This is a genomic window from Kitasatospora sp. MAP5-34, assembly GCF_029894335.1.
Classification (GTDB): Bacteria; Actinomycetota; Actinomycetes; order Streptomycetales; family Streptomycetaceae; genus Kitasatospora.
Window position 1 is genome coordinate 57,672 of the sequence record NZ_JARXZC010000028.1, and the last position, 43,737, is coordinate 101,408.

At 73.1% G+C, this 43,737-nt stretch carries 37 protein-coding genes, 2 tRNA genes, 2 pseudogenes and 1 riboswitch (1 of these 42 cut by a window edge); of the genes and pseudogenes, 17 read left to right on the forward strand and 24 right to left on the reverse strand.

All coding sequences use genetic code 11. The features are described 5' to 3' along the window. Positions 1-448, forward strand: partial view of an alpha/beta fold hydrolase gene (locus tag P3T29_RS21985; RefSeq protein WP_280718281.1) — the 3' portion only. It extends 254 nt beyond the left edge of the window; the window shows 448 of its 702 coding nt (coding positions 255-702); the start codon falls outside the window, past its left edge; it ends in the stop codon at positions 446-448. A gap of 74 nt (positions 449-522) precedes the next feature. Here P3T29_RS21985 and P3T29_RS32730 read toward each other — a convergent pair whose 3' ends face one another. Further along, positions 523-810, reverse strand: coding sequence for a Fic family protein (locus P3T29_RS32730; protein ID WP_348532852.1), 288 nt, complete (start codon positions 808-810; stop codon positions 523-525). Positions 811-967: 157 nt separating this feature from the next. On the opposite strand from P3T29_RS32730, the gene P3T29_RS21995 reads away from it, so the two are divergent. From P3T29_RS21995 to P3T29_RS22005, 3 genes are all read left to right on the forward strand, one after another. Continuing rightward, positions 968-1,567, forward strand: coding sequence for an XRE family transcriptional regulator (locus tag P3T29_RS21995; protein WP_280718283.1), 600 nt, complete (start codon positions 968-970; stop codon positions 1,565-1,567). Positions 1,568-1,572: 5 nt separating this feature from the next. Next, on the forward strand, positions 1,573-1,731 hold the full coding sequence (locus tag P3T29_RS22000) for a DUF6126 family protein (protein WP_348532853.1): 159 nt from the start codon (positions 1,573-1,575) through the stop codon (positions 1,729-1,731). Positions 1,732-1,792: 61 nt separating this feature from the next. Next, positions 1,793-2,215, forward strand: coding sequence for a DUF2690 domain-containing protein (locus tag P3T29_RS22005; RefSeq protein ID WP_280718284.1), 423 nt, complete (start codon positions 1,793-1,795; stop codon positions 2,213-2,215). 18 nt (positions 2,216-2,233) lie between these two features. Here the strand turns inward: P3T29_RS22005 and P3T29_RS22010 are convergent, their stop codons facing one another. Continuing rightward, positions 2,234-3,658 (reverse strand): PLP-dependent aminotransferase family protein, encoded by a 1,425-nt coding sequence (locus P3T29_RS22010; protein WP_280718315.1) that lies wholly within the window; start codon positions 3,656-3,658, stop codon positions 2,234-2,236. Positions 3,659-3,705: 47 nt separating this feature from the next. Between P3T29_RS22010 and P3T29_RS22015 the strand changes: the two genes are divergently transcribed. Further along, positions 3,706-4,194: a carboxymuconolactone decarboxylase family protein gene (locus P3T29_RS22015; RefSeq protein WP_280718285.1), complete on the forward strand. Its 489-nt coding sequence runs from the start codon at positions 3,706-3,708 to the stop codon at positions 4,192-4,194. 139 nt (positions 4,195-4,333) lie between these two features. Further along, the gene (locus P3T29_RS22020; protein WP_280718286.1) at positions 4,334-5,140 is read left to right on the forward strand and encodes an isocitrate lyase/phosphoenolpyruvate mutase family protein; all 807 of its coding nucleotides are present in this window, start codon (positions 4,334-4,336) and stop codon (positions 5,138-5,140) included. A 52-nt stretch (positions 5,141-5,192) separates the two neighbouring features. Here P3T29_RS22020 and P3T29_RS22025 read toward each other — a convergent pair whose 3' ends face one another. The 3 genes from P3T29_RS22025 to P3T29_RS22035 form a co-directional block, all read right to left on the reverse strand. Next, positions 5,193-7,454, reverse strand: coding sequence for a tetratricopeptide repeat protein (locus tag P3T29_RS22025; RefSeq protein WP_280718287.1), 2,262 nt, complete (start codon positions 7,452-7,454; stop codon positions 5,193-5,195). A 283-nt stretch (positions 7,455-7,737) separates the two neighbouring features. Then, positions 7,738-7,950: a hypothetical protein gene (locus P3T29_RS22030; protein WP_280718288.1), complete on the reverse strand. Its 213-nt coding sequence runs from the start codon at positions 7,948-7,950 to the stop codon at positions 7,738-7,740. Positions 7,951-8,010: 60 nt separating this feature from the next. Then, positions 8,011-8,196, reverse strand: coding sequence for a hypothetical protein (locus P3T29_RS22035; RefSeq protein WP_280718318.1), 186 nt, complete (start codon positions 8,194-8,196; stop codon positions 8,011-8,013). On the opposite strand from P3T29_RS22035, the gene P3T29_RS22040 reads away from it, so the two are divergent. Next, positions 8,150-10,801: a glycosyl hydrolase gene (locus P3T29_RS22040; protein ID WP_280718289.1), complete on the forward strand. Its 2,652-nt coding sequence runs from the start codon at positions 8,150-8,152 to the stop codon at positions 10,799-10,801. The genes P3T29_RS22035 and P3T29_RS22040 overlap by 47 nt on opposite strands. Positions 10,802-10,879: 78 nt before the next feature. Here the strand turns inward: P3T29_RS22040 and P3T29_RS22045 are convergent, their stop codons facing one another. The 8 genes from P3T29_RS22045 to P3T29_RS22080 all read right to left on the reverse strand — a co-directional run bounded on the left by P3T29_RS22045 (position 10,880) and on the right by P3T29_RS22080 (position 18,411). Further along, positions 10,880-12,106 (reverse strand): cytochrome P450, encoded by a 1,227-nt coding sequence (locus tag P3T29_RS22045; RefSeq protein WP_280718290.1) that lies wholly within the window; start codon positions 12,104-12,106, stop codon positions 10,880-10,882. 1,297 nt (positions 12,107-13,403) lie between these two features. After that, complete coding sequence (locus tag P3T29_RS22050) at positions 13,404-13,973, reverse strand: ATP/GTP-binding protein (protein ID WP_280718316.1); 570 nt, start codon at positions 13,971-13,973, stop codon at positions 13,404-13,406. Between the two features lie 88 nt (positions 13,974-14,061). Further along, entirely contained in the window at positions 14,062-14,427 is a 366-nt protein-coding gene (locus P3T29_RS22055) for a DUF742 domain-containing protein (protein WP_280718291.1), read from the reverse strand. Then, positions 14,424-14,837: a roadblock/LC7 domain-containing protein gene (locus tag P3T29_RS22060; RefSeq protein WP_280718292.1), complete on the reverse strand. Its 414-nt coding sequence runs from the start codon at positions 14,835-14,837 to the stop codon at positions 14,424-14,426. The genes P3T29_RS22055 and P3T29_RS22060 overlap by 4 nt, the downstream gene beginning before the upstream one ends. 77 nt (positions 14,838-14,914) lie before the next feature. Next, positions 14,915-16,189, reverse strand: coding sequence for an ATP-binding protein (locus P3T29_RS22065; RefSeq protein ID WP_280718317.1), 1,275 nt, complete (start codon positions 16,187-16,189; stop codon positions 14,915-14,917). A gap of 207 nt (positions 16,190-16,396) precedes the next feature. Then, the gene (locus tag P3T29_RS22070; RefSeq protein ID WP_280718293.1) at positions 16,397-16,612 is read right to left on the reverse strand and encodes a hypothetical protein; all 216 of its coding nucleotides are present in this window, start codon (positions 16,610-16,612) and stop codon (positions 16,397-16,399) included. 270 nt (positions 16,613-16,882) lie between these two features. Then, entirely contained in the window at positions 16,883-17,452 is a 570-nt protein-coding gene (locus tag P3T29_RS22075) for a TetR-like C-terminal domain-containing protein (protein ID WP_280718294.1), read from the reverse strand. Further along, positions 17,452-18,411, reverse strand: a complete 960-nt coding sequence (locus tag P3T29_RS22080; RefSeq protein WP_280718295.1) for an alpha/beta hydrolase — start codon at positions 18,409-18,411, stop codon at positions 17,452-17,454. The genes P3T29_RS22075 and P3T29_RS22080 overlap by 1 nt, the downstream gene beginning before the upstream one ends. Before the next feature lie 133 nt (positions 18,412-18,544). On the opposite strand from P3T29_RS22080, the gene P3T29_RS22085 reads away from it, so the two are divergent. Both P3T29_RS22085 and P3T29_RS22090 read left to right on the forward strand, forming a co-directional pair. Beyond that, positions 18,545-18,763 carry a 4-oxalocrotonate tautomerase family protein gene (locus P3T29_RS22085; RefSeq protein ID WP_280718296.1) on the forward strand — a complete coding sequence of 73 codons (219 nt, stop codon included), beginning with the start codon at positions 18,545-18,547 and terminating at the stop codon, positions 18,761-18,763. A gap of 157 nt (positions 18,764-18,920) precedes the next feature. Next, positions 18,921-19,082: riboswitch (cyclic di-AMP (ydaO/yuaA leader) on the forward strand. Between the two features lie 13 nt (positions 19,083-19,095). Continuing rightward, positions 19,096-19,974: a M23 family metallopeptidase gene (locus tag P3T29_RS22090; RefSeq protein WP_280718297.1), complete on the forward strand. Its 879-nt coding sequence runs from the start codon at positions 19,096-19,098 to the stop codon at positions 19,972-19,974. A 177-nt stretch (positions 19,975-20,151) separates the two neighbouring features. Here the strand turns inward: P3T29_RS22090 and P3T29_RS22095 are convergent, their stop codons facing one another. Then, positions 20,152-21,030 carry a hypothetical protein gene (locus P3T29_RS22095; RefSeq protein WP_280718298.1) on the reverse strand — a complete coding sequence of 293 codons (879 nt, stop codon included), beginning with the start codon at positions 21,028-21,030 and terminating at the stop codon, positions 20,152-20,154. A gap of 50 nt (positions 21,031-21,080) precedes the next feature. Here P3T29_RS22095 and P3T29_RS22100 point away from each other — a divergent pair, with 50 nt between their 5' ends. Both P3T29_RS22100 and P3T29_RS22105 read left to right on the forward strand, forming a co-directional pair. Beyond that, positions 21,081-21,665, forward strand: a complete 585-nt coding sequence (locus tag P3T29_RS22100) for a GNAT family protein (protein ID WP_280718299.1) — start codon at positions 21,081-21,083, stop codon at positions 21,663-21,665. Positions 21,666-21,745: 80 nt separating this feature from the next. Continuing rightward, positions 21,746-22,501, forward strand: coding sequence for a sensor domain-containing protein (locus tag P3T29_RS22105; RefSeq protein WP_280718300.1), 756 nt, complete (start codon positions 21,746-21,748; stop codon positions 22,499-22,501). An 86-nt stretch (positions 22,502-22,587) separates the two neighbouring features. On the opposite strand, the gene P3T29_RS22110 is transcribed toward P3T29_RS22105, so the two are convergent. Next, a tRNA-Met gene (locus P3T29_RS22110) sits at positions 22,588-22,661 on the reverse strand. A 165-nt stretch (positions 22,662-22,826) separates the two neighbouring features. Here P3T29_RS22110 and P3T29_RS22115 point away from each other — a divergent pair. After that, a complete protein-coding gene (locus tag P3T29_RS22115) occupies positions 22,827-23,663 on the forward strand; it encodes a class I SAM-dependent methyltransferase (RefSeq protein WP_280718301.1) in 837 nt (278 codons plus the stop codon). Here P3T29_RS22115 and P3T29_RS22120 read toward each other — a convergent pair. The 7 genes from P3T29_RS22120 to P3T29_RS22150 form a co-directional block, all read right to left on the reverse strand. Further along, the gene (locus P3T29_RS22120; RefSeq protein WP_280718302.1) at positions 23,641-24,636 is read right to left on the reverse strand and encodes a hypothetical protein; all 996 of its coding nucleotides are present in this window, start codon (positions 24,634-24,636) and stop codon (positions 23,641-23,643) included. The two genes, P3T29_RS22115 and P3T29_RS22120, sit on opposite strands and share 23 nt — an antisense overlap. A 609-nt stretch (positions 24,637-25,245) precedes the next feature. Further along, positions 25,246-25,319: transfer RNA gene (locus tag P3T29_RS22125), tRNA-Met, on the reverse strand. 42 nt (positions 25,320-25,361) lie between these two features. Then, positions 25,362-26,579 (reverse strand): PrsW family intramembrane metalloprotease, encoded by a 1,218-nt coding sequence (locus tag P3T29_RS22130; protein ID WP_280718303.1) that lies wholly within the window; start codon positions 26,577-26,579, stop codon positions 25,362-25,364. A 217-nt stretch (positions 26,580-26,796) separates the two neighbouring features. Beyond that, on the reverse strand, positions 26,797-27,627 hold the full coding sequence (gene trmB / locus P3T29_RS22135) for a tRNA (guanosine(46)-N7)-methyltransferase TrmB (protein WP_280718304.1): 831 nt from the start codon (positions 27,625-27,627) through the stop codon (positions 26,797-26,799). An 80-nt stretch (positions 27,628-27,707) separates the two neighbouring features. Next, positions 27,708-28,943: an L-2-hydroxyglutarate oxidase gene (lhgO, locus tag P3T29_RS22140; protein WP_280718305.1), complete on the reverse strand. Its 1,236-nt coding sequence runs from the start codon at positions 28,941-28,943 to the stop codon at positions 27,708-27,710. 85 nt (positions 28,944-29,028) lie between these two features. Continuing rightward, positions 29,029-30,600: a TROVE domain-containing protein gene (locus P3T29_RS22145; protein ID WP_280718306.1), complete on the reverse strand. Its 1,572-nt coding sequence runs from the start codon at positions 30,598-30,600 to the stop codon at positions 29,029-29,031. A 501-nt stretch (positions 30,601-31,101) separates the two neighbouring features. Beyond that, positions 31,102-32,523 carry an MFS transporter gene (locus P3T29_RS22150; protein ID WP_280718307.1) on the reverse strand — a complete coding sequence of 474 codons (1,422 nt, stop codon included), beginning with the start codon at positions 32,521-32,523 and terminating at the stop codon, positions 31,102-31,104. A gap of 749 nt (positions 32,524-33,272) precedes the next feature. On the opposite strand from P3T29_RS22150, the gene P3T29_RS22155 reads away from it, so the two are divergent. The 3 genes and pseudogenes from P3T29_RS22155 to P3T29_RS22165 form a co-directional block, all read left to right on the forward strand. After that, complete coding sequence (locus P3T29_RS22155) at positions 33,273-35,597, forward strand: asparagine synthase-related protein (protein ID WP_280718308.1); 2,325 nt, start codon at positions 33,273-33,275, stop codon at positions 35,595-35,597. Positions 35,598-35,732: 135 nt separating this feature from the next. Further along, positions 35,733-36,233 (forward strand): universal stress protein, encoded by a 501-nt coding sequence (locus tag P3T29_RS22160; RefSeq protein WP_280718309.1) that lies wholly within the window; start codon positions 35,733-35,735, stop codon positions 36,231-36,233. Positions 36,234-36,368: 135 nt separating this feature from the next. Further along, a pseudogene (locus tag P3T29_RS22165) lies at positions 36,369-37,070 on the forward strand (DsbA family oxidoreductase); the annotation flags it as partial. A 74-nt stretch (positions 37,071-37,144) separates the two neighbouring features. Here P3T29_RS22165 and P3T29_RS22170 read toward each other — a convergent pair. After that, entirely contained in the window at positions 37,145-39,286 is a 2,142-nt protein-coding gene (locus P3T29_RS22170; protein WP_280718310.1) for a sigma-70 family RNA polymerase sigma factor, read from the reverse strand. 231 nt (positions 39,287-39,517) lie between these two features. Next, the gene (locus P3T29_RS22175) at positions 39,518-40,474 is read right to left on the reverse strand and encodes a helix-turn-helix domain-containing protein (RefSeq protein WP_280718311.1); all 957 of its coding nucleotides are present in this window, start codon (positions 40,472-40,474) and stop codon (positions 39,518-39,520) included. 325 nt (positions 40,475-40,799) lie between these two features. Between P3T29_RS22175 and P3T29_RS22180 the strand changes: the two genes are divergently transcribed. Together P3T29_RS22180 and P3T29_RS22185 are read left to right on the forward strand one after the other, a co-directional pair. Beyond that, complete coding sequence (locus P3T29_RS22180) at positions 40,800-42,176, forward strand: FAD-dependent oxidoreductase (protein ID WP_280718312.1); 1,377 nt, start codon at positions 40,800-40,802, stop codon at positions 42,174-42,176. A gap of 180 nt (positions 42,177-42,356) precedes the next feature. After that, a pseudogene (locus P3T29_RS22185) lies at positions 42,357-43,628 on the forward strand (SpoIIE family protein phosphatase); the annotation flags it as partial. Positions 43,629-43,737: the final 109 nt, after the last annotated feature.

Here is a 43,737-nt window from a genome sequence, read left to right on the forward strand (position 1 = left end):
AGCCCGTTCCGTCGCAACCGAGTTCGCCCCGGACGCCCCGCTGATCCTGGTCGGCTTCAGCATGAGCGGCCAGACCGTCGCAGACCTGGTCGGGGAGTTGGGCGAGCGAGTCAGTACGATCGTGCTCGGCGCGCCCGCCGCGTACGCGCCCGAGGCGTGGAAGCTCCCGTTCGGGGCGGCCGGGTTCACCGAGATCCTGCGCACCCCGGGCAGCTGGGAGACCAGCCCCGCGTTCGACGCCTACCGGGGTTTCACCGGCCGGGCGGTCCTGATCGTCCCCGACCACGACGCCGTGATCCCACCCGAGGTGACCTCCCGGATCGACGCCGCGCTGCGCGAGCACTCGCGGCTCGCCCGGATCACCTTCCCCGGCTCGGAGCACATGATCGGGCACTGGCTGTCAGAGCACCCGGCAGACCGGCGGCGGGTCGTCGGCCTCTGCCTCTGACGGCGCGGCCGTCTGTGAGTGCGGAAAGCCCCCTACGGGACGCGGCGGATTCCAGGGGGCACCGTTCCCTTTGCTCAGGCGGGGCGTACCAGGCCGTTGAGCATTTTCTCCAGCAAGTCGTTGTTCGCATTGAAGCTGGCCACTGACGCGGCGATGTTCTCCTCTTGGTCCATGTCCTGCCAGGAGACGGTGTATCCGGCTTCTCGGGCGAGTTGGGCGAGGAAGGCGCGCTGGGTGCGGCCGTTACCTTCCCGGAAGGGGTGGATGGCGTTCACGTCGCCGTACAGGTCGGCGAGGGCTCGGATGAACTCTGGGCGGTCCAAGCCTTGCAGATGGTCGTTGTTGGCGAGCTTGCGGAACACGTCCTCCGCGAAGGCTAGATGGTCGCGGTGTACAGGTGGGTTGTGCGGCCGAGCTTGCCGCGCCCACCTGGTCCAGGCGCAGGAAGTCCTGCCCCGCCGGGTTTGCCTCTGAGGCAAATTTGTTGCCCCCGGGGCAGGCCGGGTGTGCACTGGAGGCATGAGTGACGACCAGGAAGTCGAAGGTCTCGGCGCCCGCCTGCGCGAACACCGGCTGAGCAGCCGGTACACGCTCGAGACGGCGTCGGCCCGGGTCGGCCTCTCCCCAGCGTACTTGTCGCGGCTGGAGACCGGGCAGCGCCAGCCGTCACTGCCGGTGCTGCTCGGGCTGGCCCGCGCGTACGGGACGAGTGTCTCCGGGCTGCTCGGCGAGGTGCCGGGCGAGCCGGACCCGGTCGTCCGGGGCGGCGCGATCGAGCCCGGCCGGGCGGGCGGCTGGGGTTACCGGCGGGCCGGCGCGCCGGGGCGGGCGATGCAGGCGCTGCACGTCCAGGTGCCGCCGGACCTGCAGGACGCGGTGGTCCGCGTCCACCCGGGCGAGGAGTGGCTGTACGTCACCCGGGGACGGCTCCGGCTCACCCTCGGCGAGCAGACCCACCTGCTGGACGAGGGCGACTCGGCCCACTTCGACTCGCTCACCCCGCACTGCATCGCGGCCGAGTCCCCGACCGGGGTCGAGCTGCTCTTCCTGCACACCCTGCTGCAGAGCCCCGGCGGAGAACTCTGCCTGGGCGGTCGGCACCGAGAGCCATGGATGTGAACCTGATGCACGCCATCGATATGCACGTTACAGACGCGCACACCACCGACGCCGGGCGGCGTACCGAGCGACGGGTCTGGATCCGCGCGGTGATCTACATCGCGGCCACCCACGCGTTCGCCGGATTCGTGATCCTGCTCTTCGAACTCGGTTCGCGGAAGTAGCACGGCTGCCCCAATCTGAAGGAGCGTCAGCAATCGACACGCCTACCGCTCCGGAGGATTCATGCGAACCGTCAGGACTGCCGCGACTCTCGGCGCCGCCCTGCTGCTGGCCGCCGCAGGCGTGGCCGCAGGGCCTGGCCTGGCCGCGGCCGTGAGCCGCTGCACGGGAGCGGGCTGCACCGGCAAGGACGCCGCAGCGGCCGGCTGCGCGAGCGGCGCGGTCACCAAGGCGTCCTTCTCGGGCGCGTCCGTCCGGGTGGAGCTGCGCTACAGCCCGTCCTGCCACGCCGCCTGGGCCAAGGCGACGGCGGCCCCGGCCGGGCAGACCCTGATGGTGGAGAACGGCCACGGCGTCCGGAGCCGGGTGACGATCGGCCGGGGCCGGGCCACCGCCTGGACCCCGATGGTCGACGGCACCACCAAGGTTCGCGCCTGCCTCGGAGAGGCCGACAGCGATGTCCTGACCTGCACCAACTGGTTCTGACGCGTTGTGCAGTGGCGCCTACAGCCGGACCAGCGTGCAGAGCGCGTCCAGCGCCCCGGCGAAGTCCCGCTCCGGCGGCGTCCCGTACCCGATGACCAGCGCGGGCGGCGCGTCCGGCAGCGGTGGGGCCGAGTCCGCCCGGCAGAAGGACATGGTGTGCAGGGCCAACCCCAGCCAGTCCGCCTGCCGCAGCAGCTCGTCCTCGCCGAGGGAGCCGGGCGGCAGCCGCAGGACGGCGTGCAGGCCCGCCGCCAGACCGGCCACCTCGACCTGCGGGGCGCGCTCGGCGAGCGCGGCCACCAGCCGGTCGCGGCGGCGGCGGTAGTGCGACCGGCAGCGCCGGACGTGCCGGTCCAGTCCGCCCGAGGTGATCAGTTCGGCCAGTGTGAGCTGTTCCAGTACGCCCGACTGGCCGTCGGCCAGCTCCTTCTGGCGTACCGCCGGCTCGACCAGCGCGGCGGGCAGCACCAGCCAACCCAGCCGCAGGCCGGGCGCCAGGCTCTTGCTGGTGGTGCCCGCGTACACCACCCGCTCCGGGTCCAGCGCCTGCATGGCGCCGACCGGCTGGCGGTCGTAACGGAACTCGCCGTCGTAGTCGTCCTCGATGATCAGGCCGCCGGTCTCCCGGGCCCAGGCCACGGCCGCCGACCGGCGGGCGGCCCGTAGCGCCACGCCGGTCGGGAACTGGTGTGCCGAGGTCAGCACCACCGCGCCCGCGCCCGTGCCCGCCAGCAGATCGGTGCGCGCGCCGTCGCCGTCCAGTGGCAGCGCGACGGTCGAGAGCCCGGCGGCGGCGATCACCCGCTGCTGCGGCGGCAGCCCGTACTCCTCCACCGCCACCGAGCGGACGCCCTGCGCGCCGAGGGCGCCGCAGACCAGCCGCAGGCCCTGGGTGTACCCCGCGCAGATCAGGATCCGTTCGGGGTCGGTCCGCACGCCGCGCACCCGGGCCAGATACTCGGCCAGCGCGCGGCGCAGCTCGATCCGCCCGCGCGGGTCCGAGTAGCTGAGCGCCTCGTGCGGGGCGACGGTCAGCGCCCGGCGGGCGGCGGCGAGCCAGGCGGAGCGCGGGAAGAGCGAGACGTCGGGCCGGCCCGAGGTCAGGTCGTACCGGGCCACCGGTCTGCTCGGGTACGCGAGCGGCGCGGTGACGGCGGCCGGGGTGCCGCGTTCGGCGACCACCGTCCCGGAGCCCTGCCGGGCCGTCAGCCAGCCCTCCGCCGCCAGCTGCGCGTACGCCTCGGCGACGGTGTTCCGGGCGAGCCCGAGATCGCCGGAGAGCGCCCGGGAGGACGGCAGCCGGGTGCCCGGGGCGAACCGGCCGTCGCGGGCCGCCGTGCGCAGCGCGTCCTCCAGTGCGGCCCGCAGGCCCAGGCCCCGGGCCCGTCCGGCGGAGAGGTCGAGGTGTAGATCGCCACCGGAAGTGGCCCAGGATTCCATCAGCCAAATGAACCATATGACCGGGCCACCCGGCACCTAAAGTTGATCACATGACGACCGACCGGAACACCGCAGACGCCTACGTCCCCGCCCCCGAGCAGCGCATCTCCATGCCCGAGCAGGCCGCCGCCTGGTACCGCGCCATGATCGACCTGGACCGGGCCTCCCGGCCCAGCGTGGACCCTGCCCTCGCCGAACTGGTCCGCACGCACGCCTCCAACCTCAACGGCTGCGCCTTCTGCCTGGACATGCACACCACCGACGCCCGCAAGAACGGCGAGCAGGAGCACCGCCTGTACGCCCTCCCGGCCTGGCGCGAGACGCCGTACTACACCGCCCGCGAGCGGGCCGCCCTCGCGCTGACCGAGGCGATCACGCTGATCACCCGGGGGCACGTGCCGGACGAGGTCTACGACGAGGCGGCCGAGCACTTCGACCAGCAGGAACTGGCCCAACTGATCGCGGTGATCATCTCGATCAACTCCTGGAACCGGATCGCCATCACCACCCGGATGAGCCCGGCGCCCAAGCAGAGCTGACGACAGGGCAGCGCCGGCGACAGAGCAGAGCTGACGACAGAGCAGAGCTGGCGACAGGGCAGAGCCGACGACCCGACATAGTGCGTCCGTGTCCGGAAACCGCCGGACCGGACCCGCCTCCGACTGACAGGCTGTCGCCATGACCACACAGCACGAAAAGGCCCGCCTCCTCCACCAACTGCACCGCGCCGGCACCCCGCTGGTGCTCGCCAACGTCTGGGACGCCGCGAGCGCCCGGCTGGTGGCGGAGGCCGGAGCCCCGGCGATCGCCACCGCCAGCGCGAGCGTCAGCTGGACGCTCGGCGTGCCGGACGGCGACCGGCTGGACCGGGCGCGGGCCCTCGCCCAGACCGCCCTGATCGCGGGCGCGGTGGACCTCCCGGTCACGGCGGACCTGGAGAGCGGCTTCGCCGAGACGGCGGCGGGGGTGGGCGAGACGGTCACCGCACTGCTGGCCACCGGCGCGGTCGGGATCAACCTGGAGGACGGGCTGCGCCCGCCGGCCGAAGCGGCGGAGCGGGTCGCCGCAGCCCGGGCGGCGGCCGATGCGGTGGGGCTGCCGCTCTTCCTCAACGCCCGCACCGACCTCTTCCTGCGCGCCCTCGGCGACCCTGCTGGCCGGCTCGACGAGGCGGTGTCCCGGGCCCGCGCGTTCATCGCTGCGGGCGCGGACGGCATCTTCGTCCCCGGCGTCGAGGACGCCGACACCATCGCCGCCCTGGTGGCGGCGATCCCCGCCCCGCTGAACGTCATGGCCGGCCCCGGCGCCCCGACCGTCGCCGAACTGGCCAAGCTCGGGGTGGCCCGGATCAGCCTCGGCCCCGGCCTGGCCAAGGTGGCGTACGCGGCGGTCGAGCGCGCCGCCCAGGAGGTCTACGCGACCGGTACGTACGACGCCCTGGCGGACGGCCTGGACTACGGCCGGCTGAACGGCCTGTTCGAGTAGCGGCCCGTTCCGGTGGCCGTCTGTCCACTGCGGGCAGCCCGTACCGATCCGCCTAACCAGGTGTGCCGAGGCGGGCGCCGACCTCGGCTGCCCGGGGGCTGCCGAGGTCGGTGAGGATGGCGTGCGCGTGGCGCCAGTTCTGTTCGGCGAGTGAGCGTCGTCCGTCGGCGGCGTGTACCTGGCCGAGGATGTTCAGTGCGATGGCCTCGTCGAGGCGGTTGCCTGAGTCCCGGTTGGCGGCGTGGGCCAGGGTCGCCTGCTCGGCCGCCTCGTCGAGTCGGCCGAGCCGGCAGAGGATTTCGGCGAGATTGGCCCGTTCCCTGCCGATCCGGAACTGGTCGGACACCTCCAGGTGGATCGTGAGCGCTTCCCGGTGGTGGTCGAGAGCGGTGGCGAGGTTTCCCAGGCGCATGTGCGCCTCGCCGAGATTGGTGTGCGCGGCCGCCTCGCCGCTGCGCCTCCCGGTGTCGCGGAAGATTCCGAGCGCCCGTTCCAGCATGCCGACCGCCTCTGCGGCCCGGCCCAGCTCGATGTGGACGTAGCCGAGGTTGATCAGGCAGGACGCCTGTCCGTGGACGTCCCCGAGCCGGCTCCGGATCTCCAGTGCCTGCAGCAGGCAGTCCGCCGCCTCAGCCTGCCGGTCGGCCGCCTGGTACGCGCCGGAGAGGATGTTGAGCACCCAGGCCGTCGCCTCGAGGTCTCCCAGCGCCCGGGCACTGACCAGCGCACTCTCGTTGCAGTCGACCCGGCCCTCGAACTGGCTGCGGGAGTGGAACAGGTCCCACATCGTGATCGGCAGCTTCCAGCCGATCTCGTGCCGACCGGTGCGGGTGGCCTGCGCCGCCGCTGCCAGCAGATTCGTTCCCTCGGTCTCCAGCCAGGCGAGCGCGTCGTCGTAGCCGGGGAAGTCCAACACGCGCCAGGCCTGCTCGGACGAGTCGAGGCAGACGTGGCGGCGGGAGGGGTTGAGTACCCGGGACGCTGCCGCGCTGGTGTGCAGGTACCAGGTGAGCAGCCGGTCCGAGGCGGCCTCGCGGTCGGCCTCCGTGACGTCCTCGGCGAGCCGCTCCACGGCGAACTGCCTGATCAGGTCGTGGAAGGTGAAGCGGCCGGGGAGGTGCTCGGTGAGCAGGTGATGGTCGTGCAGCTCGTCGAGGAGATCCTCGGCGTCGGCCGGCGGGAGGTCGGTGAGGGCGGCGAAGGCGTCGACGGTGAAGGCGTCCCCCGGATGCAGGGCCGCCAGGGCGAACAGGCGCCGCTGCTCGGGGGCGAGGGCGTGGTACGACATGGCGAAGGCCGCGTCGACACTCTGGTCCTGGACGGACAGCTCGGTCAGCGGGCGGTGCTGCCGGCGGAGCCTGGCCAGCAGATGGACCGGGGTCCAGGCCGGCCGGTGGGCCAGGCGGGCCGCCGCTATCCGGATGGCCAGCGGCAGCAGTCCGCAGGCCGTGACGATCTCGGCCAGTTCCTGCGGATGACCGGCCACCCGCTCCGGACCGACGATCCGGGTGAACAGCTCCACCGCCTCGTCCTGACCCAGGACCGCCAACGACAGCGCGGTGGCCCCCGCCAGGGCCGGCATTCGCCGCCGGGACGTGACCAGCACCAGGCTGCCCCGGCCGGCCGGGATCAACGGGCGGACCTGGGCGGCGTCGACGGCGTTGTCCAGGACCAACAGCACCCGGCGGTACGCCAGTTCGCTGCGCCACGACTGCGCCCGCTCCTCGACGGTGCTCGGGATGCGGTCGTCGCCGACCCCGACCGCCCGCAGCAGAACGGCCAGCGCGGCCGAGGGGTCGAGCGGGGTCTTGCCGGGGGTGAATCCGTGCAGGTCCACGAAGAGCTGCCCGTCCGGGAACCGCTCCGCCAGGGCATGGCACACCTGTACGGCCAGGGTCGTCTTTCCGACCCCGGCCATGCCGTCGATCGCCGAGATCACCACGGTGCCGCCGGGTAGGCCGTCCTGGTCGGCGGCGAGCGCGACCAGGTGGTCGACCTCGCCGCTCCGGCCGGTGAAGTCCGGGGCGGCGAACGGAAGCATCCGTGGTACGACCGCAGCGACGGGGAGAGCCTCTTCCCCGTCCACCCGCACCGCCGGGTCGCTGCTCCGGCCGACTCCCCGGCGGGCCGCCGCGATCAGCTGCTCGCGCTGCGCCGGATCCAGCTCGAAGGCTGTGGCCAGCCGGGTCACCGACGACGGGCGCGGTTGCCGCTTGCCGGACTCCAACGTGCTGATCGCGTGCGTCGACACCCCCGCGCGCTCGGCCAGCCCCTCCTGCGTCAGCCCGGCCCGAAGCCGATGCTCGCGCAGCAAGTCCCCGAAGCCCCCGGCCACTTGTACCCCCGGACCTCTCTGTCGTACCGAAGACCGTCGCAGCCCGCCGCCGCTCCGGCCGCTCCGGCCGCTCCCGCCGCCTTCGTGCACGAGCACGAGCGTAGGGTGCGCCGCCTTCGTGCGCCATGGGAACGCCAAGTCAACGCCATGGAGCGGTCGGCCCGGGTCGTTGAAGATGGTCATCACCGGGTACCCCGTCGGGGGCCCTCCCGCCGGGGAGGGCCCCGAGGTACCTCCTTGCTGTACCTCCTTGCGCCGAGGCTCAGGAGCTCTCTGCGGTGCGGGCCTCCGTCTGCTGCATGTTGTCCCGCAGGTCGGCGGCGTAGGGGGCCAGGAAGGGGAGGCCGGAGAGTTGCTGGAGCACCGCTTCGGTCTCTGCGATCTTCGGGTTCGGGGTGCTTTCGGCGTGCGCGGGGGTGGCGCCGAGGGCGAGACCGGCCATGGTGAGTGCGGCGAGAGCCGTGATCTTCTTCATGGCCGGTCCAACGAGGTGACGGGGGTGGCGGTCACCGGCCGGGGGTGACCCACCGGTCCATCAGGTCGGCGACAGGATTCGGCCAAATTTTTGCCCGAGCGTATCGGCGGGCCGTGATCTGTGGTCGAGTCTCCCCGGCCCGCTGCCAACCGTCTTCGGCAGCAGGGCCTTTGTGGTCGGACCTGACTGGGGAGAACCGTTGTCGACACCCACCCGTACCGGGCGATGGCTCACGATCTGCGCCATCGCGGCAACCATGGGGCTGATCGGCGTACCCGCCGGTGCCGCCGCCGGTGGACAAGCACCTTTTGGTGCAAGGGAGATGGCCGCCAAGGCCAAGCAGCACCTGCAGCAGACCGATGCAGCCGGGAAGGCCCGGTCGGCCGCCGCGGCAGCCGAAGGCGACGGCGGGAGTGAGTCCGACGCGGTCCAGGAGGGCGCGGACCAGCGCGCGGAGGCCCGTACCTCGCCGGGTGTGGTCGCACCGGGGGCCTTTGCGGCGGCCTGGGCGCAGCTGAAGGCACTGCCGCAGGCGGGCGGCGACTGGAACCACGTCACCGGCCTGCCGTACAACTCGGACGACCCCCGCTACCGTGACGTCTCCTCGAACTCCAGTGCCGGGATGGGGAAGGTGACCGGCCGCACGGCGGCGGTCGCGGCCGACGACCAGGGCCATGTGTACGCGGGTACGGCCGGCGGCGGCGTCTGGCGCTCGTCGACCGGCGGCGGCCGCTGGGAGCCGATCAGCGACAAACTGCCGACCCAGGCCACCGGCGCGCTCGCGCTCGACTCGCGCGGCCGCCTCTGGCTGGGTACCGGCGAGGCGAACACCAACTCCGACGGGTACCTGGGCGCGGGCGTCTTCGTCCTGGCGCACCCCGAGGACGGCGAGTTCAGCGCGCGCAGCCGGGTCGGCGGCGCGGAGCTGGACAGCACCACCATCCACGCGATCCGCTTCGGCGGCGACCGGGCCTGGGCGGCCACCAGCAAGGGGGTCTGGAGCCACTCGCTCAGCGACCTCTCCGGCCCCTGGACGCTGGAGTTCGCGCCCAACCCCGACTATCTGCCCGGCGGTTCGCTGGCGGCGGACCCGAACGCGCCGTACAAGAACCTCAGCTCCGACATCGCGATCGACCCGCGCGACCCGTCCAAGGTCGTCCTCGCGGTCGGCTGGCGCGGCGGGGACACCTACAACGGCTTCTACACCAAGCAGAACGGCAGTTGGCAGCGGATAGCCGCCCTCGGCGACCTGCCCGCCGACGCCGCCGACGTCGGCAGCGTGACCTTCGCGCGTTCGGCGGACGGCTCGCGCTACTACGCGATCGACCAGTCGCCGCAGCAGCAGACCAGCGACCCGAACAGCGGGCTGGCCGGCATCTTCGAGTCCAAGTCCGGTTCTCCGCTGGGGCCCTGGACGAAGATCGCCGACTACCACCAGCTCGCCGCCTCCGGCTCCGGCCTCCAGGCGCAGGGCGACCTGCCGGGCTCGCAGTCCTGGTACGACCAGTCGCTCCAGGTCGACCCGAACAACCCCGACCACGTCTACGCCGGCCTGGAGGAGATCTTCGAGACCTCCGACGCCGGTACGACCTGGAAGGCTGTCGGCCCGTACTGGAACTTCAACTTCAGCTGCTGGAGCATCGATCCGACCAAGCAGACCGGCAGCTGCTCGCCGACCACCCACCCGGACCAGCACGGGCTCGCGGTCGGCAGCTACCACGGCTCCAGCTACCTGGTGGCCGGCAACGACGGCGGCGTCTACCGCCGCCCGCTGGTCGGGCAGACCGACGCGAGCGGGCACGCCACCGACTGGACGTCCCTCAACGACGGCACCATCGACGCCCTGCAGTACTACTCGGTGGGCATCGGCAAGGACCCGTCCGGCCACGGCGTCGCCGTCAACGGCGGTCTGCAGGACAACGGCCAGTCCATGCTGCGCCCGCACGACAAGGTGATGGGCTCCAACTTCGGCGGTGACGGCGGAGACACCCTCACCGACCCGGCCAACGGCTGCAACATCGCCCAGGAGTACGTCTACCTGGCCATCAACGTCACCCAGAACTGTGGTGTCAACGACGGCAGTTGGACGACCGATCCGAGCAAGGCCACCTCGTTCTCGGTGGCTCCGCCGGACAACGCGCTCGGCGGCGCGGGCGCCCGCTTCATCGCCCCGCTCGGTACGGACCTCAAGAACGGCAACGTCTGGATCGCCGGCGGCCGGAACATCTGGGTGCAGTCCCAGGGTTACGCCATCCGCAGCACCAGCGCCTGGACCAGCGCCTACGACCTCGGCGCCGGCCACGTCGCGACCGCCGTCGCGGCCTCCGGCGGCAAGGTGTACGCGGCCTGGTGCGGGCCCTGCAACAACCAGGGCTTCACCCGGGGCATCGCGGTCGGCAACGCCGACGGCACCGGCTGGCAGCAGCTCACCCTGCCTGCGGACGGCACCGACGGCACCGTGCCCAACCGCTACCTCCAGGGCCTGACCATCGACCCGGCGGACTCCACGCACGTCTACCTCGCGGTCAACGGCTTCTCCCGGCACTGGACGGAGGGCCCGGGCTCGGGCCTCGGCCACGTCTTCGAGTCCCACGACTCGGGCGCCCACTGGACGGACATCTCCACCAACCTCCCCGACGTCCCGGCCGACTCCCTGCTCGTCACCCCGAACGGCGGCCTCGCCCTCGCCACCGACCTCGGCGTCGTCTACCGCCGCCCGAACCACACCGACTGGCAGCGCCTCGGCGCCCTCCCCGCCGTAGCCGTCGACCAACTCAAGCTGGGCCCGGACAACCGCCTCTACGCCGCCACCCACGGCCGTGGCCTCTGGTCCATGTCCCTGAACGGCTGACACCACCCCGAAAGGCCCGGCCCACCCGGGCCGGGCCTTTCGGCGTTCGTCGGCGTTTGCAGGCGTTCGGCGGTTGGGTCAGCTCGTGCGGACGCGCAGGGTGCGGACGCTGTTGCTGATGAACGAGCCGATCGGCTCGGGGGCCGGGCCGTCGGCGAGGGTCAGGTCCGGGAAGCGGGTGAACAGTTCGCGCAGGGCCGTCTCCGCCTCCAGACGGGCCAGGCCGGCGCCGAGGCAGAAGTGCGGGCCGTGGCCGAGCGAAAGGTGCTTGGCGGGCTTGCGGCCGAGGTCGAAGCGGTCGGCGTCGGGGAAGTGGCCGGAGTCCCGGCCGGCCGCGCCGTACGAGGCGAGCAGGGCCTCGCCCCGGCGGATCAGCACGTTGCCGACCGCGATGTCCTCGCTCGCGTACCGCAACGGGAACTGGCCGACGGGGGAGTCGTAGCGCAGCGTCTCCTCGACCACGGCGGACCACGAGTACGTGCCGTCCAGCACCTGCCGCAGCTGGTCGGGGTGGGCCAGCAGGGCCCGGACGGCGTTGGTGATCAGGTTGAGCGTGGTCTCGTGGCCGGCCACCAGCATCAGCAGAAGGGTGCCGACCAGCTCCTCCTCGCTCAGCCGGTCGCTCTCCTCACGGGCCGCGATCAGGTCGGTGGTCAGGTCGTCGCCCGGCTCGGCCCGCTTGGCGGCCACCACCGAGCCCAGCAGGCCGAACAGGCCGCGCTGCGCGGCGACGGCCGCCGCCGGGGTGGCGGAGCTGCTCACCAGGGTGTCGGAGAGCTCGTGCAGCTCGTCCTGCTCGGCCAGGGCCAGGCCCAGCAGCTCGCCGATCACCTGCATCGGCAGCGGGTAGGCGAAGTGCTCACGCAGGTCGAACTCGCCCTCCAGCAGCGCGACTCCGTCCAGCAGTCGGGCGGTGAGGGCCTCGATCCGGGGCTGCAGCTCGGCGATCCGGCGCGGGGTGAACGCCTGGCTGACCAGGCCCCGCAGCCGCCGGTGGTCGTCGCCATCGGCGGTGGTCATCCCGGGCACCGTCACGAAGTTGAGCAGCGGCCAGCCCTCCGGCAGCCGGCCCTCCCGGAAGGTGGTCCAGAGCTGCGCGTTCTTGCCGACCCGGGGGTCGTTCAACAGCTGCTGCAGCGCGTCGTGGTGGCTTATCGCCCAGACCACCACCCCGCCAGGGAGTTCCACCAGTTCCGCAGGCCCGGCCTCGCGGAGTCGGGCGTTCTCGGCGTGCTGGTCGCGTCCGAAGGGGTCGAGTCGGCGGGCGTGGACGTCGTCGGCGGTGAGAAGGTCGGGGGTGTCCATGAGGGCCTTTCGGGGGCGGGCGTACGCGGCGGGGTGAAGGCGCTGTAGAGCACCGGGAGGGAGGTCAGCGCCCGCGACCACGGCGACGGTCGCCAGGCCAGTTCGTTTGCGGGTACGGCGAGTTGGAGATCCGGCAGGCGATGGATCAGGGTCTCGACCGCCGTCTCGACGATCAGCCTGGCCGGGTGCTGCGCCGGGCAGACGTGCCGTCCGGCCCCCCAGGCGAGGTGCGCCCGGTTACCGCCGACCCCGCCGGGGCCGTGCACGGCCGGGTCCGCGTTGGCGCCCGCGAGCCCGAGCACCAGCATGTCGCCCGCGCTGATGTACTGGCCGCCGAGCACGGTGTCGCCGGTCGCCCAGCGGCCGGGGAAGTTCTGTGTCGGCGGGTCCCGCCAGAGCACCTCGTCCAGCGCGTCCGAGACGGTCAGCCGGCCGCCGGTCAGGGTGGCCCGGAACCGGCGGTCGGTGAGCAGCAGCCGCAGCGTGTTGCCCGTCCAGTTGATGGTGGTCTCGTTGCCCGCGACCAGGATCACCACCAGGTGGTGCACCGCCTCCTCGTCGCTCAGCCCGGCGGAGTGCGCCAGCAGCCAGGAGGTCAGGTCGGCGCCGGGCTCGGCCCGGCTCCGGCGGATCAGGTCGAGCAGGATCTCCTGGAACTCCTGGTTGGCCCGGATCGACTTCTCACTGCTGTCCACGAAGTGGCTGATCAGCTCGATCAGGTGCGGACCGGCCTCGGCGGGCAGCCCGAGCAGCCGGGTGAAGACCAGCAGCGGCAGCCGACGGGCGTACTGGGTGATCAGGTCGGCGGTGCCGTCCGGGCCCCAGCTGTCGATCAGCCCGTTGGCGGCGGCCTCGGTGGTCTGCCGCAGCTGCCGGTGGTCGATCTTGGACAGTGTCTGGGCCACCGCGCCGCGCAGCCGCTGGTGCTCGGCGCCGTCCATGTTGAGCAGCGTCGGCCGCCACGAAGTCATCGGCAGCAGCCGCGAGTCGGCCTTCAGCCGGCCCTCCTTCGGTACTCGCCAGCGGCGCGAGTCCTTGGAGAACAGCTGTTCGTTGCGGGTGAGTTCGAGCAGTTCCGCGTAGCCGAGCACCAACCACGCCTCGACGCCCGGCTCCAGCTCGATCGGCGCGACGTTGCCGTGCTGCTCGCGCATCCGGGCGTACAGCCCGTGCGGGTCCTCGGACACCGAGGCGCCGTACAGCGGGGTGACGCCCGCCGGGGTGCCGCCCACCGGCTGGTGGGCCGGGCAGCCGACGGGTGGGGCCGGCGCTGGTGAGGTCTCGGACTGGGGAGTTGTCATTGCGGGAGCTCCAGGACGGAGGTCGAGTGCAGGTGGGAGACGAAGTCGATCAGCAGGTCGTACGCGGCCCGGCGGTCCCGGGCGTCACACCGGAGGATCGGCACCTCGGGCAGCAGGTCGAGCGCGACCCGGAGTTCCTCCTCCGGGTAACTCGGGCTGTCGGGGAAGGAGTTGACGGCGATCGCGAACGGAATCCGCTGCTCCTCCAACCGGCCCAGCACGTCGAAGCTCTCCTCGATCCGCCGGGCGTCCACCAGCGCGATCGCGCCGAGCGCCCCGCGTGAGAGGTCGTCCCAGAGCGGCCAGAACCGCTGCTGACCGGGGGTGCCGAAGAGGTAGAGGGCGAGCCTCGGGTTGAGCGTGATCCGGCCGAAGTCCAGGGCGACGGTCGTGGTGGTCTTGTCCGGACGGCCGGTGAGGTCGTCCACCCCCGCCCCGGCAGCGGTCATGGTCTCCTCGGTGCGCAGCGGGGCGATCTCGCTCAACGAGCCGACCAGCGTGGTCTTTCCCACCCCGAACGGGCCGGTGATCAGGATCTTCACGGCGCCCTGCACGGTGGACGGCAGGTACTCGGGCCGGGTGGGAACGGCTGCGGCGGGGTCGGCTGTGGCGAAGTTGGCTTCGGCGAAGTCAGCATCGGCGAAACGGGCGGCTTCAGCGAAGTTGGCGGAGACCAAGGAGAACCTCCTCGAGGAGGGTGGAGGGCAGACGTTCGGCCTGCTGGACGGGCGGTCTCACGTGAACGGCACCGAGATCCCAGAGGTCACCGATCAGCACCTTGACCACGCCGAGCGGCAGGCTCAGGTACGCGGCGATCTCGGCGACCGAGAGCAGCTCGCCGCAGAGTTCCAGAATCCGCAGGTGTTCCCGGTTGAGGCCGGTACCGTCGGCGTCGAGGTCGGGGAGATCACCGAGCCCGGCCGCCGGCGCGGTGCTGACCAGGCTCTCCAGCGCCAGCACGTTCCGGCTCGGCCGGCTGCGGCCACCCGTGATGACGTACGGGCGGACCGGGCCGCTCAACGGAGTTCCCCGACGGCCTGTTCCACCCGGGGCGGGCTGGTCAGGTGCGCACCGAGCCGCTCCACCAGCACCTGCATCTGGTACGCCACCAGCCCGGCGTCCACGGCCTCGCCGGTCACCACCGCCAGGTGGGTCCCGGCCCCGGCCGCCACGATGAAGAGGTAGCCGCCGCCGTACTCGATGATGATCTGGCGGGTGCTGCTCCGCTGCCCGCCGAAGCCCTGGGCGACGCCCCGGGCCAGCGACTGCAGCCCGGAGCAGGCGGCGGCGAGGCGCTCGGCGTCCTCGCGGGCGATCCGCTCGCTGCGACCGATCTCCAGGCCGTCGTTGGACACCACGACGGCGTGCTGGACCTCGGGGACGTTGACGATGTCGGTGAGCAGCCAGCCGAGGTCAGGATTCGGGGTCATGGGATTCTCCGGAGCGCTGGGGAGGTCGGGGGGCTTGGGGGGAAGGGGGCCTGCGGGTGCTACGGGCCTTGCGGGTGCTACGAGTTCGGCGAGCCTTGCAGGTCCTGCGGAAGGTTCTGCGGCGGGTACCGCACCGGGTACTCCCGGGGGTACTGGTGGTGCCTGGCGGCGGACCGGCCGCTGGCGGTACCGGCCTGGAAGAGCGCCATGAACGCCTGCGCCTCCTGCGCCGATCTCGGCGGCACGGGGACGTCGTCGGGCTCGGCCGGCTGCGGTTCGGGAGTGACACCACGCCGGTTGGTACGACGCGGCAACCCGGTCGTCGGCAACCCGGTCGTGGGCAACCCCGTCGGCAGCCCGGCGGGCGGCAGCTGCGGAGTCGGCGCGGCGGCCTCGACCCGAGCGGGGGCCGGGGTCGGTGCCGGGGGCGGAGCAGGGGCCGACACGGGGACGGGCGCCGGGCCCGGCAGCGGTTCGGTGAGCAGTGCGGTCGGCAGCAGCACCACCACCCGGACCCCGCCGTACGGCGAGGGCGCCGAGCTGAGCGTGGCCCGGAAGCCGTACTGCTCGGCAAGGCGCCCGACCGCCGCGAGGCCCAACTGCGGTACCTCGCCGAGCCGGGAGACCTCCAGCGTGGAGCCGCCCGCGAGGGCGGCGGCGGCCTTCTCGACGGCGTGCTCGGGCATGCCGACGCCGCCGTCGTCGATCTCGATGACGGCGCCGTTGTGGACGGGCATCAGGGTGACGAACACCTGGGTGCTGGGCGGCGAGTAGCGGGTGGCGTTGTCGAGCAGTTCGGCGACCGCGTGGATCAGGGCCTCGGCGGCGGCGCCGACCACGGCGGTCTCGATCCGGCTGCGCACCACCACCCGCTGGAAGGGCAGGATGCGCGACTGGGCGCCGCGCACCACGTCCTCCAGGGCGACGGGCTCGGGCCAGTGCCGTCCGGCGCGGGCTCCGCAGAGGACGGCCAGGGTCTGGGCCAGCCGGGCCTGTTGGGCTGCGGCGTGGTCGGCCTTGAGCAGGCCCTCCAGCAGCTCCGGGTCGTCGTGGGTGCGTTCCATCTCGTCCAGCCCGGCCTGCTGGTCGTGGGCCATCACCAGGATCCGGCGGGCCACGCTGAGGAAGGCCCGCTGGGTCGACGCGTTGAGGTCCTGTTCGCGCTGGGTCGCGGCGCTCTCGGCGCTGCGATGCGCGGCCTCGGTCCGGAACTGCTCGCGCAGCGCCTCGTACTGGCGCTGCTGGTCCCGTAGTCGGGCGCCGAGGGTGCGGTTGACCGCGCGGTACCGGGCGGCGGCCAACACCGAGAGAGCGGCGAGTACGCCGGCTGCCGAGCCGAACCACTGAGTCATCGTCACGCGGCGAATTCTAGGGTGATGATCCTACCGAAGTGTGAACAGTTCTGACGTTCGGTGACCTGCTACGGACAATTTCTCTTCGTCGGACCGCCCTCGCCCCGACTCGTCCTGCTACGGAGTTGTTTCGGGCCAGTTGGCGCGATGCGGCGCGATGCGGCGCGGCAGGAGCTGCTCGGCCGTCGGGCACGACGGGTGCTGCGGCTACTGCCCGTCGCTCTCGCCGTACGGCTGCTGGGCACGCGCCGGGACGGGACGCAGTGAGCGCAGCCCGCGTGCCACCGCGAACGCGCGGCGGGCGACGGCGGCGAAGGTCTCCGGCTCCGGGGCGTACGAGGTGGCCGGGAGGCCGTCCGACGTGGCGCGCGGGTTCGGGATGAGGCCGGTGACGGGCCGGGTGGTCGGCGCGGTCTGCGTCATGTGCCCACATCCTTCGTGAGTTCGATGGCCTGGCGGCCCGACGGTACGACTACCCAGGCGGGAGCCAGTGTCACCTGGGACAGGCGACAGAATGGTCTCGAAACCCACCCGAATCGGTACCGGTCGGACGGTAACCCGTCCACCCTTGGACCTGCGCACTGGGGTGACACCCTGTGCCCCGGCCCTTCACCCGTCAAGGGGTCGGACCCGTCAAGCGGTCGCACCCGTCAGGCGGTCGGCGTCCCGCGTCGTACGGTCGGCGCCCTGGCGTCAGGCCGTCGGCCAGGCCCGTAGGCCTTCCGTCAGTACCCGTACCAACCGCTGCTGGGTCACCACCAGGTCGGCGGCGAGCTGGAACGCCCCGCCGGTCGCCAGCGAGGCGAAGCCGTGCGCCGTCGCACGGACCGTACGGGCGGCGTGGATCGCCTCGGTGCCGTCCAGCCCGTACCCGCGCAGCACCGCCACGATCACCCCGACCAGCCGGGCGGCGGCCCGCCGCAGCTCGGCGTCCTCCTGCGGGGCCTGCGGCAGCGCCGCGTACCGGTACGGGTGGCGCTCGGCGTAGCCGATGTAGGCCCCCAGCAGCGCTTCGACCGCGTCGTCCCGGCTCCGCCCGAGGACGGCCTCCGCGAGCGCCTCGGCCAGTTCCTCCGTCACCCGGACCGCGACCAGGCGGCGCAGTTCGGGCAGGCCGCCGCTGACGTGCTTGTACAGCGACGGGGTGGCGACACCCGCCCTGGCGGCGACGGCGGCCAGCGTGAGGGCCTCCGGGCCGGTCTCGTCGATCAGGTCCAGGGCGTGGCCGAGGACACCGGCGGGGGTGAGTCCGACTCTGGGCATCAGTTGGTCCTGGTGTTCTCGGTGTTCTCGGTGTTCTGGGTCTTCCGGGTCTTCTCGGCGGCCCGGGTGGCCTCGGTGTTCTCGCCGATCCCGGTGATTTCGGCCAGGAAGGGGAGCAGCGCGTCGGCGGTGGCCTGCGGGAACTCGGCCATCGGGTAGTGTCCGGCGCCCTCGATCATCACCTTACGGGCGTTCAGGGCCTGCGCCTGGCGGTCGGCGACCACGGCCGGGGAGGGGAAGTCGGGGTCCTTGCTGCCCATCACCACCAGGGCGGGGCTGCGCACGGCGGCACACCAGCCGACGGGGGCGGAGTCGCCGGTGACGTAGCCACGGGTGGCGATCCGGCGGCCGGGGGTGCGGAGGGCGTCGACCAGGCCGCTGCGGTACTCCTCGAAGTCGGCGGGCTTGGCGGTGGGGTACGCCATGTACTTCAGGTACCAGCCCCAGACGGCCGGGAACCACAGGACGGCCGCGCCCAGCACCTTGCCGATCCCACGCTGGAAGGCGTTCTGCGGGAGGTTCTCGACGAAGCCGTCGAGCAGCGCGATCCCGGCCACCCGCTCGGGGGCCAGGCCGGCGGCCTTGACCACGGTGGCGGCGGTGTACGAGCTGCCGACCAGGACGGCGCGCTCGACGTTCAGGTGGTCCAGCAGTGCGAGCACGTCGTCGGCGATCGCGGCGGGGGAGTAGTCGTCCCAGGCGATCGAGGACTCGCCGAAGCCGCGCAGGTCCATGGTGATCACCCGGTGCCCGGCCGCGACCAGCAGCGGGTGCAGGTGCCGGTAGGTGGTGCGGGAGTCGAGCATGCCCGGGAGCAGCACGACCGCGATGTCGGTGGCACCGGCGGCATCGGCTGCGTTGGTGCCGGTGCCGGTGCCGGTGGCCGTGTCGTCGAAGGCGATCCGGCCGCCGGGGAGGGTGAGGAACTGGGTGCGGGCGCTGCTGGCGGTGCTGGTCATCGCGGGCCTCCTGGGCTGCTGTCCGAGCTTTCGGTCCGAGCTGCTTCCTGTAGCCGCAAAGCTATGGCTAATAGCCATAGCCGTCAAGTGGATGGTGAGGAGTCCGCGCGAAGGGGTGTTGTACGGTGCCGTCATGCCGTTCATCAACGTGAAGCAGTTGGCCGGTCGCACCGACGAGCAGAAGGCCGAGCTCACCCGTGAACTCACCGCCACGTACGCGCGGATCACGGGTGTGACCCCGGCGAACATCTGGGTGGCGATCGAGGAGATCCCGGCCGAGAACTGGTCGGCGGGCGGTGTCACCTTCGCGGAGCGGGCCGCCGCCAAGGCCCGGAGTGCGGAAGGCCAGTAACGCGCAGGGGCCGGCTGCGGGCCGGCGGTGAGGCGGTGAACGCCTCTCCGTCCCAGGAGACTTGGACCGTCCCGTGCGGGCGGCTTGGAATCAGGGGCTCCTAGGATTAACGTTTGATAACGCAGCGCGGTCGGCAACGCCGTACCCGAAACGGCACCGTGCGCCGTCGCCTAATCCGCAGGGCCCGCCTTCGCCGGCAGGCCCGGGAGCCGGGGAACCACGTTCCATGGGGTGAATCAGCCGGGCCACAAACCCGGTCGTAGGAGACCTTCCTGCTCCGAACCCGTCAGCTAACCCGGTAGGCGCGAAGGAAGGAAAGGAGCGCGCCTCCCTTGGCGTCGACGCACTCCCCCAGCACCCCCGGCACGGCCACCAGGCTGCTCGAGCACCCCTCGGAGCAGCCGCCGGACGCGGCTCCCGACCAGGGCTCGCGGCACCGGATGCCCCGCCAGACGCGCAGCGGCGGCCCGCTGATCGGCGTCACCGCGATGGCCGCCTCGCTCGGCGCGACCGGCTTCGCCGCCGCCACCCCGGCCGCCGCAGCTACGCCGCCCGCACCAGCCCCGGCCGTCGCGGCTCCTGACGAGTCGTCGACGATCGCCCTCTCGGCGGACCCCGGACTCGCCCTCGCCGCCCGCATCCAGCAGCAGGCCGACGGTCAGCGCACCTCCGCCGACGAGACCGCGCGGCTCGCCGCCGCGAAGGTGGCCGAGGCCAAGCGCGCCGCCCAGCAGGCAGAGGCCCAGGCCCACGCGAAGGCCGAGGCGGAAGCCGAGGCGGCGGTGGTGGCGGAAGCCGAGCAGGCCGTGGATCTCGGCACCTTCACACTGCCGACCACCAACTACACGCTCACCGCGCACTACGGCCAGTCCGGCTCGTACTGGGCCCACCTGCACACCGGCCTGGACTTCGCGGCCCCCAACGGCACCCCCGTCACCGCCCTCGGCGCGGGCACCGTCACCTCGGCGGGCTGGTCCGGCGCGTACGGCTACCGGGTGATCCAGACCCTGCCGGACGGTACCGAGGTCTGGTACTGCCACCTCTCCGCGATCACCACCACCTCCGGTCCCGTCACCCCGGGCACCCCCATCGGCAAGGTCGGCGCCACCGGCAATGTCACCGGCCCCCACCTCCACCTGGAGGTCCGCCCGGACGGCGCCGCCCCGATCGACCCGCTGCCCTGGCTCCAGGCGCACGGCGTCCAGCCGTAGGCAGGCCCGTACACACGCGCGCCCGTACACACGCAGGCCCACGCACACGCAGGCCCACGCACACGCAGGCCCACGCACACGCAGGCCCACGCACACGCAGGCCCACGCACACGCACACGCACGCGCACGCGCACGCGCACGTACCGACGCGAGGGGCGCCCGCCATCCGGTGGGCGCCTACTCCATCTCTTCCGGCGGCTCCTCCGCAAAGTAGGTGTCGATCTCCGCCGCGTCGGGTACCGGCGCCAGGTCCGGGTACTCCTCGACCAGCAGCGCCGGCAACCCCGGGACCGTCCACTCGCCGAGCAGTCGCAGCGCCTCCGCGATCACCGCCGTCTCGAAACCCTCGAAGTCCCCCGACAGTTCGGCGGGCATCGGCATCCCGAGCGCGTTCAGCCCGGCCAGATTGCGGTAGCTGCGCTGCATCAGCCGGTTCTCCAGCAGCATCCGGGCGCCGTCGGTGGCCATCCCGACGGACATCGACCGGTCGCGCCCCCAGCCGCCGTCCACCTCCACCCGGTCCAGCACCCCCGACTCCTCCAGCGCGTCGAACGCCGCGAACCGCTGCTCCTGGGACAGCTCCCGGAAGGCGTCCAGCCAGGACCGGACGGCCGCGAGGTCGCCCGTGTCCACCCCGTCGGCGCGCAGCAGCAGGGTGTACAGGCGAGGCCAGGTGACCAGGTGCGGCTGGCGCAGCAGGCCGCAGAGCAGCTCGCCCTGCCACTCCGCCTCGGCGTGCAGCCGCTCGTGCCGCTTGGCGTTCAGCCGCTTCGCCGCCCGCTGATGGTCGATCAGCAGCCGCACCGCCGTGCCGTACGCCGCCGGCTCCGCCTCGGGCTGCACGTACATGTACATCCGCTCGTACAGCAGCTGCTCGACCACCGGGGAACTCAGCTCGGGGAAGCCGTCGTGCATCCGCCCGTCGCCCAGCTCCAGCAGCGTCAGCACCGCGCGCAGCGCCTCCCCGGGCACCGGCTCGTACCCCTCCTCGGCGGCCCAGGCGAGCAGATCGGTGGTGCGGGTGTGCGGGATGAGCTGCAGGTCTTCGTCGTTCACCCTCGGTACGGTATCCGGTGCGGCCGACCGCCGGAGTATGGTCGGGCGGCATGAAGCCTGAACGGACCCGGGCCGTACGCCTCACCGGCCCGCGCCTCGCGATCCGCGAGTTCCACCACACGCCCGCCGACGTCGACGCGCTGCACGCGGTCTTCGGGGACCCCGAGACCGCCAGGTACCTCCCGTTCGAACCACGCGACCGCGAGAACTGCGCCGATCAGATCGTCCTCTACCTCGAAGAGGCCGAGCACCGCCCCCGCACCGTCTTCCGGCTCGCCGTCACCCTGCTGGCGGACGGCGAGCCCGACCACGCCGTCCCGATCGGCAACGCCGCCCTCGGTGTCGAGGGCCAACGCGCCGGGTTCATCGGGTACGCGCTGCGCCGCGACACCTGGGGCCAGGGGTACGCGAGCGAGATCACCGGCCTGCTCAACGACTTCGCCTTCGGCACCCTCGGCCTGCACCGGCTCTGGGCCCGGGTCGACCCCGAGAACACCGCCTCCGCCCGGGTCCTCACCAAGGCCGGCTACCAGCTGGAGGGCCGGATCCGGCACGATCTCCACCTCCGTGGGACCTGGCACGACGCACTCCAGTACTCGCTGCTGGAACACGAGTGGGTACGGCCTGCAGGGTGACGGGGGGTGGGGCTAACCCCACCATGAACCCGGCAGTGGGCTGCATTACGGCGAGACCTCGGATCCGACATCTTTGAGTGGTGAGCACGGACGAGCCCGAGGAGCCCGCGATGACCGGCCTGACCACTCTGCCCAGCACGAGTACGTACCACCCCGAACTCCGTCAACCCGCCCGCCAGCGGTCCGAACCGGCCCCGGCCTTCTGGCGCGCCCCGTTCGCGGGCGCCACCTTCCGGGAGATCGGCTTCGCGGTCAGCGGCCTGCCGATCGCCATCGCGGGCTTCACCTTCGCCGTCGCGCTCTTCTCACTGGGGCTCGGCCTGGTCGTCACCGCCCTCGGCCTGCCGGTGCTCGCGCTGCTGCTCTCCGGGGCTCGTGGCCTCGGCGCGGTCGAGCGTCGACGCGCCCGTGCCCTGCTCGCCACCGAGGTCGCCGCCCCGGCTCCCGTCCGGCCCGCCCGCGCGGGCTTCTGGGGCTCGGTCACGGCCCGGCTCGCCGATGCCGCCGGGTGGAAGGCCATGCTCTACCAGGTGCTGATGCTCCCCTGGGCGGTGCTGACGTTCGCGCTCTCGGTGACTTTCCTGCTCACCGGCTGGGTCGTCGCCCTCTACCCGCTCTACCACTGGGTCTTCGCCCGCTACACCTCCTGGCCCGGCTACCAGCTCTTCGACTTCAACAAGGACGGCGTGCACTACCAGTACTTCATCACCTCGCCGCTGCAGATCGCGGGGGTGTCGGCCATCGGCCTGGCGCTGGTCTTCCTCACCCCGCCACTGGTCCGTGGCCTGACCAACGTTCACCGGATGGCGATTCAGGGCCTGCTCGGCGCCCGGTGAACCGGTACGCACCCGGAGGTTCTCGAAAGATGCCGGGAAAGCACATCAGGTCCGGCAGAAGAATCTGCCGGACCTGATGTTCAGAGTAGCGGGGACAGGATTTGAACCTGCGACCTCTGGGTTATGAGCCCAGCGAGCTACCGAGCTGCTCCACCCCGCGTCGTTGACATCACCATATGCGATTTTGGCGCTGACAGGAAATCGGTTCTCCCGGATGCGGCCCGCCGGGCACCGTGATCCGCTGATCACACCCGCACGTACGTCGCACCACCTCATCGGCCCACCACCCCACCACCCCACCATCCCACCGGCCCAGGGAGCTCCCGTGAGCACGCCCGGCACGTTGATCACCTCCCGGCCGCTCGACGAGTACTGCCACCTCTTCGGCCTCACCCGCAGCGCACTGAGTGCGGTGCCCGGCCCGGTCCTGGACTGTCCGGGCGGGGCGTCCGGCCTGGCGGCCGAGGCCCGTGCGCTCGGCGTCCGGGTGGTCGCCACCGACCCGGCGTACGCGGCAGCGCTCCCCGGCCGCACCGCCTCCGCCTGCCACACCGCCTCCGCCGCCTCCGCCGCCTCCGCCGCCTCCGCCTGCCACACCGCTCCGGACGCCTCCGCCGGTCCGGCCGGCCTGCCGGCTCTCGCTGTCCTCGCCCGGCAGGGCCGGGACGCGATGGCCGCGTCGATGGCGGCCACCCCGCACCTCTACCCGTCGCCCCGGCATCGCCCCTACGACAAGTACCTGCGCAGCTGGGACAGGGCCCGTCGGCTCTTCGTCGCCGACAGTGCCGCCCACCCCGAGCGGTACGTCGCCGCCGCGCTGCCCCGACTCCCGTTCGCCGACGGCTCGTTCGCGCTCACGCTCAGCTCGTACCTGCTCTTCGCCTACCCGGAGCTGTTCCCGCCGGCGGAGCAACTCGCCGCGCTCACCGAACTCGTCCGCGTCACCGCACCCGGCGGCGAGGCCCTGATCTACCCGCTGCACGACGGCTCGGGCCGCCGCTGCCCGCACCTGGACGAACTCCGAGCGGCCCTGGGGAGGCGCCAAGTCTCCAGCGAGATAAGGCGGATGCCCCGGCCCGGTGACGCGCGCACCAGACAGGTCCTGGTGCTCGGCGCGGCCGACCACCGGCGCCGTCGGCTCAGCTCGACGGAGTGGGCGTAGTCGAGGACGGCGTGGTGGCCGTGGCCGTGGCGGGCCGGGGCTGCGGGAGCTGCCCGAGAATCTCCTCCGCGACCGCGCGACGGCGTGACCTCGGCGGAGCGGCTCGCGGGTTGCGCAGCGTGTACGCCACCGCCTCCCGCAGCGCGGCCCGGTCCGCCTCCGGCAGTCCGGGGAGGGCCAGAGCCTCGCGGGCGGCCAACAGCGCCTGCAGCAGCTCGAAGGGGGAGAGCGGCCGGTCGATCGCCTTGACGAGCAGATCGACGCTTTCCGCGTCCGGGCTGCCCTGCAGCAACGCGAGGGCCTGCACCCGCAGGCCCTCCACGCCGGTCTCGAACAGGCCCCGCACCTGCTGTGCGGTGAACCCCAGCGAGCTCGCCGCGACGGCCGTCCGGCTGACCGAGTCGGCCAGCGTCTGCCGGTCGGCGGTGGACAGCGCCCGGGCCAGCAGCAGACGGGTGAGCAGCCAGCCCGACAGGAAGCCCACCACGGCGAAGTACACCGCCGAGGTGGCGGCGAAGCCCGCCGCACTGCCGACTGCGCCACCGACTGCGCCACCGCCGGACCCGCTGCCCGTACCGCCGACCAACGGTGCGAGCGCGTCGCCGAGTTGGCGCAGCCGGTGCGGCAGGGTGCCGAGCTGGGTGAGGCCCGCGCCGAGCAGGATCTTCGTCAGCCAGTCCGACACCTGTTCCAGATTGGTGTTCGGGGCGTAGCTCGCAGTGGAGGTCGCCTGCTGGTCGGCGGGGTGCGCGGCCGCTCCGCTGGTGAGCAGACGCGGGATGCCGAACAGAAAGCCCAGCGCACCGCCCAGGACGGTGAACGTGCCGGCTACCAGCAGCCCACCGCCGAGCACCCCCACCCAGTCCGGGCCGGCCGCCGCGTACAGCACCAACCCCAGCACCCCGGCCCCGAGCACCCCACCCAGCCCGACCTGCGCCATCGGGGCGAGCCCACCCTCACGTTCCAGCTCCACAGACTGCCTCCCCCGATCCGGCGTACCCGTACGGACGTCTGCCCACACGGACGGCAGCGACTGTAGCGGACCGCCGACCTACCGCACAGGTACCCCGCTCCGGGTACGAATCCACGAAATCGGTGGACCAAACCCCATTCGAGGCGGCTCCCGTGCGGATCCGGCCTGCCGGGAGCATGTACTGTGCCGCCCCCGCGCCTGAAGGAGCACCTGAAGCAGCCCGGCTGAGGTGGACATCCGGTAACCCGGTGCCGGGAGAAACGTGCGGCGGAAACGCAGACGGCCCGTGGGCTGCTCCTCGTCACCGGCCCCGTGCACAGGGCCGGCGGTCGAGGCACCGGGGATGTTCCGGTGAGCTCACGGGCCGGGTGACTGCTTTGAAATCGCCTGAGCCGGAGGCCGTAGGGCCTCATCTCTGCACAGGCAGGGGCGGCTCTAGCGAGCAGCCACCTCACACATCCTGAAAGTACTCAACTCAGGATCACCTCCTTTCAGTGTGCTGCCACCATAGACACCGCCCTGCGGCCGGGGCAACGGATTTTCGGCAGTTCGGAGGAAAAGCAGAAGGCCCGGCAGACGAGTCTGCCGGGCCTTGCTGTTGCTACAGAGTAGCGGGGACAGGATTTGAACCTGCGACCTCTGGGTTATGAGCCCAGCGAGCTACCGAGCTGCTCCACCCCGCGTCGGTAAACCCAACACTACGGGAGAGTTGTTCAGAAGGGAAATCACTTCCTGCGTAAGAGGTGCCGGACCGTTCGGGCCCTGGCCCAGACGCTGAAACAGACCAGGGCGGCGAAGCAGGGCACCATCAGCAGCCCGTACACCAGCAGGAAGCCGTGGGTGCCGAGTCCGGCGGCGGCGTTCCAGGTGCCGTGCAGGGCCATCGACAGCAGCAGCCCGACTGGCGCGGCCAGCCGGGCCAGCCAGCGGCGGGCGGTGGTGAGGCTGATCGCGAGGCCCAAGCCGGTCAGGGCGGTGAAGAGCGGGTGGGCGAAGGGGGAGAGCAGTCCGCGCAGGACGAAGGTGTGCACGGTGCTGTCGTAGTCCCGCAGGCTGGGGGCGGCGCCCAGGCCGATGCTGTCCAGCCGGGTCTGCTGGTCGTCGGTGAAGGCGCGGCCCAGGTAGAGGGCGTTCTCGGTGAAGGCGAAGCCGCAGGCGGTGACCCCGCCGAGGACCGTCCCGGCGGCCAGGGTGCGTGGGTTGGAGCGGGCGCGCGTCCGGGTGCGGGGGCGGGGGCGGAAGTACGGGAGCGGGCGCAGCCGCGCGCGCAACGGGTGCGGCCGGCGCAGGCGGCGTGCGGAGCGGCGCAGCGGGCCGGGGGCGCGCCGGGCCAGGACGGCGCAGGTGCGTTCGGCCCGGCAGCGGAGCCGGCGGCGGACCGGGAGCACGAGCAGGAGCAGCGCGGCGCCCTTGGCGGTCTCCTCGATCAGCGGTGTCGCGAACTCGGCCCCGAGCGTCCCGCCCCGGGTGCTGCCCTGGTGGGTGATCAGGAAGTCGCTGGCCCAGCCGTTGGCCATGATTGCCACGGTGGTCGCGGCGAAGGCGCCCCAGGCCAGGCAGAACAGGGTGTGTCGCAGCGGCACCCGCGCGGTCTGGTTGAGCCAGGCCAGCGCGCCGAGTACGAACGGCAGCGGCAGCATCGCCAGGCCCATCCCGACCAGCAGCCCGGTGGTGCCGGTCTGCCGTTGGACGAGTTGCAGGATCAACGCGGCGCAGCCTGCCAGGGTGAACCCGGCCAGTACGGAGGAGATCGCCGGGTAACGCAGCCGGGCGGCCCGGCGGACCAGGTTGTCCAGGCCCGGGTACGGAGGCCGGGGCAGCGGCAGACCCGCCCGACGCACTCGCGGCTCCGGGATCAGCCGGGCGTCGGCGGCGCGCGTGGGCGGGTCTGCGGCGGCAGCGGCGGCCTCCATGGGTGGGCTGCCGCTGGACGGACTGCTCACCCGCAAAGCGTAGGGGACCTACCCGGTCCGGGGGAGCCCTCTGGCACGATACGTGCGCAGATTGTCACACCTGGTGATACTTGATCAGATCCGCACCATGCACCACCTCAGGGGCGCGAGGAACTGCGCGACCAGCCCCCTACGAAGGTGCACGGTTGCGCGCCGTTCCTTGTGTCCCTGAGATGGTTGCCGTTGGGAAAGGGTTCCCCGCAGGGGCTCAGCGGCGGCGGAACAGCAGGTCGTGGACCACGTGCCCCTTGGCTATCCCGGCCCGCTCGAACTTGGTGACCGGCCGCCAGTCGGGCCGGGGCGCGTAGCCGGGGACGCTGGCGGCGGGGCGGTCGGCCGGTTCGAGCCAGCCGGTGCCGTCGCCCTCGGGGTGCAGGTTCTCCAGCTCGGGCGAGGCGGAGAGGACGTCGAGCATCTGCTCGGCGTACGGCTCCCAGTCGGTCGCGCAGTGCACCAGCGCGCCGGAGGCGAGCCGGGGGAGCACCAGCTCCAGGAAGGACGGCTGGATCAGGCGGCGCTTGTGGTGCTTGGGCTTGGGCCACGGGTCGGCGAAGTACACCCGCAGGCCGGCCAGCGAGGCGTCGGGCAGCATGTCGCGGAGCAGGATCACGGCGTCACCGGCGGCGAGCCGGACGTTGCGCGAGTCGTCGCGCTCGAGCAGCTGGAGCAGGTTGCCGTGGCCGGGGGTGTGCACGTCGGCGGCCAGGATGCCCGTCTCCGGGTCGGCGGCGGCCATCGTGGCCGTCGTCTCGCCCATCCCGAAGCCGATCTCCAGGGTGACCGGGCGGCCGTCGAAGAGGGTCTTCAGGTCGAGCGGGCTGCCGTCGATGGCCAGCCCGTACTGCTCCCAGCCCCGGTCCAGCGCACCGGCCTGGGCGTTGGTCATCCGGCCCCGGCGGGGCTGGAAGCTGCGGATCCGGCGCTCGCTGTGCTGGGCCTCGGTGGCCCGGTGCGGGTACATCGGAGCGGGATACCCGGCCGGGGCGGCGGAGAGCCGGGCGGACGGGGAGGGCTGGGGGCTGGGGGCGGTGGCAGTCACAATCGCCCCATTCTACGGGGGCGTGCGGCAGTGCCCGTAGGGGCGTGACGGATACCTCACACCCCCGCTCACACCCCCGCTCAGCCGCCCGCCGCGAGGGCGGCGAGTGCCCGGCGGGCCACCTCCCGTCCGATCGGCAGCGAGGCGGTGGCCGCCGGGGACGGCGCGTTCAACACGTGCACCACCCGGCGCACGGATGACGGATCGTCAGGATCGAAGCCCGCGAAGGCGAAGTCGTCCAGCAGCGAGCCGTCCCGGGCGACCGCCTGTGCCCGGACGCCTGCCGTGGCCGGTACCAGGTCGGCGGCCGTCACGGCGGGCAGCAGCCGCCGCACCGCCGTGGTGAACGCCCGCTTGGACAGCGAACGGTGCAACTCGCCCACCTCGTAGCGCCAGTGCCGTCGGGCGATCTGCCAGGTGCCGGGGAAGCTCACCGTCTCGGCGAGGTCGCGCGGCCGTACGGTCCGCCAGTCGTACCCCTCCCGGGCCAGGGCGGGGACGGCGTTCGGGCCGACGTGGACGTCGCCGTGCACACCCCGGGTGAGGTGCACGCCGAGGAACGGGAACGCCGGGTCCGGCACGGGGTAGACCAGCCCCCGGACCAGATCCCGCTTCTCCTTGGTGAGCTCGTAGTACTCCCCCCGGAACGGGATGATCCGCACGCCGGGGTCACCGCCGGCCAGCCGGGCGACCCGGTCGCTGTGCAGGCCCGCGCAGTTGACCAGCACCCCGCAGCGCAGCTCGCCGGTGCTGATCTGCACCGTGACGCCGTCCGCCCGCCGGGTGACCCCGCGCAGCTCGGTGCCGGTGTGCAGCACCGCGCCGGCCTGCTCGGCGAGCCTCGCGTACGTGCGGGCGACGGCGGGGAAGTCGCAGATGCCGGTGGAGCCGATGTGCAGCCCGGCCAGGCCGGTCACCTCGGGCTCGTAGTCGGCGATCCGGGCTGCGACCAGCTTGGTCACCGGGATGCCGTTCTCCCGGCCGCGCTGCGCCAGCGCGTGCAGGCGCGGCAGTTCGTCGCGTTCGGTCGCGACGATCAGCTTGCCCGTCACCTCGTACGGGATGCCGTACTCGCGGCAGAACTCGACCATCTCGGCCGCGCCGGTGGTGGCGTAGCGGGCCTTCAGCGAACCCGGGCGGTAGTACACACCGCTGTGGATGACGCCGCTGTTGCGGCCGGTCTGGTGCGCGGCGAAGGTCTGCTCCTTCTCCACCACCGCCACCCGCAACCCGGGCCGGGCGAGGGTCAGCGCGTACGCCGTGGACAGGCCGACGATCCCGCCGCCCACCACCAGCACGTCGAAGTCGTAAGCCACCACTGCCTCTTCCGTCGGTCCGCACCCGCCGCCACGATGTCCGGCCTGGAGATAGTGGCATGGTGGCCGGTGCGGGTCGAGGGGGCTACTCCCAGGGCCAGGCGGCGTCCCGGCCCGCCTCGAGCAGCGGGATCAGCCGGAAGGCGGCGTCGGTGAGCCCGCCGAAGGTGTGGCGGTACGCGCCGCCGGACGGGGCGTGGCCGGTCCGGTAGCCGGCGAGGTTCCAGGTGTAGACCGGTACGTTCGCCGGGATCTCGGCGAGCGGGTCGCCTCCCCAACTCTGGTGTGCCTGCTCGTCGGTGACGATCACCACCCGGTCGTGGCCCTGGTAGTGGGTACGCACGGCCTTCGCGGTGTCGGTGCCGCCGAGGTTGCCGAAACGCTTCAGCACCTTGAGCACGGGCTCGCCCTTGCCGACCTCGATGCCGTAGCTGCCGGTGCCGAACTGGACCAGGTCGGCGTCGGCGGCCCGGATCTTCAGGGCGGTGCCGAAGACAGCCGCCGAGTCGGCCCGGTTGAGGTCGGTCTGCGCGCTCGGCCGGTCGAACATCGAACCCGACCGGTCGACCAGGATCAGCGTACGGCCGGGCAGCGAAGGCACGTTGGCGAGCGAGTGCCGGAGTGCGAGCTCCAGCGGGTGCCCCCAGCGCAGTGACGGCGCGTGGCGGTGGGCGGCCAGGTAGCGGAACGGGAACTGCCGGGACCGCTTTACCTCCGCCGGGTTGCTGATCCGGCGCGCCACCTCGGCGGCGACCTCGTCCGAGACCCCGGCCTGGTCGAAGTTGCGCAGGTTCCGGACCAGCGCCATCGAGCCCATCGACGGGATGACCGCCTCCCAGACCGGTGCGTCCAACGGGCCCTGCAGCCAACCGGCAAGTGCCTCCCAGGTCATCCCGGCGGCGGCCAGCCGGTCGGCGCCGCCGGGGCCGGTGACCACGGCGCGGCGCTGCTCGACGGGCAGGGTGAGCAGCTCGCGGTTGGCCGTCAGCAGCCGGTCGACGGCCGGCGGAACGGCGTCGTCCGGGTGGTGGCGACGGTCCAGTGCGTACTTGAACAGGGCACCCTGCCAGGGCTTTTCGGGGTGCGGGGCGGGGTGGGTCAGTTCGAGTACGTCGCCGAAGCGGTAGCCCTTGGAGGCGGTGTCGTACTTGAGCAGCGCCCGCCCGTTGTAGAGCCGCCGGACGGCGTCGGCGACGCCGCGCTTGAGCGGCTTCGGCAGCGCGCGGCCGTACCGGGAGGTCCAGTACGCGAGCAACTCGCCCGGCTCGTCCGGGCGCTGGAGCACGGCGTCGACCACCTGCCGGGAGTAGCCGGGCGCGTTCGCGTCCAGCCGGGCGCGGGTGAACTCGGCCGCGCCGACCAGGGAGGCGGTCCGCATGAAGGCGCCGTAGCGCAGCCAGCGGAGCAACCCGAGCGTCCACTGCGGGTCGCTGACGGCGAGTTCGCGGACCAGCGCGGTGAAGCGGTCGTCGCGCTCGCCGCCCTTCTCGTAGAAGGTGTCCTGGCCGACGAGATTGGTGACTGCCAGCAGGAAGAGTTCGGACTTCGCGTCGCGGAGGAAGCCGGTGCCGCCCTCGTGGTTGGCGGTCTGCTGCCCGGTGCTGGTCACGGGCGAGACCGGACCGGCCTTGGTCCGGCGGATGTTGAATCGCGACATGGTGCAGCCCCCTGCTGGATGGTTCAGAAATGGTCCAGAAGAGGGAGGCATGGCAGAACAGGGGTGCCCGAGTTCGGAGAGCGGCGGTGGCATTACGGCTTCGACGCACCCCGGAGGGCACTCCACTGGAAGTAGCCATTGCCTGCGCACCGGGCACCCCGGCGCTGTGCCTCCCGAGATCAAGTGTGGCGGCGGTGTTTGCGCGGGTTCGAACCGCACGCCCCCATGGGGGACGTTTCACCAGAGAAGTAACCGCTGCCGACGCACCGGGAGGTGCGGCAGATCTATTCAGAATTTGGTGTCCAGAGAACAGAAGCGGCTGAGGTGACGAAGCCGCTCTCCCAACTGAGCTACACCGACCTTAAGTCGGTGACGGGATTTGAACCCGCGACCTGCCCATTAACAGTGGAAGTAACCTCTGCCTGCGCACCTGGACAAGAAGAACCGTATCCCGCCCGCGCTCGTACCCGCATCCGAATTACGGTCCGTCCACGCCCCGGCTCAGGCCGGCGCGACCAGCACCAGCCGGGCCCGTTCGGTCAACTCCCGTACCCGGCGTTCGTCCTGGTACGGCTCCAGGCGCCGCAGCAGCTCCAGCACGTAGTCGCGGCTGCGCTGCGAGGAGATCCGGCCGGCCACGTCGACGGCGCGCTCGCCGGCCGCCACGGCGGCCTCCAGGTCGCCGGCCTCCGCCTCGGCCATCGCGGAGACCACCAGCCGCAGCCCGTGCGAGCGGACGAAGCCCTCGGTCGGCCGCGCCAGCGCCTCCCGCGTGAAGGCCCGCACCTTGGACGGCACGCCGAGGTCGCGGAAGCACTCCGCCGCGTCGGCGGCCAGGCGGTCGTAGGCGTAGAAGTCGATCCACGCCGGATCGTGATCCCCGGCGCGTGCCCGCTCCAGCGCGCCCTCCGCTGCGTTGAGCGCCGCCGCACACGCCGGAGCGTTGTGCGCCTTGGCCTGGGCCCGTGCCTCCACCAGGTGGAAGAAGCTCATCGTCCGGGTCGTCGCCAGGCTGCGATTGCGCTCCAACGCGGCCTGCGCGAGGTCCACCGCCTCCTCCGCGAAGCCCCGGTAGCTGGCCTGCAGGCTCATCGAGGCCAGTACGTAGCCGCCCAGCGGCACGTCGGCCGCTGCCCGGGCCAGTCGCAGCGCCTGGATGTAGTACCGCTGCGCGGCCTCGTGCTGCCCGGTGTCGAAGGCCATCCACCCGGCGAGCCGGGTGAGTTCGGCCGTGGCCCCGAACAGTGCGCGGCCCACCGCGTCGCTGTACGAGGCCAGCAGCAGCGGTGCGGCCTCCACCCGCAGGCACTCCGGCACCATCGAGGAACGCCAGTCGCCGCCGCCGTACTTGGAGTCCCAGCGGCGGGCCTCCTGGGCCGCCTCGCGGAGTTTGGCGGCGTCCGAGTGGCCCACCCGGTAGCCGGTGAGGTCGGGCGCCTCCGCCTCGCGGGCCACGGAGCCGTCGGCGGGGGTGATCAGCCAGCGCGAGACCGGCGTCGCGTACGCGGACACCGCGAACGTGCCCGCCAGGCTGTCGCTCCACCGACCGCCGCCCGGCCCGCGCCGCAGCTCCAGGTCGACCCGCCACAGATCGGTCGCCGACCGCACCGCCTCCGGCACCTCGCGCGGGAATGCCAGGCCGAGTTCGGGCGTCGGGTCGGTGTCGCCGAGCCCGATCTCGTCCAGCGGAACCGGCCGGCCCAGCTTGCTGCCGATCGCCGTCGCGATCAGGTGCGGCACCGGGCCCTGCGGGATCATGCCCTTGCTGACCCAGCGGGCCACCGAGGTCTTGTCGTAGCGAAGCGTCAGTCCGCGCTGCGAACCGAGGTCGTTGACCCGGCGGGCGAGGCCGGCGTTGCTGATCTGGGCGAGGGTGAGGAGCGTACCGAGCCGGTCGTTCGGCCCTCGTGAGCTGACGGTCATGGTGGCGGCGGCACCCCCTGGCGGTGTCCTGCGTTGTCCTGCGTTGTCCTTCGGCGTCCTGCGGTGTCCTGCCGACGTCCGGTTGCTGCTGCGGAGTTGCGCGGACGGCGGCGTCAGCAGAGGGCGCGGTGTGGAGCCTCCATGCTGCTGCACCTAGAGTAGTCGGCCGCGTTCCGACGGTTAAGGGCTCGCATTCCGGTTGGCGGGAACCCGTGCCCGGCCGGGGTGTGAACGGGACGGCCGGCGCACGGTCCGCAGCAGGCCCGCGCCCGCTCGCCGGACGGGCGTGCTCCGGTCCCGTGCCGATGTGCGCCCGGCCGTGCCCCCTGGTCCGAGCGGCAGGTGGGCGATTCGCTGGACGCTGTGGGTCGGCCCGCCGTCGAGGACCCGGCGGGCCGGGGGACACCGCTGCCTCCATCCCCGCGGGCGGCGGTGGGTCCGGGAGGGCATGCGGATGCCCTCCCGGGCAGTGCAACGCCTTTCGGCCATCTGTGGATGTCCATGACACGGCGGCATGGCGGCCTGGCGAAGCGCCGGGGGCGGCCCGGGCCACGGAGGGGGAGGCCCGGTCCGCCCCGAACCGTCGTCACTCCCGCCCGGCGCGGTTGGGGCCCGGCACGGGTACACATCCAGGCGCTGGGGTCACCGTGGGCACATCCGGTGGCACGATGTCTCCTGACGGTGCGCCACCGCCCGACGCGGTACGGCAGCGGTACGGCGCGCCCGGATCCTCGTCAGGTGGAGGCGCGATGCGGTGGCTCACGGGCTGGAGCGGGGGCGCGTCCGGAGCGGGTGCGGGGGCGGCGGCGGGTACGTACCGGGCGCCGAGCGCCGTCCGGCCACTGGCCGGGACGGTCCTCTGGAGCGGGCCCAACCCGCTCTGGGCGGTGGGCGACTGGCGCCCCGACGAGATCCGCCTGGTCACCCTCAGGCCCGGCGTGCCCGCCGTCGTGACCACCGGACTCGGCGGATCGACCGGACCGACGGACCTGACCGGCCCCGTCACCACCCGCCACACCCCCGGCGCGCGCAACACCGCTCACGCTGGAGCGCACGCCCCGGTGCACGCCCCAGCGCACGACACCACGCACGACACCCCCGCCACCACCCGCCTCGCCGTCCTCGGCCGCTGCGGAGCCTCCGACGCCGAACTCGTCGCCGGTCTCGCGGCGGCGCGCGGCGGCGCCGTCCGGCACCTCACCCGCTGGCCCGGCAGCTACACCGTGGTCCTGCGCTCCGGTACCCGCAGCACCCTGCTGCTCACCGACCTGGCGGGCGCACTGCCGGTCTTCCACACCCCCTGGACGGGCGGTACGGCGTACGCCACGGCCGCCCTCCCGCTCGCGGACCTGATCGGCGCCCCGCTCGACACCGGCCACCTCGCCGCCCGGCTGGCCTGCCCCGAATCGCCGGAGGCGCTCGGCACCGGCACCCCCTTCCTGGGCGTACGGCGCGTACTGCCCGGACACGTGCTCGCAATCCGGGGTGGGCGCCCCTACGCCGAGCCGTACGAGCCGCCGTACGAGCAGGGGGGCGCGCCGGGGCGGCGCGCGGAGGCGCCGGCGGTGCGCGAACTCACCCGCGCGCTGCTGGAGTCGGTCCGCTGCCGGGTCCGCACCTCGGCGGTGGCCTCCGACCGTCCCAGGCTCGGCGTGGACCTCTCGTACGGCACCGCCTCGGCGACCGTCGCGCTGCTCGCCGCCGCCGTCCCGATCGGCCCCCCGGCCCCGTCCCCGGCCCCCGCGCCCGGCCCGGAGCCGGGTGCGTACCCGGCCGAGGACGCCGAGCGGCCCAGGACGGGCGCGGTGAAGGGCTCCTGGGCCCGACCGGGCGCCGAGCGAACCAGTGCCGAGCGAACCAGCGCCGAGCGCTCCGGCCCACCGGGGGCGACCCGCCCGCCGCCGCCCGGCGGGTCCGACGCGCTCACCGCCGTGACGGTCGGCGAGGCGAGTGGCAGCGCACTCGCCGTCGAGGTGCCCAGGCTGCGGCACATCGTGCTCCCGCCCACCCTCCCGTACGCCGAACTGGCCGACCCGCTCCCCGAGTTGCCGCAGGGCCCGCTCACCGACGAACCCGGCCCCGTCCTGGTCTCGACCGCCCGGATCGGCACCCGCTTCAGCGCCGGCGGCGCCGACCACCTCACCGGTTACGGCGCCCGCCAGGTGCTCGACGGTCACCCCGCCCGGCTCGCGGACCTGATCAGGGGCGGCAGGTCCCGCGAGCTGCTGCCGCCCGTGGTGGCACTGGCCGGTGCCGACCGGGCGGCGGGCGGCACCGGCCTGCGCACCCCGGTCGCGATGCTGCGGGCGGCCAACCGGCTGGCCAGGGCCCGCTATCCGGAAGCACTCGACGACGCCGCCGTGAAGCTGACGGTGCGTCAGTACCGGACGGGCGCGGCGGGCGAGAGCTCGGCCGCCGCCCTGGCCTGGTGCGTGCCGGGCCCGGCCGCCCGCTGGCTCTCCGACGACGCGCTCTCCGCCGTCGCCCTCCGGCTCCGGCTGGCCGCCCGTGGGCTCGCGCCGACCGAACCCCCGGGCGCCCGCCAGGCAAGGCTCGCCCTGCACCGGCGCGCCGCCGAGTACCGCACGCTGGTGCAGGCCACCGAGCAGTACGGCCAGCGGCTGCACGCGCCGTTCCTCGACAACCAGGTGGTCCGGGCGGCCGGGCTGCTGCCGGACGAGATCCGGCTCCAGCCCGGCGCCCGGCACGCCCTGCTGCGGGCGGTGCTCACCGGCGCGGGCCGCAGCGACCTGCCCGCCGACTGGGGCCGTGGCCCACGCCCCGACCGGGCCGCTGCCGCCCGGACGGGCCTGCGACTGGCCGCCGACGGGCTGGCCGAGCTGTTCCGCGAACCGCTGCTGGCGGAGGCGGGCCTGATCGACCTGCCGGCCGTCCGGGCGGCACTCGTACGCGCCGCCGACCCCCGGGCGGACCTCCCGCCGGGCACCCTCGCGGGGCTGGCCGAGCTGGTCTCCACCGAACTGTGGCTCCGCCGGGTGCGGGCCCGCCGGCACGGCTCCTGCTGGACGGGGCTGCCGCTGCCCGAGCGCCGGGCCCTGGCCCGCCCGGCCTGAGCGCGTCCGGGCCTGAGCGCCTACCGGCCTGAGTGCCTACCGCCGCCGGGCGTCCGACCTGAGCGCCTACCGGCTGCCGGGCGTCCGGGCTGACGTTCGATCATGATGAAGTGGACCTGCCCAGAGGAGGCCCTCGTGACCGATCCCCTCCCGGTGCTCGGCGAGCCGCCCGCCGCCGCCCCGCCCGGAGTCCTGGCCGCCTGCGACGGCTCGGACGGCTCGCTCTGGGCACTCGACCGGGCGATGACGGAGGCCCAGCTGTTCGCCCTGCCGCTGTACGTCCTGGCGGTGGTCAACCCGTCCCCGACCGGCTACCCGCCGGGGATGGCCGAGCTGGTCCGGGAGAGCATCGAACGGCTGGTCGACAGCATGGCCGACGGCCTGCGGCGGGCCGTCGCCACCGTGCAGGCCGCGCGCACCGAGCCGTACCAGGGTGAGCTGGCGCTGCACGTGGTGCTGGGCAACGTGATCGAGGTCCTGCTGTCCTGTACGACCGGCCAGCACACCCTGGTGGTCGGCGCCCGTGGCAACGGCGGCTTCACCCGGCTGCTGCTCGGCTCGGTCAGCTCGGCCGCGGTGCACCACTCGGCCTGCCCGGTCCTGATCGTCCCGGCACCGCCGGCGCGGCGCCAGTAGGCCCAGCAGGCCCAGCGGGCCGACGGTCGGCGCGCGACGATCCGTGCATGCGACATAACGCGACATAGAGGAATTTCCGCAGATCGTTGACGGTTCACCCTTTCGGACCAGCCACGCCCCCCCGGACAGGAGTCAGCCGTCATGAAGGTCGAGATCTACTCGGACATCGCATGCCCGTGGTGCTACATAGGCAAGCACCGCTTCGAGCAGGCGCTCGACCGCTTCGCGGGGAAGGACGGCGTCGAGGTGGTCTACCGGCCGTACCAGCTGGTCCCCGACGCCCCGGAGACGGCGACCCCGCACCGCGCCTGGCTGGCCGAGCGCTACGGGCCGCAGTCCGTCGCGATGGACGCCCGGGTCGCCGAACTCGGCAAGGCCGAGGGCATCGAGTACGACTTCGACGCGGCGCTGCACGCCAACACCTTCCTCGGGCACCGCCTGCTGCACCTCGCCGAGACCGAGTACGGTGCGGCGGCCCAGGGCGAGCTGAAGGAGCGGTTGCTGAAGGCGCACTTCAGCGACGGCGTGGACGTCGGCGACCGTGAGCAGCTCACCGAGGTCGCCGTCGCCGCCGGGCTGGACCGGGACCGGGTGGCGGCCTACCTCGCAGGCGAGGAGGGCGTGGCCGAGGTCCGCGCCCAGCTCGCCGAGGCACGCGAGCTCGGCATCAGCGCGGTGCCGACCTTCGTCTTCGAGGGCAAGTGGGCGGTCCAGGGCGGCCAGGAGGCGGAGTCCTTCCTGCGCGTCCTGGAGCAGGTGGCGGCCGAGACGGGCACGGCCCCGGCCGCCACCGACGCCGACGGGCACGCCTGCGCGGACGGCAGCTGCACGATCTGACGCCCCTGCCCGCCCGCCCGCCCGCGCCGCCCGCCGCCTCAGCAGACGAAGCGGCAGAGCAGTCAGCAGACCGGTCAGCAGACGAAGCGGGCGTCGGCCCAGTCGGCGAGGTTGATCAGCCCCCAGCTGCCGCCCGCCGGAGTGACGACCAGCCGGATCGACTGCTGCCCGTCCAGGGGTACCTGGACGGGCAGCGGGCTGTCGCCCGGCCGGACCTCGCCCGAACTCCACAGGGTCCGGCCGTCGCCGCCCTGGACGCTGAAGGCCACGTCCCCGACCCGCAGGCTGAAGTCGTCCAGTCCGGTGACCGCCTGGAACGACGTGCAGGGCCGGTTCAGGTCGATGGTCACCGTCGACGGCGCGCGAACGCCCAGTCCGTGCCGGTGGTACTCGCCGTTCAGCCACAGCCCGTCGCGCTGCCACAGCCAGCCGCTGTCCCGCCGGATGGTCGGCCCGGTCGGGGGTACCCGGTTGGAGCCCTGGCCGAACGGCAGGTTGTCCACCCAGAAGTCGGTCGGCGAGACCACCGGCGGTGGGGGAGTCGGCGGGACGGGCGGCGTGATGGTGGGGACCGGGACCGGGATCGGCGTGGGTGGCGCCGGTGGGGCGGGCACAGGGGGTGTCGGCGGCTCGGGTGTCGGGGTCTCCACCGGCGGCGTCGGGGTGGGGGAGGGCACAGCTGCCCGGTTCGGCCGGGGCGACGGCGAAGGTGACGGCGGGCGCGGCGTCGGCGCGGGAGCCGGTGCCTCCGACGGCGACACCGAAGGCGAAGGTGACGGCGCTGCGGGCGCGGGAGCCACCGGCGGGGGCAGCGCGGGTGAGGAGACCGCAGGGGCGGCCACCGGCTGCTTCGGCTCCGGCGCACCGGTGAACGCGTACGCGACGGCGGCGGCCGCAGCCACCGCGACACCGGCCACGATGCCCGCCTTGGCCGCCGTGCCCAGCCCCTCGCCGGCCACCGCGCCCGCACCCCCGCCGCTGCCGCCACCGGCGGACCCGGCCGCTGCACCACCGGCCGCTGCACCGCCGGCCGTCGCACCACCCGCCGCAGCACCACCGGCCACGGCGCCCACGCCGACCGCGCCCACACCGACCGCGGCGGCCGCCGCCGTGAAGTACCCGGTGCCGATCCAGACCAGCACGCCGCCCGGCAGCAGGGCCCGCAGGCCGGTGTTGATCTCGGTCAGTTCCAGGTAGGCCGCCGTGCAGCGGTCGCACTCCTGGACGTGCCTGCCCACCTCCGCCGAGGCGCGCTTGCGCAGCGACCCCCGGGCGTACGCGCCGAGCCGGTTGGCGTACGCCGCGCAGTCCTGGTCCTGGCTGCCCGACACGTGGGCCTGCAGGAACCCGGCGGCCAGCCGGTCACGCGCGCGGTGCGCCTGGACGGCCGTCGCGTTCGCGGTCTTGCCGAGCATCACCGCGACCGTCTTCGGCGACTCCCGCTCGACCTCGGTGTGCCAGAGCACCATCCGGTCGTCCTCGGGCAGTTCGACGAAGGCCTGCATCACCATCCGCTGGTCCGCCATCGCCATCGCCCAGGTGTCCGCACCCGGGTCGGCCAGGTCCAGTGCGGTGGTGGCGGCCGAGGTCTGGGCGAACGCGCCGAAGTCGTCCACCAGTTGCTCCCGCCGCTCGCTGCGGGCCCAGGCGGCGGCGACGTTGCGTACGGCTGTCAGCAGGTACGCGCGGACCGCGAACTCCGGCCCCTTGCCCACCCGTAGCGCCTGGAGCGTCCGGGCGAAGACCTCGCCCGCCAGGTCCTCGGCGGTGAAGCTGTCGCGGCAGCACGTCCGGGCGTAGCGGCGCACCGAGTCGGTGTGCCGCCGGTAGATCTCCTCGTACGCGCCGTCGTCACCGGCCCGCACCAGCGCGGCCAACTCGGCGTCCGAAGGCGGCCGTTCGCCGTCCACCGGATCGGCCGGAGCCGGCACCATCGCGTGCGGCAGGCTGTCCTCGGACCCCGCACCGGCACGAGCCGGATCGCGTCCGGCCCCACGGGTGGGATCAAAACCCTGATCGCGGCGGGGATCACGCGTCGACTCGCGGCCCGGGTCACTGGTGACGAACGCCTCCGGCGTCACCCCGCCCTGCCCGGCCGGGGCCTGACCGGGGACCCGGCCGGCGAGCGACTCCCGCAGGGGGGCACCGGCCTGGTCCGGCACCTGGCCGGGCAGGTCCCGGCCGTAGCCGCAGTCGTTCTGCTCCTCGGCGCTCAACACGGCCCCCAGCACTCGGCACGGTCCGCTGCGTGGCCGCACGCACCGTCCGCGCGCCAGGCGGCACCCGCGCCCGGTGCGGCAGACGGGCGAACGGCGCGCAACAGGACAATGGCTCCAACCACGGCCAAAGAATGGCATAGCGGAGCTTCGACCGGTAGCCGGAGCGGCCCCGGCCCACTCTTCCGTGCGAGCCGTCGCGGGTGCGTTCGACCCAGAACTACCTTGATTTCAGCGGGATCGCAGCCCATTCAGCAGAATCCGCAGTAACCGCTCGGCCGGAGCGTCGTGCGGTTGACCCGGAGCGGGGGACCAGGCCGACCCGCCGTCACCGTTCCCGTCGCTGTTCCCGCCGCCGTGTCCCCGCTCGTCGTCGGGCCCGTCGGCGGACTGTGACTGCCGTACGTGCACCGGAACGGCGGCGGTCAGCACCAGCACCACGTCCGACACCGTCACCCCCGGGCGGAGTTCGCCGGCCGCCCCGGCCCGCGCGACCAGCGCCGCCAACAGGTGTAGCAGCAGCCGCGGATCGGCGTCGTCGGACGTGTACCGGTCGCCGCCGAGCCGGTGCTGCTCCGCGAGCTGCTGCTCCGGAAGCAGCAGGTCAGCGGCTGTCCCGAGTTCCTCCGCGTACCGGAAGGCGGACGGCGGCAGCAGCCGTCCGGCGCCCGAAGCGACCGCCCGGGCCAGGTAGTCCGCCAGCGCGTCCCAGGGTCCCGCGCCCCCGTAGAGGGACTCCCGGGCCTGCGTCGTCAGCCACGCGACCTCCTCGGCCGCGATCCGCTGGACCAGCACCTCCTTGCTGGGGAAGCGGCGGTAAACGGTGCCCACCCCGACACCCGCCCGACGGGCCACCTCCTCCATCGGCGCGTCGTAACCGAGTTCGCCGAACACCTGGCGGGCGGCCCGCAGCACGCTCTCCAGGTTCCGCCGCGCATCCACCCGCAGCCGGCCCGACCCGGAGCCGAGCGGAGCCTCCCCGGCCCCACTGAGTGCCGCCCCGCCGGGGCCGGTCGCCGCCTGGCCAGGTCCGGACACCCGCTCACCGAAAGCCCGTTCACCCTTGTAGGTCTGTTCGCCGTACAACGGGCGGTCCGCCGGGCCGCGTTGCTCGGGCACCACTCCGTGGCTCCCGGCGCTCTGCTCGATCGGCAGCGAGAGCCCCAGTACCTGATCCTGATCCGTCATCCCCAACCTCCCCCGCAGGAGCCCGCGAGGGCGTCCCTGCCTGGCCACTTCGCACCCCCCGGTGCGTGGTACGGCCGCCCAGCCGGGCGGCCTTCGTGGACCAACCTTCCCCGGTTCGCCCCGGCGCAGTCGGAATCCGCAGTGGGCCGCAGCCGGTTCGTTCGGTCCCGGCCCACAATCCGACCATAGTTCAAGGAAGTTCGCGGCAGAAGTGGACCGAAACCCCACCACAACCGAAAATCCGGGCGCCTCTGGATCAGATCCGCGCGGCCGGATCCGGTACGCCCTGTGGACAAGAAGCCCCCCGGCAGGGCGTCATGGAGGCGTGAACCAGGTCACATCGACAGGGGGAACCCCCATCAGGATCCTGATCGTCGGCGGCGGCTGCGCCGGAATGTCCGCCGCGCTGCGTCTCCAGCAGACTCTGCGACCCCGGCTACGAGCAGGTCAGGCCGAGATCACCGTGGTCGAGCCGCAGCCGTACCTGACGTACCACCCGCTGCTCGCCGAAGTCGCCGCCGGGTCCATCGACCCCCGGCACGTGGTCGTCCCGCTGCGCCGGGTGCTGCCCGACTGCCGGGTGATGACCGCCAGGGTCACCCGGATCGAGCACGCCACCCGCCGGGTCTGGGTGGACGCCGCCCCGCGCGGTGAGCGCGGTGTGCCCACCGAACTCCCGTACGACCTGCTGGTGGTGGCCCCCGGCTCGGTCTCCCGTACCGCCCCGATCCCCGGCCTCGCCGAGCACGGCATGGGCTTCGGCAGCGTCGGCGAGGCGGTCGCCCTGCGCAACCACGTCCTCGAGCAGCTGGACCTCGCCTCCTCCACCCGGGACCCGGCGCTCCGTCAGTCCGCGCTCACCTTCGTCTTCGTCGGCGCCGGCTACGCGGGCGTCGGCGCGCTCGCCGAACTGGAGGACATGGCCCGGTACGCGGCCAAGGGCTACCACAACCTGACCGCCGAGGACCTCCGTTGGGTGCTCGTCGAGGCCACCGGCCGCATCCTGCCCGAGGAGTCCCCCGAACTCGCCGCCCACACCCTGGCCGAGCTGCGCGACCGCAGCGTCGACGTCCGTCTGAGCACCACGCTCGACTCGGCGGTCGACCAGGTCATGGTGCTCTCGGACGGCAGCCGCTTCGCCGCCCGCACCCTGGTCTGGACGGCGGGCGTCCGCCCGGCGCCGCTGCTCCGCGACACCGACCTCCCGCTCGACGTGACCGGCCGGGTCCGCTGCCTGCCCACCCTGCAGGTGCTCGGCCCGGACGGCGACCCGCTGCCCGGCGTCTGGGCGGCCGGCGACTGCGCCGCCGTACCCGACCCAGCCGCACTCACTGCCGCCACCGCTTACTGCGCGCCGAACGCCCAGCACGCCCTGGCGCAGGCCCGGCTGCTGGCCGAGAACCTGGCCGCCGCCCTCGACTCCCGCCCGCAGACCCCGTACCGCCCCGAACGTCTGGACTGCTCGACCTCGCTCGGACTGCGCCGGGGTGTCGCCCACACCAGGAGCGGCGGACAGCTCACCGGACGCCGCGCCTGGTGGCTGCACCGGGCCCGCCACCTGCGGCGGCTCCCTAGCTTCGACCGCCGGGTCCGGGTGCTGGCCGACTGGGTGCTGGCGGGCCTGTTCAACCGCGAGGTGGTGTCGCTGGGCGCGGTCGAACACCCGCGCTCGGAGTTCGAGGCGGGCTTCCCGCCGCAGTGACTCGAATCTGACCCGAACCTGACCCGAGCCGCCGGACGGCGGACCGTAGCGGACCAGGTACTTCCGGAACAGGGCCCGGCCCTGACAGGATCAGGGCCGACCGGATCATCACGGCGCGTGCAAAGATGCATACAAGGTGTGATTGAGTACCTGTAATTTGACCGAGGAAGCGGCCGTCCTTTGAACCTCATGCGCTGGAGCGCCAGGCTCACCGGAGCCGCATGGCGAGCCGCTCCCCCCGCCGCACCCGGAGAACCCGTCACCCTCCCGGGCCCGCGCGACCACACGGCCGCGCCCGCCCTGCTCGACCTGTGCGACCTCCACGAGCTGTACGACCTCCGGGACGTCCTCCGCCGCCTCCCCGCACCGGTCGCGGTCACCTACGGCCCGCTGCACCAGCTCGGGTACGCCAACCACGCCTACCGCGAACTGTTCGGCGAACGCACCAACGGCCTCCCCGCCTCGGAGGCCCTGCCGGAACTCGCCGCACTCGGCGTGCTGCCCCTCCTCGACCAGGTCATCCGCAGCGGCCGCCCGCGCAGCGTCAAGGCACGCTGCATCCTCGGCCTCGGCGGCACCCGCTACTACAACGTCTCCTGCGTGCCGCTCGGCGCCGAGCCCTCCTCCTCCGGCAGGTCCGTCGGCCGGTCCGCCGGGCGTTCGGCTGCCGCCAAGGGGCTGGACCCGGCCGCCGTCCTGATCTTCGCCTCCGAGGTCACGGACCAGGTCCAGGCCGCCACCCGGCTCCGCGAGGCCGAGCGCCGCCAGCGCGAGGCGGCCGTCACGCTGCAGCGCAGCCTGCTCCCGCAGAAACTCGAACAGCCCGCCGACCTGCGAGTGGCCGCCACCTACCAGCCGGGTGGCGCCGAAGCCGCCGTCGGCGGCGACTGGTACGACGTCATCGGTCTCGGCGGCGGCCGGACCGCCCTGGTGATCGGCGACGTGATGGGACGCGGTCTGCGCGCCGCCGCCGTAATGGGCCAGCTTCGGACAGCGGTCCGCGCGTACGCCCGGCTGGACCTGCCGCCGCACGAGGTCATGCACCTGCTCGACGGCCTCGCCATGGAGATCGACGCCAACCAGATCGCCACCTGCACCTACGCGATCTGGGACCCGACCCCCGGCACCCTCCACTACGCCTCGGCCGGCCACCTCCCGCTCCTGCTCCGCTGCCCCGACGGCACCGTCCTACGCGGCGAGGAACAGAACGGGCCGCCCCTCGGCACCGGTGGCGGCACACACCTCTCCCACACCCTGCGCCTGCTCCCCGGCACCACCGGAGTCCTCTACACCGACGGTCTGGTCGAACGCCGCGACGAGGACATCGACCAGGGCCTCGACCAACTGGCCCGCACCCTCAGCGGAGCTGTCGGCGAGCCCGAGGTCGTCTGCGCGCGCCTGCTGCGGGCCATGGGTGTTACCTCCGACCATGACGACGACGTGGCCGTACTGGCATTTCACCTACCGGCCGACCTGCCCGTTCCGTCGGCCGCCAGTCCCGCCCTTGACTCCGGTGGCGTCGAGGTCTAGTGTTCTCCGAGCTGCCTGACAGGGAGAACCG

What these genes read in the sequence shown, in the direction of transcription:
- P3T29_RS22150 (WP_280718307.1), bottom strand. Translation starts at nt 32,523, where the DNA reads ATGACCGTCAGCTCACGAGGGCCGAACGACCGGCTCGGTACGCTCCTC.
- P3T29_RS22005 (WP_280718284.1), top strand. Translation starts at nt 1,793, where the DNA reads ATGCGAACCGTCAGGACTGCCGCGACTCTCGGCGCCGCCCTGCTGCTG.
- P3T29_RS22015 (WP_280718285.1), top strand. Translation starts at nt 3,706, where the DNA reads ATGACGACCGACCGGAACACCGCAGACGCCTACGTCCCCGCCCCCGAG.
- P3T29_RS21995 (WP_280718283.1), top strand. Translation starts at nt 968, where the DNA reads ATGAGTGACGACCAGGAAGTCGAAGGTCTCGGCGCCCGCCTGCGCGAA.
- P3T29_RS22145 (WP_280718306.1), bottom strand. Translation starts at nt 30,600, where the DNA reads ATGTCGCGATTCAACATCCGCCGGACCAAGGCCGGTCCGGTCTCGCCC.
- P3T29_RS22080 (WP_280718295.1), bottom strand. Translation starts at nt 18,411, where the DNA reads ATGACCAGCACCGCCAGCAGCGCCCGCACCCAGTTCCTCACCCTCCCC.
- P3T29_RS22045 (WP_280718290.1), bottom strand. Translation starts at nt 12,106, where the DNA reads ATGGACACCCCCGACCTTCTCACCGCCGACGACGTCCACGCCCGCCGA.
- P3T29_RS22060 (WP_280718292.1), bottom strand. Translation starts at nt 14,837, where the DNA reads ATGACCCCGAATCCTGACCTCGGCTGGCTGCTCACCGACATCGTCAAC.
- P3T29_RS22035 (WP_280718318.1), bottom strand. Translation starts at nt 8,196, where the DNA reads ATGGCGCAGATCGTGAGCCATCGCCCGGTACGGGTGGGTGTCGACAAC.
- P3T29_RS22075 (WP_280718294.1), bottom strand. Translation starts at nt 17,452, where the DNA reads ATGCCCAGAGTCGGACTCACCCCCGCCGGTGTCCTCGGCCACGCCCTG.
- P3T29_RS22020 (WP_280718286.1), top strand. Translation starts at nt 4,334, where the DNA reads ATGACCACACAGCACGAAAAGGCCCGCCTCCTCCACCAACTGCACCGC.
- P3T29_RS22155 (WP_280718308.1), top strand. Translation starts at nt 33,273, where the DNA reads ATGCGGTGGCTCACGGGCTGGAGCGGGGGCGCGTCCGGAGCGGGTGCG.
- P3T29_RS22000 (WP_348532853.1), top strand. Translation starts at nt 1,573, where the DNA reads ATGCACGCCATCGATATGCACGTTACAGACGCGCACACCACCGACGCC.
- P3T29_RS22085 (WP_280718296.1), top strand. Translation starts at nt 18,545, where the DNA reads ATGCCGTTCATCAACGTGAAGCAGTTGGCCGGTCGCACCGACGAGCAG.
- P3T29_RS22065 (WP_280718317.1), bottom strand. Translation starts at nt 16,189, where the DNA reads ATGACTCAGTGGTTCGGCTCGGCAGCCGGCGTACTCGCCGCTCTCTCG.
- P3T29_RS22100 (WP_280718299.1), top strand. Translation starts at nt 21,081, where the DNA reads ATGAAGCCTGAACGGACCCGGGCCGTACGCCTCACCGGCCCGCGCCTC.
- P3T29_RS22175 (WP_280718311.1), bottom strand. Translation starts at nt 40,474, where the DNA reads ATGACGGATCAGGATCAGGTACTGGGGCTCTCGCTGCCGATCGAGCAG.
- P3T29_RS22030 (WP_280718288.1), bottom strand. Translation starts at nt 7,950, where the DNA reads ATGAAGAAGATCACGGCTCTCGCCGCACTCACCATGGCCGGTCTCGCC.
- P3T29_RS22070 (WP_280718293.1), bottom strand. Translation starts at nt 16,612, where the DNA reads ATGACGCAGACCGCGCCGACCACCCGGCCCGTCACCGGCCTCATCCCG.